General features: G+C 69.3%; 46 protein-coding genes and 2 pseudogenes (1 of these 48 running past the window's edge). 26 read left to right on the top strand and 22 right to left on the bottom strand.

Annotated elements, in window-relative coordinates:
- From ACH4RG_RS35030 to ACH4RG_RS35015, 4 genes are all read left to right on the top strand, one after another.
- A protein-coding gene (locus ACH4RG_RS35030; RefSeq protein ID WP_398540804.1) for a GntR family transcriptional regulator crosses the window boundary here: on the top strand, positions 1 to 716 show its 3' portion. The gene continues 25 nt to the left of window position 1, outside the view; only the last 716 of its 741 coding nucleotides appear in the window; the start codon falls outside the window, past its left edge; its stop codon occupies positions 714 to 716.
- A gap of 269 nt (positions 717 to 985) precedes the next feature.
- Positions 986 to 2,191: an XRE family transcriptional regulator gene (locus ACH4RG_RS35025; RefSeq protein WP_398540803.1), complete on the top strand. Its 1,206-nt coding sequence runs from the start codon at positions 986 to 988 to the stop codon at positions 2,189 to 2,191.
- Between the two features lie 964 nt (positions 2,192 to 3,155).
- Complete coding sequence (locus ACH4RG_RS35020) at positions 3,156 to 5,795, top strand: hypothetical protein (RefSeq protein ID WP_398540802.1); 2,640 nt, start codon at positions 3,156 to 3,158, stop codon at positions 5,793 to 5,795.
- The gene (locus ACH4RG_RS35015; protein ID WP_398540801.1) at positions 5,792 to 6,568 is read left to right on the top strand and encodes a hypothetical protein; all 777 of its coding nucleotides are present in this window, start codon (positions 5,792 to 5,794) and stop codon (positions 6,566 to 6,568) included. The genes ACH4RG_RS35020 and ACH4RG_RS35015 overlap by 4 nt, the downstream gene beginning before the upstream one ends.
- Here ACH4RG_RS35015 and ACH4RG_RS35010 read toward each other — a convergent pair.
- Together ACH4RG_RS35010 and ACH4RG_RS35005 are read right to left on the bottom strand one after the other, a co-directional pair.
- Complete coding sequence (locus tag ACH4RG_RS35010) at positions 6,483 to 8,345, bottom strand: SpoIIE family protein phosphatase (protein ID WP_398540859.1); 1,863 nt, start codon at positions 8,343 to 8,345, stop codon at positions 6,483 to 6,485. The two genes, ACH4RG_RS35015 and ACH4RG_RS35010, sit on opposite strands and share 86 nt — an antisense overlap.
- 1,625 nt (positions 8,346 to 9,970) lie before the next feature.
- Positions 9,971 to 10,166 (bottom strand): annotated as a pseudogene (locus ACH4RG_RS35005) (RHS repeat-associated core domain-containing protein); the annotation flags it as partial.
- 930 nt (positions 10,167 to 11,096) lie between these two features.
- On the opposite strand from ACH4RG_RS35005, the gene ACH4RG_RS35000 reads away from it, so the two are divergent.
- Positions 11,097 to 11,318, top strand: coding sequence for a hypothetical protein (locus ACH4RG_RS35000; RefSeq protein WP_398540800.1), 222 nt, complete (start codon positions 11,097 to 11,099; stop codon positions 11,316 to 11,318).
- Between the two features lie 49 nt (positions 11,319 to 11,367).
- On the opposite strand, the gene ACH4RG_RS34995 is transcribed toward ACH4RG_RS35000, so the two are convergent.
- The 3 genes from ACH4RG_RS34995 to ACH4RG_RS34985 all read right to left on the bottom strand — a co-directional run bounded on the left by ACH4RG_RS34995 (position 11,368) and on the right by ACH4RG_RS34985 (position 13,825).
- Positions 11,368 to 12,213 (bottom strand): HNH endonuclease signature motif containing protein, encoded by an 846-nt coding sequence (locus ACH4RG_RS34995; protein ID WP_398540799.1) that lies wholly within the window; start codon positions 12,211 to 12,213, stop codon positions 11,368 to 11,370.
- 112 nt (positions 12,214 to 12,325) lie between these two features.
- On the bottom strand, positions 12,326 to 13,225 hold the full coding sequence (locus ACH4RG_RS34990) for a DUF4231 domain-containing protein (protein WP_398540798.1): 900 nt from the start codon (positions 13,223 to 13,225) through the stop codon (positions 12,326 to 12,328).
- 27 nt (positions 13,226 to 13,252) lie between these two features.
- Positions 13,253 to 13,825, bottom strand: coding sequence for a hypothetical protein (locus ACH4RG_RS34985; RefSeq protein WP_398540797.1), 573 nt, complete (start codon positions 13,823 to 13,825; stop codon positions 13,253 to 13,255).
- 455 nt (positions 13,826 to 14,280) lie between these two features.
- On the opposite strand from ACH4RG_RS34985, the gene ACH4RG_RS34980 reads away from it, so the two are divergent.
- The 5 genes from ACH4RG_RS34980 to ACH4RG_RS34960 all read left to right on the top strand — a co-directional run bounded on the left by ACH4RG_RS34980 (position 14,281) and on the right by ACH4RG_RS34960 (position 24,544).
- Positions 14,281 to 17,700 (top strand): hypothetical protein, encoded by a 3,420-nt coding sequence (locus tag ACH4RG_RS34980; RefSeq protein WP_398540796.1) that lies wholly within the window; start codon positions 14,281 to 14,283, stop codon positions 17,698 to 17,700.
- A 695-nt stretch (positions 17,701 to 18,395) separates the two neighbouring features.
- Positions 18,396 to 18,773: a hypothetical protein gene (locus ACH4RG_RS34975; RefSeq protein WP_398540795.1), complete on the top strand. Its 378-nt coding sequence runs from the start codon at positions 18,396 to 18,398 to the stop codon at positions 18,771 to 18,773.
- A 352-nt stretch (positions 18,774 to 19,125) separates the two neighbouring features.
- Positions 19,126 to 19,467: a CU044_2847 family protein gene (locus ACH4RG_RS34970; protein WP_398540794.1), complete on the top strand. Its 342-nt coding sequence runs from the start codon at positions 19,126 to 19,128 to the stop codon at positions 19,465 to 19,467.
- Between the two features lie 40 nt (positions 19,468 to 19,507).
- The gene (locus ACH4RG_RS34965) at positions 19,508 to 23,746 is read left to right on the top strand and encodes a trypsin-like peptidase domain-containing protein (RefSeq protein WP_398540793.1); all 4,239 of its coding nucleotides are present in this window, start codon (positions 19,508 to 19,510) and stop codon (positions 23,744 to 23,746) included.
- A gap of 654 nt (positions 23,747 to 24,400) precedes the next feature.
- Positions 24,401 to 24,544 (top strand): hypothetical protein, encoded by a 144-nt coding sequence (locus ACH4RG_RS34960; protein WP_398540792.1) that lies wholly within the window; start codon positions 24,401 to 24,403, stop codon positions 24,542 to 24,544.
- Between the two features lie 110 nt (positions 24,545 to 24,654).
- On the opposite strand, the gene ACH4RG_RS34955 is transcribed toward ACH4RG_RS34960, so the two are convergent.
- Entirely contained in the window at positions 24,655 to 25,413 is a 759-nt protein-coding gene (locus tag ACH4RG_RS34955; protein ID WP_398540791.1) for an Abi family protein, read from the bottom strand.
- Positions 25,414 to 26,130: 717 nt separating this feature from the next.
- On the opposite strand from ACH4RG_RS34955, the gene ACH4RG_RS34950 reads away from it, so the two are divergent.
- From ACH4RG_RS34950 to ACH4RG_RS34935, 4 genes and pseudogenes are all read left to right on the top strand, one after another.
- Positions 26,131 to 26,667, top strand: coding sequence for a hypothetical protein (locus ACH4RG_RS34950; protein WP_398540790.1), 537 nt, complete (start codon positions 26,131 to 26,133; stop codon positions 26,665 to 26,667).
- Positions 26,664 to 27,656 (top strand): hypothetical protein, encoded by a 993-nt coding sequence (locus ACH4RG_RS34945; protein WP_398540789.1) that lies wholly within the window; start codon positions 26,664 to 26,666, stop codon positions 27,654 to 27,656. Before ACH4RG_RS34950 ends, ACH4RG_RS34945 begins: the two co-directional genes overlap by 4 nt.
- Before the next feature lie 367 nt (positions 27,657 to 28,023).
- Positions 28,024 to 28,956: a Ku protein gene (locus ACH4RG_RS34940; RefSeq protein ID WP_398540788.1), complete on the top strand. Its 933-nt coding sequence runs from the start codon at positions 28,024 to 28,026 to the stop codon at positions 28,954 to 28,956.
- A gap of 37 nt (positions 28,957 to 28,993) precedes the next feature.
- A pseudogene (locus tag ACH4RG_RS34935) lies at positions 28,994 to 29,927 on the top strand (ATP-dependent DNA ligase).
- A 75-nt stretch (positions 29,928 to 30,002) separates the two neighbouring features.
- On the opposite strand, the gene ACH4RG_RS34930 reads toward ACH4RG_RS34935, so the two are convergent.
- Positions 30,003 to 30,353, bottom strand: a complete 351-nt coding sequence (locus tag ACH4RG_RS34930) for a hypothetical protein (protein WP_398540787.1) — start codon at positions 30,351 to 30,353, stop codon at positions 30,003 to 30,005.
- Between the two features lie 137 nt (positions 30,354 to 30,490).
- Between ACH4RG_RS34930 and ACH4RG_RS34925 the strand changes: the two genes are divergently transcribed.
- The gene (locus ACH4RG_RS34925; RefSeq protein ID WP_398540786.1) at positions 30,491 to 30,757 is read left to right on the top strand and encodes a DUF6207 family protein; all 267 of its coding nucleotides are present in this window, start codon (positions 30,491 to 30,493) and stop codon (positions 30,755 to 30,757) included.
- A 244-nt stretch (positions 30,758 to 31,001) separates the two neighbouring features.
- Here ACH4RG_RS34925 and ACH4RG_RS34920 read toward each other — a convergent pair whose 3' ends face one another.
- The 4 genes from ACH4RG_RS34920 to ACH4RG_RS34905 form a co-directional block, all read right to left on the bottom strand.
- Positions 31,002 to 31,595, bottom strand: a complete 594-nt coding sequence (locus ACH4RG_RS34920) for an isochorismatase family protein (RefSeq protein ID WP_398540785.1) — start codon at positions 31,593 to 31,595, stop codon at positions 31,002 to 31,004.
- Positions 31,596 to 31,674: 79 nt separating this feature from the next.
- Positions 31,675 to 32,343, bottom strand: coding sequence for an HNH endonuclease family protein (locus tag ACH4RG_RS34915; protein ID WP_398540784.1), 669 nt, complete (start codon positions 32,341 to 32,343; stop codon positions 31,675 to 31,677).
- A gap of 187 nt (positions 32,344 to 32,530) precedes the next feature.
- Positions 32,531 to 33,187, bottom strand: coding sequence for a hypothetical protein (locus ACH4RG_RS34910; protein WP_398540783.1), 657 nt, complete (start codon positions 33,185 to 33,187; stop codon positions 32,531 to 32,533).
- A gap of 602 nt (positions 33,188 to 33,789) precedes the next feature.
- Complete coding sequence (locus ACH4RG_RS34905; RefSeq protein ID WP_398540782.1) at positions 33,790 to 34,455, bottom strand: hypothetical protein; 666 nt, start codon at positions 34,453 to 34,455, stop codon at positions 33,790 to 33,792.
- A 201-nt stretch (positions 34,456 to 34,656) separates the two neighbouring features.
- Between ACH4RG_RS34905 and ACH4RG_RS34900 the strand changes: the two genes are divergently transcribed.
- The 5 genes from ACH4RG_RS34900 (at position 34,657) to ACH4RG_RS34880 (ending at position 41,058) form a co-directional block, all read left to right on the top strand.
- Positions 34,657 to 38,103, top strand: coding sequence for a DNA polymerase III subunit alpha (locus ACH4RG_RS34900; RefSeq protein WP_398540781.1), 3,447 nt, complete (start codon positions 34,657 to 34,659; stop codon positions 38,101 to 38,103).
- Entirely contained in the window at positions 38,100 to 39,110 is a 1,011-nt protein-coding gene (locus ACH4RG_RS34895; RefSeq protein WP_398540780.1) for a DNA polymerase thumb domain-containing protein, read from the top strand. Before ACH4RG_RS34900 ends, ACH4RG_RS34895 begins: the two co-directional genes overlap by 4 nt.
- Positions 39,111 to 39,567: 457 nt before the next feature.
- Positions 39,568 to 40,098, top strand: coding sequence for an RNA polymerase sigma factor (locus ACH4RG_RS34890; RefSeq protein ID WP_392169047.1), 531 nt, complete (start codon positions 39,568 to 39,570; stop codon positions 40,096 to 40,098).
- Complete coding sequence (locus ACH4RG_RS34885; RefSeq protein WP_392169045.1) at positions 40,095 to 40,802, top strand: hypothetical protein; 708 nt, start codon at positions 40,095 to 40,097, stop codon at positions 40,800 to 40,802. The genes ACH4RG_RS34890 and ACH4RG_RS34885 overlap by 4 nt, the downstream gene beginning before the upstream one ends.
- 79 nt (positions 40,803 to 40,881) lie before the next feature.
- Positions 40,882 to 41,058 carry a hypothetical protein gene (locus ACH4RG_RS34880; protein ID WP_398540779.1) on the top strand — a complete coding sequence of 59 codons (177 nt, stop codon included), beginning with the start codon at positions 40,882 to 40,884 and terminating at the stop codon, positions 41,056 to 41,058.
- Positions 41,059 to 41,203: 145 nt separating this feature from the next.
- Here the strand turns inward: ACH4RG_RS34880 and ACH4RG_RS34875 are convergent, their stop codons facing one another.
- Positions 41,204 to 42,172: a hypothetical protein gene (locus ACH4RG_RS34875; protein WP_398540778.1), complete on the bottom strand. Its 969-nt coding sequence runs from the start codon at positions 42,170 to 42,172 to the stop codon at positions 41,204 to 41,206.
- 193 nt (positions 42,173 to 42,365) lie between these two features.
- Between ACH4RG_RS34875 and tap the strand changes: the two genes are divergently transcribed.
- From tap to ACH4RG_RS34860, 3 genes are all read left to right on the top strand, one after another.
- The gene (gene tap, locus ACH4RG_RS34870; RefSeq protein WP_398540777.1) at positions 42,366 to 44,645 is read left to right on the top strand and encodes a telomere-associated protein Tap; all 2,280 of its coding nucleotides are present in this window, start codon (positions 42,366 to 42,368) and stop codon (positions 44,643 to 44,645) included.
- A gap of 12 nt (positions 44,646 to 44,657) precedes the next feature.
- A complete protein-coding gene (tpg, locus tag ACH4RG_RS34865) occupies positions 44,658 to 45,215 on the top strand; it encodes a telomere-protecting terminal protein Tpg (RefSeq protein ID WP_398540776.1) in 558 nt (185 codons plus the stop codon).
- 213 nt (positions 45,216 to 45,428) lie between these two features.
- Positions 45,429 to 45,950 carry a hypothetical protein gene (locus tag ACH4RG_RS34860; protein WP_398540775.1) on the top strand — a complete coding sequence of 174 codons (522 nt, stop codon included), beginning with the start codon at positions 45,429 to 45,431 and terminating at the stop codon, positions 45,948 to 45,950.
- 99 nt (positions 45,951 to 46,049) lie between these two features.
- On the opposite strand, the gene ACH4RG_RS34855 is transcribed toward ACH4RG_RS34860, so the two are convergent.
- The 3 genes from ACH4RG_RS34855 to ACH4RG_RS34845 all read right to left on the bottom strand — a co-directional run bounded on the left by ACH4RG_RS34855 (position 46,050) and on the right by ACH4RG_RS34845 (position 49,123).
- Complete coding sequence (locus ACH4RG_RS34855; protein ID WP_398540774.1) at positions 46,050 to 46,829, bottom strand: PIN domain-containing protein; 780 nt, start codon at positions 46,827 to 46,829, stop codon at positions 46,050 to 46,052.
- Between the two features lie 297 nt (positions 46,830 to 47,126).
- A complete protein-coding gene (locus tag ACH4RG_RS34850) occupies positions 47,127 to 48,746 on the bottom strand; it encodes a hypothetical protein (RefSeq protein ID WP_398540773.1) in 1,620 nt (539 codons plus the stop codon).
- 77 nt (positions 48,747 to 48,823) lie between these two features.
- Complete coding sequence (locus ACH4RG_RS34845) at positions 48,824 to 49,123, bottom strand: DUF6300 family protein (protein WP_398540772.1); 300 nt, start codon at positions 49,121 to 49,123, stop codon at positions 48,824 to 48,826.
- 178 nt (positions 49,124 to 49,301) lie between these two features.
- Between ACH4RG_RS34845 and tpg (ACH4RG_RS34840) the strand changes: the two genes are divergently transcribed.
- Both tpg (ACH4RG_RS34840) and ACH4RG_RS34835 read left to right on the top strand, forming a co-directional pair.
- Positions 49,302 to 49,892 carry a telomere-protecting terminal protein Tpg gene (gene tpg / locus ACH4RG_RS34840; RefSeq protein ID WP_398540771.1) on the top strand — a complete coding sequence of 197 codons (591 nt, stop codon included), beginning with the start codon at positions 49,302 to 49,304 and terminating at the stop codon, positions 49,890 to 49,892.
- 144 nt (positions 49,893 to 50,036) lie between these two features.
- Positions 50,037 to 50,738 (top strand): hypothetical protein, encoded by a 702-nt coding sequence (locus tag ACH4RG_RS34835; protein ID WP_398540770.1) that lies wholly within the window; start codon positions 50,037 to 50,039, stop codon positions 50,736 to 50,738.
- Positions 50,739 to 50,960: 222 nt separating this feature from the next.
- Here ACH4RG_RS34835 and ACH4RG_RS34830 read toward each other — a convergent pair whose 3' ends face one another.
- Together ACH4RG_RS34830 and ACH4RG_RS34825 are read right to left on the bottom strand one after the other, a co-directional pair.
- Positions 50,961 to 51,278 carry a hypothetical protein gene (locus tag ACH4RG_RS34830; protein WP_398540769.1) on the bottom strand — a complete coding sequence of 106 codons (318 nt, stop codon included), beginning with the start codon at positions 51,276 to 51,278 and terminating at the stop codon, positions 50,961 to 50,963.
- A 108-nt stretch (positions 51,279 to 51,386) separates the two neighbouring features.
- Positions 51,387 to 51,893 (bottom strand): hypothetical protein, encoded by a 507-nt coding sequence (locus ACH4RG_RS34825; RefSeq protein ID WP_398540768.1) that lies wholly within the window; start codon positions 51,891 to 51,893, stop codon positions 51,387 to 51,389.
- 88 nt (positions 51,894 to 51,981) lie between these two features.
- Between ACH4RG_RS34825 and ACH4RG_RS34820 the strand changes: the two genes are divergently transcribed.
- Complete coding sequence (locus tag ACH4RG_RS34820) at positions 51,982 to 52,329, top strand: hypothetical protein (RefSeq protein WP_398540767.1); 348 nt, start codon at positions 51,982 to 51,984, stop codon at positions 52,327 to 52,329.
- Between the two features lie 71 nt (positions 52,330 to 52,400).
- Here the strand turns inward: ACH4RG_RS34820 and ACH4RG_RS34815 are convergent, their stop codons facing one another.
- The 5 genes from ACH4RG_RS34815 to ACH4RG_RS34795 form a co-directional block, all read right to left on the bottom strand.
- Entirely contained in the window at positions 52,401 to 53,519 is a 1,119-nt protein-coding gene (locus ACH4RG_RS34815) for a hypothetical protein (protein ID WP_398540766.1), read from the bottom strand.
- A gap of 97 nt (positions 53,520 to 53,616) precedes the next feature.
- Complete coding sequence (locus ACH4RG_RS34810; RefSeq protein WP_398540765.1) at positions 53,617 to 53,835, bottom strand: hypothetical protein; 219 nt, start codon at positions 53,833 to 53,835, stop codon at positions 53,617 to 53,619.
- Between the two features lie 1,011 nt (positions 53,836 to 54,846).
- Positions 54,847 to 55,296: a hypothetical protein gene (locus tag ACH4RG_RS34805; protein WP_398540764.1), complete on the bottom strand. Its 450-nt coding sequence runs from the start codon at positions 55,294 to 55,296 to the stop codon at positions 54,847 to 54,849.
- A 267-nt stretch (positions 55,297 to 55,563) separates the two neighbouring features.
- Entirely contained in the window at positions 55,564 to 56,043 is a 480-nt protein-coding gene (locus ACH4RG_RS34800) for a MarR family transcriptional regulator (protein ID WP_331761972.1), read from the bottom strand.
- Complete coding sequence (locus ACH4RG_RS34795) at positions 56,040 to 56,537, bottom strand: replication/maintenance protein RepL (RefSeq protein WP_233436193.1); 498 nt, start codon at positions 56,535 to 56,537, stop codon at positions 56,040 to 56,042. The genes ACH4RG_RS34800 and ACH4RG_RS34795 overlap by 4 nt, the downstream gene beginning before the upstream one ends.
- Positions 56,538 to 57,671: the final 1,134 nt, after the last annotated feature.

Below are 57,671 nucleotides of genomic sequence, written 5' to 3'. Positions count from 1 at the left end.
AGATCGCCGCGAACTATCGCAAGCAGATCCAGGACGGGGCGCTTGAGCCAGGCGCCACCATGCCGTCGCTGCGGCAGGTCTGTGAGCGCTATGGCGTGGCGCAGACGACCGCGAACAGGGCCTACCGAGTCCTCAAGATGGAAGGCTTGACCATGGCCAAGCCGGGTGTGGGGACGGTGGTGGTCGGGCCGGCCAGCAACAACATCGGCACCCGTGTCCGGCTCTACGAGGAGACGGGAAAGGCCCTGGACGGTGGCGAGAGCTCTCGGGTTTTCGAAGTAGGCACTGTCGGAGCAGATGAATTGGTTGCACCGCGCCTTGACGTCACGCCTGGCACGCCTGTCCATGTCCGTCGTCGTGTGGTCAGCCGCAACGGTGTCCCTGTACACCTGAGTAGCTCCTACTACCCCGCCTTTGTGGTCGCTGCAGCGCCCGAGTTGGCTGAGCCTGTTTCGACCGGGGGCTCTCGTGAGCTGGCGGCGGCACGTCTTGGCGTTGCTCAGGATCGCGTTCTGGAGGAAGTGACGTCGCGTCTTGCCACCAGCTCGGAAAAGGAGCACCTGGGCCTGACGGCTGGGGATGTGGTCGTAAGCCAAATCGTCCGGACGGTAACGCTGGCCGACGATCGTGTTGTTGAAGTAGCGGTCAAGGTCACCGGCGGAGCGACCATCCTCCGATGGAGCACATCCCTGGCAACCAACGCGCTCAAGAAATGACACGGGACCCCCCTCGAGACAAGGTGCTTGGACAGCACACACTGCGTCCGGAAGGCAGCTACCAAAAGTGACGACTGGGGGTGACATATCGAATGTCACCCCCACTTGTCACCTCCGCGCGTTCAAGGGGCCGTGCCAAGCTCGGCCGCAGAAGGGCCAGCCCTCCCGTTCCGCAGGCGTCGAGCCGGTGGGACGGGAGGCTGCGCCGCCGCACCGTACGGGGAAGGGGATCGGCGATGACTGACCAACGGCCTGAGTGGGCTCGCCGCATGGTGGAGGAACGCGCTGCGCGTGACTGGTCGCAGGTCCAGGCGGTGCAGAGGCTGATGGCTCGGCTTCCGGAGGACCAGGTCGTATCTGAGCAGGACTTGGTGCGGCAATGGAAGCGCTGGGAGGCCGGCGACGCGCAGCCCGTGAAGTACAGGTCGGCCATCGCTCAGACCTTCGGCACGACGACCGGTGCCTTTTTCCCCGAGAAGTCTCGTCGGGACGGCCGCACTGAAATCTTGCAGGTCAGCGGCATGGACACCGTGGACATCATCGCCCGGCTGCGCGCGTCCGACGTGGACGTGGCGACTCTGGACGCGCTGCGGATCACGGCGGACCGGCTGTGCTGCGAGTACGCGTACATGCCCGCCGACCAGCTGCTCCTGGAGGGCAAGGCATGGCTGGCCAGGGTCGTCGGTCTCCAGCATCAGCGGGTCAGCCTCGCTCAGCACCGCGAGATCATCGCGCTCGCCGGGAAGCTCAGCCTCCTGGTGGGCTGTGTCGAGTACGACTCGGGCCGGCCTCGCGACGCGGAGGCGACCCGGCAGGCCGCGCTGATGCTCGGCCAGGAGGCCGGGGAGCTGAGCGTGCAGGGCTGGGCGCACGAGATGCGGGCCTGGTTCGCGCTGACGCGGGGCGACTACCGCGGTGTCATCGCGGCTGCGGAGGCCGGCATCGCCGTGGCGCCCACCGAGAGTGTCGCCGCGCAGTTGTACGCGCAGATGGCAAAGGCATGGGCCAGGTTGGGCGACCGGTCGCAGACCGAAGTCGCGCTCGACAAAGGTCGTCAGATCCTCGAACTCCAGCCCTATCCCGAGAGCATCGAAAATCACTTCGTGGTGGACCCCGCGAAATACGACTTCTACCGCATGGACGCGATGCGCCAGCTGAACGGCGATCTCCGGCTCGCCGGTCAGCTGGCCAATGAGGTCATCCGGTCCGGCACGGATTTCGACGGGACGGAGCGGTCGCCCATGCGCATCGCGGAAGCCCGCGTGACGCTCGGCGTGGTCGCCGCTCGCGAAGGCGACCTGGACACGGCGCTCGCGTACGGGGAGCGGGCCCTGGCGGGGGAGCGAAAGTCGCTGCCGTCGCTCGCGATGGTGGCCAGCGACCTGGGCCGCGCTCTGCAGACGCACTACGGATCCTCTCCCGACGCGCAGGAGTTCGTCGCTCATCTTCGCGAGTTGCGAGGTGGTGGCCAGTGAAGTTCCCGTACGGCAGGCAATTCGCGTCGGACTTCCCGTCAGCCGGGAGCGGCATTCGTGGTGCTGAGGAATTTGTGCGAATGCGTCCGGCAGTTCTGTCGGGTAGTGCGGTTAGGCTGTGCGCAGACATGATCCATAACGTCGAGAACCCCAGGGACCGGGGCAGGTCACCTGGGGCTTCTCAAGCGAGGCTGAGCCTCGTTGGGCGACTCACCTGGAAAGGAGGTGATCGCGGGATGAAGAGTACCCGCCCACGCGGAACTACACGCGCAGCAAGGCCGGTTCACTCCGGCGACCACACCTTCGGGTGCGCCGTTTTCGGGCAGGCCGACTCCACCTTCGGTATCGAGGGGGTCGGGATGACCTAGGTCATCGGCCGCGCGCGCCAGTGAGGTGGACTGGAATCCACTTCGGCCTCGCGCGGCCCATCGCGCCGACCAGCAGGTCGGCTGCCTGGTCTCCGGTTCGTACCCGGCTCCAGGCTCCAGCTCACTGAGCTGGGTCTCTCATCACAACACAACAATCCACACTCCCGCCTGGTAAGCGGGGGTTGCTCCACCCCGGTTCCTCCGAGGCCCCTGCAAGGGCCCGAAGGGCTGGTGCCGCTCACGAGGGTCTCCGTGCCGGAGGCCAGTGAGGGGCTGGTGTCTGTTTCACCCCGGGTTCCGGCGGCTTGGTAGGCCGTCGGGCTCGGGGGTCCACGTGATCGTGGCCGGTCCCGCAAGGGGTCTGGTCACGGTCTGAGCTTCCAATATGAAGTTGGTGTCCCCGTCATAGTGCCTGATCTCCCGGTTTATGGAAAGCGGACCCCTGCCCGTTTCGGGCTGGTTTGGCCGTCCGGATCGTCCCGTGTGACGGGATCGCCGGTCAATTCATCCACTTATGCAGCGTATTCGGCATGCCTCGCTCCTCTTGTAGGAACGTACTTGTACGGGTCAGTCACCCGGTATAGCGGTGGTGCCCTGTGAACGCGGGCGCGGCGTCGGCCGCCGTGCTGGACGACCCGCTGCGTGAGGACATCGACAACTCGGTCGACGAGCTGCGGGCAGGACTTCCCGGGCAGCGGACCGTGCTGCGGTCGGTGCCGTCCTCCGGACAGCCGGGCGACGGCGGCCTGGACGACCCGCTGCGCCTCGGTCGCGCGATGCGGCTGCGGCTGCGCGACGCGGTCCAAGCGCTGCTGGCGGACCCGTCGATCGCCGGGCAGTCGGACGTGGCGAGGCTCGCGGCGGTGGTGCTGTACGCGAAGTCGCGGGCGCCGAAGGGAAAGAAGAACGACAACCAGACGTCGATCTGGGTTGCGGAGCTGGGCCGGTGGATGGGCGTGGGCGAGTCCACGGTCAACCGCCGGGTGCTGATGCCACTGCGTGCGTCGGACGGGCTGCACACCAAGGTGAAAAGGAACGCGGAGGGGCACCCGACCGGGCTGGACTGCCTGGTCATGCCGTTGTGGAATGCCCGCAAGGGCGGGGGAGCGGGACACCCGCTGGCGTTGTCGCAGGTGGAGCTGGCGACGCTGCTGCACCTCATCGAGGCGCTGTTCGGGCACGGCTGGACGCCGGAGGGCAAGGAGCCGACGCCGTCGGGGCTGCTGGCGGCCCGCAAGGGTCGCGGGGCTGCGACGGACCGGCTCGGGCTGCTGCTGATGGTGCTGAATACCGGGTCGTCGGGCTGGCTGCAGCTGCGCGGCGGCTCGGTGAAGAAGCGCGAGGGCCGCGGGGCGGCGACGATGGCGCGGCTGCTGGGCTGCTCGCCGGCGGGCGGAAGGAAGGTGCTGGCGCGGCTGACGGAGGCCGGTGTCGCCGCTCGTGGACGGAAGGGGACCGGCACGGGGATGGACGGCCGGGGCCGGGTCATGGTCCTGCCGGTGGCCCGCGCGTACGGCCGGGATCTGGCTGTTGTGGAGGCCGCTCAGAGCTCCGAGGCCGTGTTTTCGGCCCGTCCCGCTGGTGCAGGCGGAGATCTTGCTCCGGCTGTGGAGACCGGGGCTCTTGGGGCGTCTGGGGAGTCGGAGGCTGAGAGGGCCTCCGAGGCGGAGATTCCGGCGCGTTCCGCTGGTGCAGAGCTCCACACAGTCCACGCTTCTGTGGTTACTCCGGTAGTTCCTCCGCAGCTTGATCGTGGTTTTTCCGGCGAAGGCCGTGGGGGTGAAGGCCGTCGGCCGGAGCGCGTGTGCGTGCGCAAGGACCAGGCCGTCGACGGCGAGACCGCCGCTGCCAAGGCCGGGTCGCCGGTGGCCGGGGACGGCCCGCTTCGCGGGGAAAAGCCGAAGGAGTCCCCGGTCGATGAGCGGGTGGAGAAGCGCGCTACCGGGGCTGGGGCAGGTGGCCGTCCGAAGGCTGTGGGTGGTGGAAAGGCGCACCAGCAGCGGAGGGCGGCCCTTCCGGCTGATCTTGGTCTGCGGGTGGCTCTGGGGCCGGTGTCGTGGCTGTGGGAACGACTGTCCGGCTGGCAGCAGGACCAGGTGGCGGCGGCAGCGAAGGCGGAGCTTTCGCAGCTGGCGGGTCTGGGCGTGGCAGCAGAGCGAGCGCCGCGGCTGCTGGCCGACCGGCTCACCGACCGCCTGGAGGAGACCGGCGGCGAGGCCCTGATCAAAAAGCCGTTCGGGTGGCTGATCGGCCGGGGCCTGGTGCGCCGGCCCTCGTGCTCGGACCGGCGCTGCGACGACGGCACCCGCCTGGACACCGGCGGCGAGTGCGGGAACTGCGGCAACGTGATCCACCTCCGGCGCGCCCGCCGTGCTCGGACCGCTGCGGAGATCGACCGGGAGCAGCCCCACCTGGGCGACGACGAGCGCCGCCGCGTCCTCGAGGACCGGCTGCGCGAACACGCTGCTGCCGAGGCGCAGGACCTCGTGTGGCGGCAGGAGCAGGCCCGTGCGGAGAAGGCCCGGCGCTCTGCGGTCCGTGCGGCTGACCAGGAGCGGGCCAAGGACGAGCGTGCGGCTGCCGCTGAGGCGGTCCGTCAGGCGCTGGCGTGCGAGGACTGCGGGCAGCAGCACGCCGGCGGGCTGTGCGAGGCGTGCGGCTACCGGCGCCGGACCGAGGCCCTGACGGTGGAGACCGGGCTGCTCGCCGCGACCTGGGCGGCCGTACTGGACGACCGGGACGACATTGACGCCGTCACCACTAGCGTCCGGACGTCGCTGGAAACCGATATCAAGCACACCCAGCGCGAGTTCCTTGACTCGGTGCAGCCGGGCGAGCTCGACACGGACCCGACCGGTGCGGCAGCGGTGCTGGCCTTCGCCGCGCTCCAGACGGTGGAAGCGGTGCTGTCGGACTACCGCAGCAACGCCCTGGAGCGGCTCGGGCGGACCGAGGAAGCCGAAGCGGAGGCCCGCCGGGCGTTCCTCACCGAGCAGGGGCGGCGCTGGTTCCGGCACAACCCGACCGGTGCGGACGCCATCGCGGCGGCGACGAAGGCCGCCGACACCGCCCGGGAGCGCGCTGCCGAGTACCTGCTCACGACGCGGCTGAAGCAGCTGCGCGAGCAGACCGCCGCCCGGACCGAACAGGCCCCGGCCGTGCCGTGGACGGACCGCCTGCCCGAACTCGCCGCCCGCCCGCTGCACACCGACACGTCCGGGGCGGTGATCGCATGACCACCGAGTCGGAACTGAGCGGCGTCGACCTCGCACGCCAGGCCCTGCTCGCGGCCCGGGAGACAGCGAGGAAGAACGGCGCCACCGCTAAGAAGCCGAAGCGGCGCACCACCACCGCCGTACGCCGTGACGGCCGTGAGCCGCTCGGGCTGGGCCGCGCGATCGGCATGATGATGACCGAGCGCGGCATGGCCGCCCCGGCCGCCGGCGGAAGCGTCCTCGCCGACTTCGACACCTTCCGCACCGCGGTCGTGCCCGAACTCGCCGGGCGGGTCCAGGCCGTGGTCTTCGACGCGGAGACCGGCCGCCTGGACGTCGTCCCCGACGCCCCGGCGGCGCGCACGAAGCTGCGCTGGAGCGCGCCGAAGCTGATCGCGGCGGCCAACGAACGGGTGCAGGGCGCGAACGTCCGCGCCCTGCACGCCCTGGCACCCGCACCCGTGAAGGCCGGCCCCGCCACGGCGGCCGCCGAACCGGCCCCGCCGCCGACCGCACCCGCCGCACCTATACAGCGCGCGGATCCGAAGGATCTGATCGTGTTCCACGCGCCTGTCCCGAGAGGGGGTTCGTGCCCTGCCGCTCACTCACTCGGAACGGCGGCTACGTTGCCGGGTATGTCGAAACATCGTCACTGGAGCGCCAGCGGGCCCACCCGCTCAGCGATTTCTGAGTCGATAGCCAGAAGCGTCATTTTGGTGGCAGAGTCATCTCGAACCAGACCACTTTGCCTGTGGACAGCCGAGTTGCCCCCCACCGCCAGGCAAGCCGGTTGACGAGGAACAGCCCCCAGCCGCCCTCATCGATGTCCCGGTCGCGCCGCTGCCGGGGCAGCTGGGGGGAGTCGTCGCCGACCTCGCAGCGCAGCATGTCTGTACGCAGCAGGCGCAGTGACATCGGACGCGAGGTGAACCGGATGGCGTTGGTCACCACCTCGCTGACCAGCAGTTCCACCTCGTCCGACAGGCCGTCCAGACCCCACCGGCTCAGCGCGTTGCGGACCAGCCTGCGCGCCCGGCCGGGCGCCGCGTCCTCCGGTTCCAGGTACCAGTACGCGACGTCGCTCGGCGCGATCCCGTTGAACCGCGCGGCGAGCAGCGCGATGTCGTCGTCTCGGTCGCCCTGCCCGAGCATGTCCAGTACGTCGTCGCAGAGCGCTTCCAGCGGCGGCGAATGGTCCGGGCCGGACGGCTGCGCGCTCGCGGCGAGGCGCTCCCGGAGGATCTCGATGCCCGTCCAGACGTCCTGCACCCGGGACTCCACCAGGCCGTCCGTGTACAGCAGGAGCGTCGCTCCGGCCGGGGCGTCTAGCTCGACGGCCTCGAAGTCGACCCCGCCGACGCCGATCGGGGCCCCCGGCGGCACCTGCAGCACCTCGGTCCGGCCGCCCAGGTGCAGCAGCACGGGCGGCGGGTGGCCGGCGCTGGCGATAGTGATCCGGTGCGCGACCGGGTCGTACACCGCGTAGAGGCAGGTCGCCATGCGGTCGCTGCCGAGCCGCTGCGCCTGCTCGTCCAGGTGGTGCAGGACCTCCTGCGGCGGCAGGTCGAGCTGGGCGAGGGTCTGCGCGGTGGTACGCAACTGCCCCATGATCGAGGCGGACATCATGGAGCGGCCCATCACGTCACCGACGACTAGGGCGACCCGGCTGCCGGGCAGTGGGATCGCGTCGTACCAGTCCCCGCCGACCCGGGCCGTCTCCGCGGCCGGGAGGTATCGCGAGGCCAGACGTACGCCCGTGGCCTGGGGCAGCGAGTCCGGCAGCATCGTGCGCTGGAGCTCGTCGGCGATGTACGCCTCGCGCCCGTACAGCACGGCCTTGTCGATACCCAGCGCAGTCTGCGTAGCAAGCTGGGCAGCGGCCAACAGGTCATCCGGTTCGAAAGCAGCTCGTCTAGCCCCACGGAGGAAGACGGTGGCACCGATCACCCGGCGGCGGCCGCGCAGCGGAGCCAGGATCGCCCGGTGCCCGCTCAGCACGGTCCAGCCGACCCCTAGCAGCTCGGGCAGGGCGACGCGCGCCGCGGCGGAGTCCCCGAAGACAGGCCGCACCCCGCGCAGCACCTCGGCGAGCGCACTACCGGGACGGATCTCGCTCGAGTTGAGCACATCCCAATCGATAACATTCGGCGCATTCGTGTCGTCTTCGTGCAACTGGTCCAAGCGACGCAACCGCAGCACGAACGGAAGGACTGGCCGTTCGTCACCGACCGGCAGAGGATCACGAAGGTAGACCAATACAGCGTCGGCGAATGTAGGCACGCTGGCCCTGCAGAGTCCCAGCACGATCTCGTCCAAGTCCATGCCGCGGGAGATACGTCGGGTCGCGGCTCCAACGAACCGAATACGATCCGAATCCTTTCGTACGGCGAGCTCGGCTCCCGGCCCATCTCTCCTGCTGGGAGGGTTATCCGTGGTTGTTCCGGACAACCTCCCCTCGCCAACGCCCCAGCCTTCGACTTCGGGCCCGTTCGGGATCAAGGCCTCCCCTACGCCTGGCCGTGGGTCTCCGAGGAGGTCCCGCCACCCCAGTTCGTCAGCAATCTCCTCCACGGTCTCGTGCTCACGGTCGAGTACGAAGCAGGCGGTCTCGATCACCTCGTCGACCCGGTCGAGAGTGCTGTCCTCGTCAGAGGGACCGGTGAGCTGTTGGGGGAGTTGGATGCGTGCATCCGGTTGAGGTAGAAATCCTGGATTGCCCGCGGTCCGCAGATCCTGAATCTCAGCCTCAAGTACAAGAATCCGGCGGGCCGCCATGTCTGCAACAGCCTGCGCCCTTACTCGTTCGGCTTCCGCACGGGCGAGGTGAAGTTCCAGATCACCTCTCTGCACCGTGACGCGCCCCAGGCGGTGACGCAGGGGGGCAGTGTTCGCCACTCCGGGCCCCGGGGCTGAAGTCAGAGCATCCAGACGGTGCGTAAGCCCGGAAATTTGAGCCTGAGCCTGCCCTAGAAGGTTGAAAAGGACCGTGGCAACCTGCAACGCCTGATTGCGCGCTCGCTCACTAGTTTCATAGGCCTGTCGTACTCGGTTGAGCTCCTCCAGGGCGTTCGGAGCTCGCTCCTGGGCCTGGAAGACCTCGCGGACGGACACGGCCGGCTCGCCGTTGGAAGCGATCACAGTGGGGTTCGACTCAGCGGCTTCCCACAAGGACCGAGCCGGGGCTAAACGGCGATCTGTTGCTGGCTGGGGTTCGTGGTGGAAACACGAGTCTGCCACCGCCTCAACCAGGTCCCACGTCAGCCCGTCACCAGCGAGCCTGTCTCGCAGTTTCCTAAGTGGGGGCACTACTCCGTCGTGGAAGTGATCAGAGACAAGCCGGGTATGCAACGCCGGAACGCTCAAGGCGGCCTCGTCCAGCCATGAGCGGACGATGCCCACAAGATCGTTGATCTCAGTGCAGGGCCCCTTCGCCGTCGCCCACGGACGGCCTGGCCGCTTCGCACTAGTCACTCTTGACGCCCCTTCAAGGGTTGTTGCGAACAACCCGGCGTTGTCAGCTGAACAACATCCAACCCGCGCGCGAAGACCCGCCGCAGGTGGATCCTCACATTGCCCAGCGCTCAAACGATTCTCAGTCGGCGACGAGCCTGGCCGGACTGCAAAACAACACCCCCAAGAAGCGGAGTCACCCCGTGCAGAGCAGCCATCGCCCTCCAAGCTCAGCCCCCGCCCGGCGAGGTCGTCGCGCACAGCACTGGCTTCTCCGTCGACGCCATGCCCTGCTCTTCAGCGCGCTCCGCGGCGCCGCCTATGCCACGGGGGCGGGACTGGTTGGCCTCGGCTTCTGGTGGGTCCAGCAACAGCTGTGAGACATCGCTCCTGTCACGGCGGAGGAACTGGCCCGCGAGACCACGACGGCACCCGTTGCCTGTCCGCCTGCGGCGCCACCACCGTCTTGGCTCTCCGTGGACGGTGGGGAGATCCCGCCGATCTGATCTGCCCCTGCGGCCACCAGTAGCCCCTGCCCGGCGGCCGGGCGTACCCGATCGGCGCGATGACGCGCGCCATCACCCTCGCCATCGCCCAGCAAGGACTTCCGCCGGCCGCGCCGACGACCGGTGATGCGCAAGATGCGTAAGCACCTGCCCCCGGCGCCCCCGGGTTGAGCCGTCTCCGGCCAAGGCCGACCACCGGTCGAACGGCGAACAGCGTCGCCGCAGGCGATTTGGCCGCGTTCACTCATTCGTGGCAGGGACGATGGGTGAGTACCAGGCGAGTCCGATGGGGTCGATGCGGTTGACGGGGTCGCCTGCGGCGTAGAGGTAGGGGTTCTGTTCCTGGCCGGAGGGGCCGGGGGGTGGTGAAGCGGCCGATGTTGGGATCGTAGTAGCGGGCGGAAGGGTGGTACAGGCCGGTCGGGTCCTGGTAGCCGGTTACTTCACGTCGACGTAGCCCGCCGGGTGTCGCGGTGCATGACCAGGTCCACGGAGGACCCCGGCCGCCTTCGGCAGTAGGCCTCCGCGGCTGACCCGCAGGTTCTGGCCGACGGCCCAGGGCAGGGCGGCAGCCGGCGGGGCGGTGGTGGTGCTGTTGCCCTGGTAGGCGGCCTCGACTTCTGCTTGAGCACGTCGTCCTGGTCTCCGTGTTTGGGCCCGAGCTGCGATCGGTGCTCGCGTTACTCCATGGTTCCCCCTTGGGAGTCGGTGTCGGATGAGGCGGGCGGTCAGGCCGGTTGCCGGGGGCACGCGTAAGCTCGGTGGGCGGGTAATGAGCGGCGACGAGACGTCCGGCGTCGACCTGGCCCGGTCGGGCTGTGGACCGCGATGGAGGACGCCCGCAAGAACGGCGCCGGCCCGAAGACGAAGAGGGAGCCGCGGGCCGTCACCACGGTGCGGCGCGACGGGCGCGAGCCGATGGGCCTGGGCGCGGCGATCGGCGCGCTGATCACCGAGCGGTCCTGGGAGCTCCCGGCCGCCGGCGCGGAGCTGCGGGAGCCGTGGCGGCCATCGCCCCGAGCTCGCCGGGCACGTTGCCGCCGTGTCGTACGACGCGGACTCCGGCCGGTTCACCGTGTGACCGGAGTCGTCGGCCTGGGCGATGAAGCCCGCCTGGAGCAGAACCGCGTCATCGCGGCCGCCAACCAGGCCGCAGGCCGCGAGGTCGTGCGCGCCCTGCGGATCCTGCCGCCGGCGCCGCGCCTGTGCCCGACCCGCCCGATGCTGTCCCGGCGGACCCGGCCCCGGCCGCGCCGACCGGTCCGGCCCGGACCCGGGAGGCGGCGTGCGAGGGCTACCGCCGCGCGCTCGCCGCGCACCAGGAGGTCGCGCTACCGCGCCAGGTGGACCGGGCATCGCGGCAGCCGTGGAGCGGCAGACCGCCGCGATGCGCGAGCTGTCCCGCCGCGCGTTCCCCGAGATCGACGTTGCGGTGCCGGACGATGCGCCGGCCCCGATCGAGCGGGCCCGCACCGAGCGCCGCCGCCAGGCCGACGCCTCCCACGCCGCCGCCCTGCGCCGGGCCCGTGCCGAGCGTGCCGCCCCCGAGCTGTCACGCGCTCCGCAGGCAGCCGGTGAAGTGGCATGAGCCGACGCCGTGACGATGTAGGTGAGGCTGTGTGATCGGCGTTGGAAGCTCAGTAGCCGTTCCCCATACTTTCCGCAGCTCGTGCAGCTTTGTCTGCAGCTGCTTGCAGGAGTCGAGTGTTGTCGGGGAGAGCCCCAAGGCTGTCCATCAGTCGGTTTGCTGCTCGCTCGGCCTTGGCTGCGGCCTGATGCAACGTCGACGCGTCGTCAGACAGCCCTACGAGGTCACTGGCGGCGTCGGCCAGCGTGCTCGCCGTGTCCTGCAGATGTGCCAGCCTCTGCGACGCATCAACCAGCAGGAAAGCAGTGTCCTGAAGGTGAGCAAGCTGGTCAGAGGAGCGGCTCAGCGAGTTGATCTCGTCTGCGGAGAGCCCGAACCCATGGACGCGAGGGTTGGCGAGCTCTTTGAGGGTGACCTTCAGCAACGCCGCAAGCTCGGGAGCTGTCTTCGCGAATTCGTCCAAGGCCGGCTCGAGGCGGGAGACCAATGCCGTTTGCGCTCCACTGATCATTTCGCCGAGTCGATCTTCAGTCAGGTCGCTCAGCCCCGCCAGAGCGCTGAGTCCATCGGCTTCGCGCTCGTGCTTCCAGCGTTCCAGCAGCTCCACCGTGTACTGATCGCTGTTCGTCCCATCAATCTCGGAGTGATGCGGGTGGCAGAGCAGGATGAGGTTGGCGAAGCTGTTGCGCTCGGCGACTGACCAGTCCGGGTCGGAGCGCTTACCTCCTTCCTCGAACGCCCGAATGTGTGCGATCTCCAGGTTCAGACGAGGTGCACCGTTGATCATTCGGATGGTCGGCACGCCACAGTCGGGCCAGTAGCACCCGCCTCGGGCGAGTGTCATCAGTCCTGCGATCGTTGCGTTGCTGTAGCTGCGCCGCGGTGTGCTGGCCATGAGATCCCCCCAAGTTGGTCACGAGGAGCGACCATCCCATCACTACCCTTCGCGCGCAGGAGAGGTTCCGGCCATCTACCCAGCGACTCTTCCAAGCCGCAGCGGGGCCTTCTCATGCCAGCGGCTGGCTGGAGGGGAGGGCTTGGTCGGCGGGCTGGTCCAGCTGCTGCTGGCGGCGCCGCTGCTCGTTGCGGTGATCTTCGACGCGCTGGGTGAACAGCTTCAGTGCCTGCTGCTCCTGGTCGGCGTCGAAGTCGCTGTACGGACCGACGCCAAGGGTAAAGGCGTTGGCCTCCTCCTCGATGGCGTCGGCGGTCTGGAGCAGGAAGTAGCTGCGCTCGCGGTACTTGTAGTAGCCGGTGAAGGCGGCTGCCAGCGTGACGGTGAAGCCGATGGCGACGATCGTGATGTTCTGCCAGGTGAACTGGTTGCGGGTGTCCAGGGCGGCGACGGTGGTCGTGGACGCAGCCCCGATCATGATGAGGTTCTGCAGCGTGTTGTGGATGAGCCGGTACTTGCGGCTGTCCGCCCGGTGCTGCTCGATCACCCCGGCCACGTCCTCGCGGTAGAGGCTGCGCCGCTCCTTCAGTGTCGGGTGAATGAGCGCGCTGAGGAACCGGAGGGCCTCACGGTTCGTCGCGAGCATGTCCTCCAACTGGGCCAGGCTCAGCTGGCCGCGGGGAGGCGCGGCGACCCAGGCAGCCACGCCCGAGACCAGCGTCAGCGCTGCGCAGGTGATGTCCAGCCGGAGGAACTGAGGCGGTGAGCCCCAGGTCAGCACGGTCCATAGCAAGCCCGTCAGGACCGCACCGCCGGCCACGGTCAGGGCCACGCCCATCGTGCGGACCCTCCTCCTTCGCCGGGCCAGGTCCCGCTCCGTCTGCCTCACGTCGTGCTTCAGCTTGCGCAGCGAGTCGTGTTCGTCGGCTTCGGCCTGCCCTTGTTCGGCACTCAGTTGGGCATCGGCGTCGCTGATTCGGCGGGGCGCATCGTCGTCAAGGCTGCGGGCCACGGCTTCGGTCCTCTCGTCTGCGCAGGCTCAGCGGGCGAACGCTTCGGTCAGGCTGATGCGGTAGCCGTCCTCTTCCATCAGCACGACGGTGACGCCGAACGGGTCGGGGAGGTCCAGCTCGACGGGAGTGAAGGAAAAGTTCACCGCGGCCTGGGTGGGCGGGACCAGCTCGCCGCCGGGCTGCGGCGCGGGGCCGGCCTCCAGTCGGGGGCGGCCGACGCCCAGCCCTCGGGGCTGCGAGACAGGAGCTGCTCGGTGTAGGGGAACTGGTGCAGGACGTGCCCGGCCGGGGTGGCGAGCACCATGGTCAGGCACGGTGCCGGGCCGACGATCGGCAGCTCGCAGGCGGTGGCGACGTCGTGCGTCTCCCAGGCGAGGACGACCTCGTCCGCCCCGGCCGCCGCGGCAAATGTTCGCGAGCTCCGCGATCCCGGCGAGCGCGTCCTGGCCGACCTTGAGCGGGCGGACCCAGATCAGCCCGACCAGCTCGCCGCGCACCAGCGGCATCATCAGCGGGCGCGGCACGACCCCCTCGCCCAGCGAGGCGGTGTACGTCTCCTTCGCGACGCCGACCAAGCCGTTCCACATCCGTGCTTCCACGGGAGCCCCCTGCCGTCTGCTGATCCGATCACCGCACCCTGCCACGGGGGCTGAGGCCGTGTCAGCGAGATGATCAGCCAGCGTGCGTCGGGGGCGAGCCGGATTCAGGCGGTGGCTGGCTGCGGGGCACCGATGGCGCTGCGCTGGTCGTCCCACTCCTAAATCGTCGTGCGCAGCCTGACCGTGGTCTCGCGGGAGATTCCCTTGCCGGTGGCGGCGCTGCGCAAATCCGTCTCGGCTCCCTGGAGCAGCCCTGAGTGCGGGCACGCGAGCACTCGGGGGCCCAGAGGCGATACGTGGCCCCAGGAGTCGATGCAGTCGGGGTCGCTGTAGTGGCGGGGGCCGGGATGTAGCCGTCGACGTACGCCCCGTCGGGGCCGTGCAGCGGACTGTGCTCGGCTTTGGGGCCAGCGCAGAGCAGGGCGCTCGATGTTGACGGTGATGGCCGTCAGGACGTGCTGGATGAGGGCCTTTCCCTCTCCGCGTTCGTCGCCCAGTTTCGTGAGCCCCTGGGCGACTTCCAGGCGGTCACACGCTGGCAGGCCCGGGTCTGCCAAGCCCTCCGGTGTGACCTGGACGCCGCAGCCAATGCTGAGCACCCCGCTTCGCGGCCCTCCGCGTCCTTCGCAACCATACCGACGGGACTACCGGCGCGCGGTAGCGTCGGCCTCGGCCGAGCCTGTACAGATGCGGGAGTGAGGGACATGGTGGCACGCAGACCTCTGGCGTTCGCCGACGCGCTTGTGCTTCTCGGTGCCGAGCCGCCCCGGCTGGCGGCGCTGGATCGGGCGCTTGGTGGGGCGTTGAATCTGGCGACCGCCGGGGTCAGCGGCACAGTTATCGGCATGGCCGACGCCAACGGGCGCCTCCTCGGCCTCGGACGCGACGCGATCCGCGGCGTCGGCGCCCGTCTGGACCGTACCCAGGGGCGTGCGGAGCGGACCGACGTCCTGCGCGCGGCGCACACGGTCATCGTCGTGGTGGCCTTCTTCGAAGCGATGGAAGAGTTGGAGCTTCCGTTCACCCTCTCCGAAGTGCGATTGACCCGGGACGAGCAACTCGGCCTCGCGCGAACCGAATCAGGCTCGACCACGCAGCCATCGGACCTGGTGTCGCTGCTACTCGCCACGGACCTGCCCTGCCCGGCACCGCACATACCGGCTCCGGCGCTCACGGCGATGTTGCTCGCGAGTTACGCGGACTACGCCCGCAGGTTCTGCGACTTTCTGGAAGGCCTTGCTCTTTGGGAGCACATGGACGCGTTGCGGCGCCTTCGGGCTCATACGGCCCTTATGGATGACCTGCCGCACGCGTCCCTTGACCGATACCAGAGTCTGTACGTCGAGCTCGCCAAGGAAGCACCCGAATTCGGCTTCTGGGTCACACACGTGGCGCAGCAAGCTATCCACACAGACATCGGCCGTGCGCTGTCCGGGATCGAGACTCTCCTCACGCACACCACCCAGGCGCTGCGCCCGCCGGTCGACGTGGCCTCCGCGCTGGCGCGCGCTCACCAGGCGGCGTTCGCTCACCCGGTGCTGGACGCCGCGTCGGCGCCGGACGGCATCAGGATCCCCACCCTTCAGGACCTCTACCTCGACCCGGACTTCCGCGTTAGTGCCGCTTCCGGGCAGGCCGCACCGGCCGACCACGAGTGGTGGGATCGACTGCCTCTCCGCCGAGACCTGACCCGCTACCTGGCCGGGGCCCTCACCTCTCCTCAGCTCGCCGAGGCGCCCCTGCTGATCCTGGGCCAGCCCGGTGCCGGCAAATCCGTCCTCACACGGGTGCTCGCCGCACGGCTCCCCTCCGTCGGTTTTCTCCCCGTGCGTGTGCCGCTGCGGGACGTCCGGGTGGAGGACGAACTGCAGGACCAGATCGAGCAGGCGATCCGTGCCTCCACCGGCGAACGGGTCAGCTGGCCGGAACTGGTGCGCGCGGCGGGCGGTAGTACTCCTGTCCTCCTCCTGGACGGCTTCGACGAGTTGCTGCAGACGACCGGCGTCCACCAGACCAACTTCCTGGAGCGCGTGTCCCAATTCCAGCGACGTGAGGCGGATCAGGGGCGGCCCGTGCTGGCGTTGGTAACGAGCCGGACCTCCATGGCCGACCGCGCCCGATACCCCACAGGCATGGTCGTCCTGCGCCTGGAACCCTTCCGCACCGAGCAGATCACGACCTGGCTGTCCGTGTGGAACGAGGCCAACACGGCCGGATTCTCGGCGCGAGGCCGCGGCCCGCTTACCTGGCAGCACCTCGAACCGCACGCGGAGCTCGCTGCACAGCCACTGCTGTTGACGATGCTCGCTTTGTACGACGCCGCCGAGGGTGCTCTGCGGCGCGCCGACGACTTCGACGTCACCGAGTTGTACGAGCAGCTGCTGTCCTCCTTCGCCCGGCGCGAGGTCGGCAAGACGACACTCCATGCCCTCCCCGACGAAGACACGGCCGCCCTCGTCGAGCAGGAACTGCAACGCCTGTCGCTCGTCGCCTTCGCCCAGCTGAACCGGGGCCGCCAGTGGGTATCGGCCGACGAACTCGAGCAAGACCTCACCGCCGTACTGGGCAGGCAGCCAGAGCTACCACCGGGATTCCGCACCCCGCTCACCGCCGCCGAAACGGCGCTCGGCCGCTTCTTCTTCGTCCAGAGAGCCCAGTCAATACGTGATGGCCAGGTACTCGCCACCTACGAATTCCTGCACGCGACCTTCGGCGAGTATCTGGCCGTGCGTCTCACCCTGCACCTGCTCACCGAGCTGCTCGCGCCCCGCCCCGCACTTTCCCTCGGGAACACCCGCATCGACGACGACCTCGCCTACGCATTGCTCTCCTACACATCCCTGGCATCCCGGCAGATGCTGCGCTTCGCGCGGTCGCTGACCGGCAGGCTGTCCGCCGCGGAACGGCGCCGACTGACCCGCACCCTCATCCAGGTCCTGACGCAGCACACGACGCGCACCGGCGACCAGCACCCGGCCTATCGGCCCGCCCTACTGCGCACCACGACACGCCACGGTCTGTACGGCTCCAATCTCGTGCTCCTGACGGTGCTGTTCGCCGAGCGCTGCTCCGCCGCCGAACTGTTCCCGGGCTCCGCGGACCCGCCGGGGGCCTGGCACCGGCACTGCCTCCTGTGGCGCTCGGCAATGAACGAGAGCCAGTGGACGGACTTCGCTCTGTCCGTCGACGTGCATCACACGTGGGACGACGAGGGCCGCGCCTTCGAGATATCTCTCCGCTCCGAGTTAGGCCCCCCACCGCAGCCGCTCGACATGAACTGGCACTTCCGCTATCCACAAGGCAGCGGCGGCCCAGGCTGGTCACGGTCGTACTGGGACGAGCTGTGGCACAAGACGGCCGTGTCCGGCGGAACCAATGACTCTGTAATGCGGCATGCCCTGGACCCGGTGTTCCGGTGGCTCGGCCAGGCCGTAACCGTGTTCAGTCCGGTCGCCGGTGCTCCGGCATCGTCGCTCGCCCACGACCTGCTCGAACTGCTACTGGCCCCTCGCATGACCATGAGCGACGGGGAGCTCGGCGAACTCTACGACCGGGCGCTCCAGGGAACGCGGCTGTTGATGGACATGCGCCACCCCCAACTGGCGTCGGCCGTGCACGCCCTTCTCACAGCCTTCGGCCAGGACAGGGGGAGACTCCCCGGCGACACACACGACGACTTCCTGCTTCTTCTTGCACAGCTCATACAGCTCGTGTTCGGTGACAGCGAGAGCGTACAACCGTTGCCGGTGACCGTCTTCGATGCGCTGTCCCACGCACTGGCGTCCCACCAACCCTTGGTGCACGCCCTCGTATCGGCGGGAGACCGGGCCCTGATCGCGCGCCATCACGATCCGACCACCGGCACGCCGGAGTGAGCGGAGTGGCTGGCGGCTCGGCGCCCCGGTGTCGTCGAGTTGGCGATGAACTGATGGGGTTGGTGAGGCTGAGGTAGGCGCCCCAGGGGGAAGAGCGCGACCGGCACTCCGAAGCCCAGCACCTCGCCACGGTTCCGGATCTTCGCCACGCTCTCCCCCTGCCGTCGACGTCTCAGCCGGCTCCGTACCGGCCGCGCACCACCGGATCTGGCGATCGGCAGGACGGGCCAGGAGGGCGGATCCGGCGGTCCGCTCCCTATGAGCCTCACATGGAGTCCGCAGGTGGAAGGGGTGGGGTGAGTGCCTGTGAGCTGTGAGCCAGGGCCCGCGGGTGCTGCCCCGAAGCCATCAATCAACTCCGGTTTGGGGGAGGGGATTTGCCAGGCACCGAGCAGACAGTAATCTGAAAGCGGCTCATCTCAGGAAGAGGGGGGCGCCCCTGCGCGCAAGGCGCAGGGGCGCACGCCCCGGAGATGAGGTGTGAAGTGACGGAAGCATCGCAACCTTCCCCGCACAAGGGGAAGACCCGCGGGTTTGCGGGCCGACTGGCTGTTGCTCTAGGGGCTCGAGCCCTATGGGCACTGATCGAGAAGCTGTTCGGTCATCACTTCCACGGGTGACGTGTAGTCACCCCCATGGGTCCGAGGTGCTCCCCCCGTCGTCTCGGACCCATCTTCCTCAATCAAGCCTCCTGGTTGCTCATTGCCATAGGCCGACCAGAGGCCTGCCTGCTCGCGTACGTCGTGCGGGGGACCCGGATCCGCGGCGAGGCGGCGCAGGCGTCGGAGTTCGCGCGGATGATTCCAGTGGAGTTCGACGCGGCGCTGGGCGTCCGCACCGTGCAGCGCGACGAGACGGCTCCGGAGTACACGCGGGCGCCGTGTGGGATTGCGGAGGCCGGCCGGGAGCTGATGGCGAAGCTGGCGGCGAAGGCGGCGCGGAGGATCCGCAAGCCGCGCTCGAAGACGTCCGGGAAGCGCTCCCGGAAGGGTGCTCAGCAGGGCGTTGCGACCGGTGTTTCCGCTGTGGCCCGAGCACCACCGAGCGACAACGCACGACCTTTGAGCCACTGAGCCACAGAAGCCGCCTCGCCAGCAGTCCTCACGGAAACAGCCCCGGCGGCCGTGTGGGCTGCCGGGGCCGCTGCGAACCCGGTCGTACTCCATCCCAGGACCAAGCCGGTAAGGCACCAGGCCTGTCCCACACACTCCATGTCGGTGCGGTCTGCGGGCGAGCGTATTCGCCCAGAGGCGGCCGGGGTGTCGCTGGGCGGACGGCGGGCTTTCTGACCCGCGAGCCGGGCCATGGAATCGCCTGATCCGTATGTGGCGGTCTTTGAGGAAACAGTGAGACCAGCGGCCGAAGGGAGACGTTTCCCGGTTAGATGGGCAGGATCTGTTGTGAAGGTCCCGAGGAGGTAGGACAGTGCCCGCTCTTGTGCGGATGCCGCTGGAAGGCGGCGGGGCGATTCTGCTGGAAGAGGTGGAAGGCGCACCGGAGTTCGACGGGCCGGTCAAAGCGGGGCGGGTCGGCGACGCGGTGCGCGAACTGCCCCGAACCCTGCACGAGTCTCTGGTTCCCGTAGGCGCGACGGCACGGGCGGTGCTGGACCAGCTGAGGCAGGCGGGGCCCCGGGAGGTGGAGGTGGAGTTCGGGGTGAACCTGTCGGCGAAGGCTGGTGCGGTCATCACCGCCGGGGAGGCGGCCCTCCACCTCAAGGTCCGCATGGTGTGGGAGCGCGGTGACTCCGGGCAGGACGCACCGTGAATAGGCGAGGGACGTGTCGGCACCAGGCCGAAGCGGCCTGATGACCTCCTCGGGGGAGGTCAACAGCCTTGCTCGCTCAGGTGCACTAGCCGCCCACAGTGGCGTCTTCCAGGTTCTCGCGCCAGACGGCGGCATCGCCGGGGCGGGCTTCCTGACCGAGGGCGGGACTGGCTTCACCTGTGCACATGTCGTCGATGCCGCGGGGCAGCATCCCGGAGGGCAGGTGGAGGTGCTCTTTCCCTGCCTGCCGGACGCACCGCGGGTCATGGCGGCGGTGGTCGCCGAGCAATGGCGGGCTCCGGAGGCGGAGGACGTCGCCGTCCTCCGCCTCCAGGTAGTGCCGTCCGGAGCCCGGGGCATGCCCGTGGGCGCGAGCGCGGGCTCCCGCGGACACCAGGTCTACTCGTACGGATTTCCCTCCCAGGCACCGCCGGGCGGCCGCTTCGGATACGGAGAGGCCGGCGACTGGCTGCCCGGGGGCGGTGCCACGGGACGGCTGCTCCAGTTAACGAAGGCCAACGACCTCACCACCGGATTCAGCGGCGGGCCGGTCGTGGACGAGTTGACCGGGCTGACGATCGGCATGGTCACCTCCATCGCCTCCCCTGACCGCTATCTGAAAGGGCTCGGCACAGCCTTCGCTACCCCGGCCGAGGTACTGCGGTACGTCCGGCCCGAGTTGGCCGAGGACGAGGCATGTCCGTACCTGGGACTGGAGCCGTTCACCGACAAGCAGGCCGACTGGTTCCACGGCCGTGAGGACGCAGTGGAACGCGTACTTGCGACAATGAGGGGAAACCGGCGGCTCCTGATGCTGCTCGGCCCCTCAGGGGCGGGAAAGTCCTCACTGGTCAACGCGGGCGTGCTGCCTGCCCTGGCAAGGGGAATCATTCCAGGCAGTGACCGATGGCTGACCGTGCGCGCCCGCCCTGGCCAGGATCTTCTCACCGAGCTGGAGGCCTCCGGACTGCCCGGCACAGTGGCCGAAGGCCTGACAAGCGCGGCGCAGGCCCGCCTCGACGGCGAGCCGGGCCACGACCATCTGCTCCTGGTCATCGACCAATTCGAGGAACTCCTCACCCAGTCGGCCGAGCCGTCGCAGACACACTCCGAGGACCAACGTCTGCGCGCCATCGACCAGCTCATGAAGCTGAGCAGGTCCCACACTGCCGTGACCGTGCTCCTGGTCATGCGCAATGACTTCTACGCGCCCCTCAGCACTCTCGCCCCCGGTTTGATGGACGTCGCCCTGCCCGGACTGTGCAACGTCCCCGAGACGCTGAGCCGCGGCGACCTGCAAGAGATCATCACGCGGCCTGCCGTCGCCGTCGGCCTGCCTCTCGCGACCGGCCTCGCGGACCGGATCGTGGACGACATTCTGGAGATCGACCCGGTGGCACGGCAGGTACCGGTCACGCTGCTCCCGCCCCTGCAGCTGGCACTGCGCCAGCTGTGGTTGCGCCGTGACTACGACGGCAGCCTCACGCACGAGGCATACGAGCGGATAGGCAGGGTCACGGGCAGCCTTTCAGACTTGTGCAACGACGCCTTCGGCGAACTGCCCGCGGACCGGCAGCCCACCGCCCGCCGGATCCTCACCGCACTGGTGCGGCCTGCCGACGAAGTCGACGGTATCCCTGCCACCCGCCAGCGAGTCCCCCTCACACGCTTGCGCGCCTTGGCCGCCGACCCGAGAGGCCCCGGCTCCGACACCGACGGTGCCTTCGACAACGCCATCGCGGCGCTCACCCGCTACCGCATCATCACTACCGATGGCGCCACCACGCCCGTCGGTGAGCCCCCTGGGGAGCCAGCGGCGGAACTTATCCACGACACGCTGATCCGCGGCTGGGCCGATCTGCGTGACTGGGTCACCGAGGACCGGCACTTCCAGGTCTGGCTGAAGCGCGCCACCGAACAGCAGGTCAGCCACGCGAAGAGCGGGCTTCCCGGAGACCTGCTGAATGGCTCCCTGCTCACAGACGGAGAGGACTGGGCGGATCAGCGCCCGCTCCCGGAAGAAATCACCGTGCTGCTGAAAACTAGCCGACAGCATCAGCGCTCACAGTTGAGCCGCACCAAACGCATCAACGTCTTCCTCGCCACGGCACTGGCCCTTGCCCTTATCGCCGCTGGCGTCGCCTTCCAACAGCGACAGACCGTCGTCGGTCAGCGCGACCGTGCGGCCTCCGCTCAGGTGGCCGGCACCGCTGAGTCGCTCCGCCGCACCGCCCCGCAGCTCGCCCGCCGACTGGCAGTGGCCTCCGCCCGCCTCGGCGATACCCCCGAGTCGCGGTCCGCGCTGTTCACCCTGAACAATCAGCAGGAAGACGAGGTCCTCAGGCTTCCCGGCTATGTCGTGTCGACCTCTGCCCTTGACGAGACCGGGCACACCCTGATCGCAGCTGGCGGCACCCGCGTCGGCATCTGGAACGTCGACACCCGCCGACAAACCGGCCACTACAACGCCCGGTCCAAGGTTCGCTACGTCACGCTGTCCGCTGACGGCAGGACGGCCGCCGTGAGCACCGAGGACGGCAAGACCCGTCTGCTCGATGCCACCAACGCGCGCCCTCTCGGCACGCACACCTACCCCAGCGGCAGAGACGTGTACCAGCCGAGAGTGGCGCTCAGCCCTCACGGCACCTATTTGCGGGCCGAGGGAATCGACGCCGACCTGAAGCCCACCATGGCGATCTGGGACACCCGCACGGCCGAGAAGATCATCACCACGACCGGAGGCAGCTTTCCCGTCTGGAACACCTCGTTCTCACCGGACGAACGCATACTCTCTCTCCCTTACGCCAACAGCAAGGGCCAGCCGTTCACTTGGTACGACACTCGGACGAGGAAGAAGATCCCCGTTCCCGACCTCAAGCTGAGCACCGAGGAATTTCCCGGCCCAGTCGTCTTCAGCCCGGACGGCAAACTCGCCGCCCTGAGCATGAATGGCGGGAAGGTCCGTGTGTACGACCGCGCAGAGAACTACTTGAGCACAGAGCTCACCGGGGGTGGCGACTCTGCGCTGTATCCCCTCCGTTTCAGTCAGGACAGCCGGTACCTCGCCCAAGGCGGTGCCATCTGGGAAACAGCCTTCGTGGGTGGCCAGGCGACGCCTCTCATGCACTACTCGACCACCGACAGCGAGTGCTTCAGCGACAACGGCCTGCTCTTCACAGCCGACAACTCAGGACTGCGATGTGTCGGCATTGACGGCGCCGTCCGTTCGCTCGATATCAGCTCAGTCACCAAAGCACCCAAGGGCACAGGCGAGCTCTACTCGGAGAGCGCGATCAGCGCGGACCGGCGCACCCTCGCGCTCCTCAACAGCAGCAGCATCGAGATCTGGTCCCTGCTGACACACACCAAACGGACCACCATCCCCAGCCCGGGCGCCTTGGCAGACAACCCCACCCTCAGTCCCGACGGACGCCTCCTCGCTGTTCAGAGCAGTCTCACCAAGATTGACCTCTGGGACCTGGCCGAGAAAAACAAACTCGGCACCTTCCCCACTCCCCTCGACTGGAAACAGCGCAGCGGGGCGCTGCAGGAATTCGCCTTCTCACCCGACAACCGTTCGTTCGCAGCCCAGGTGGTAATGCCCGACGGAACCAACGCGCTCAGGTTCTGGGACCTGACCACCATGCACCGGATCCGGGACGTACGTGCGAAGCTCGGTTACGACGGCAACGGCTCAGCTGTCCTCTTCGACCCCAGCGGCACGTCCGTGATCGCCGCGCCCAACTTCGGGCGGGTCGCGTTCCCGTCCGGCCGCATCATCACCAAGAGCGCCGGGAACCTGCAGATGAACGCCATCAGCAACGACGGCTCGACGGTCTACTCCTATCCGCAGGAATTCCAGCCATATCTCAGAATTCTGGATGCCCGTACCCTGCTGCCCGCAGGGGAAGACCTGCGCACCGGGGCGGTGTCCACCGAGTCCGGCGACACCGTCGCAGTCTCGCCCGACGGCCGCCTGTTCGCTACGGTGCACCGAGAACCGGACGAGCAGGCGCAGATCACGGTGTGGGACAGCCGCACCCGCAGTCAGCTCGGCCCTCCGTTTACGGGCACCCTGGATCCCTTGGGTTCGGTCGTAGCGCTCGCCTTCGCACCCGACGGTTCGGTGCTGGCCAGCGTGGACAAGGACGGCAGATTCCTCACACACCCCGTAACGCCTGCGAAGTTGATCCGGGAACTTTGCACCAAGAGCGGCTACCTCACCAAGCAAGAATGGGAAGCCCACATCCCCGACGTCCCCTACCGCAGGACCTGCTGACCTGCTCCCCCGAATCCCCGACCCAGCTCCGCTGATCAGCGCTCGCATCATCACCGGGCCAACGACACCACCAGCACCGTGAGCACCGTCCGTGTCCTGCCCGCCGGAACCGGGCCCTCGGACCAAACTTCCCGGCCCGTGTCGCCCGTCCCCGCCGCAGCCGCGCCGGAGACACCGGTGAAGACCCGGGAGACGGCTGCCGACGGCTACCACCAGGCCCTCACCGCCCACCGCGCCACCTGGAACACCACTCAGCAGCACACCAACCCCAAGATCCAGTCGGCCGTCGAACGGCAGCGCCTGCACCATCACCAGTGCCGCACCGACCAGCAGCACAGGCACTGTCCGGGAGCAACGTTCCCCGTCAGCCTGGACCGGAAGACCGTCTGCTGGACTGGGGATCGAGTAGTCACTGGTCATCCGAAGCCAGGCCGTGCCGCTACTGCGCTCGTGCGACGAACCTGTTGGACGAAGGCGGCGTCCCTGCCCACAAGACATGCGCGGAGACACAGCGCCCTGCTCGGCCGAAATCCTAGGGCGCGGCGAGTTCCATCGAGCGGAACAGGACCACCCCGGCCGCCGTCGCGGCCGCTATCGGATGCAGCCCCAGCCAGGCCACGGACCGGCTGCACTCCTACCGCTGACCGAGTCAGCGTGACCTGGACCGCCGACTCCAGCGCGGGACTGTTCCCCTGTGCCGGCCGGGCGTACGCTCCGGCCATGACCACCACGCTGAACCCGCACACCGCCCGACAGGACCAGGACCAGGACCCCGGATGGGGCGTCACCGCCTCCTGAACGACCGCCGCCGCGCCCCGGAGAAGAGATCCAGGGCGCGGCGGCATGTATGGGTCTGCCGGGCGGGGCGATGACGATGGCAGTGGTGCGGCACCTGCGTTGCCGGCTGGTCAGGGCCGGACGCGTAGGAGTTCGGGAACGCGGCTGGTCTGCCCGAGCCAGGTGGCGACGTCCTTGTCGATGTACTCCACCAGGCGCAGGACGTCGGTGTGCGCTTCGGGAAGGGTGAGCCGACGGGTGCGGCCCCGGCCGTCGGCCTGGCCAGGCAGAGGCACGCCGCCGATCAGCGGTTCGTGGTGGGCGGTGCGGTTGCGCAGAGAACGGACGTGGCTGACGGTGGTGAACACCGTGGTCCTTTTGCCGCCACTGTTCGGGAACGCCTTGTGGAGGGCCTTGCGCCACAGGGTGGAGTCGTAGTCGACGTTCTTCCGATAGGGGCCATCCCCGCGGGTGCCGCCCTTGTCGAGCAGGTTCACCCAGCAGCCGAAGGTGGACTCCGCCACGATCTTCCCGGCCGGGACAGCCTGGAGGGTCTTCTGCACCGTTTTCCTGGTCGCCGGGTCGGTGGGCAGGGTGATGTTGCGCCACGTGGTCTTGAAGCCGTTCATGGTCCGGTCGTCGAACAGCTCGGCACGCGCGTACCAGGTCGGCCCGTAGGCGGCGGCGAGCTGCTCGGCCATGGCGTTGCGCAGGATGACCTCGGCAAGGGCGATCACCTCACCGAAGGCAGCGGACAGGCGCACGTTCCACAGGTACAGCTCCATCGCAGCCGCCGGCGTGGCCGCAGCCGACAGGAACGGAGCCAGGCGGGGCCGGGAGATCAGCGGCTCCAGGAGCCTCGACTGCGCCGCAGTCGGTTGTATCTGCATCCCCCTGATGTATCATGTGTACAGATTCCCCGGTTCAGCCTCTGGCTTATGTCATGCGACCGGGGTCAGACTTTCGAAGGGCCACCAAGCACAGCTGGTGGCCCTTCGGCCGTTCCACGCGGCCCTTCCGCGTGTGCCTGCGGGGCGGGAATCAGGGTCGGCTGCGCTCTGCACAGGAACAGCCCCGGCGGCCGCGTGGGCTGCCGGGGCCGCTGCGCACCCGGTCGTACTCCATCCCAGGACCAAGCCTGTAAGGCACCGGGCCTGTCCCACACGCTCCATGTCGGTGCGGTCTGCGGGCGAGCCTATTTCACCGGTCGTCTCTGGTGGGCCTTGTTGACGTGGCTTCCGAGGAAGAGGGCCGTGTACTCGATCTCCTGCTCGGTGGTGGCCGGTGCGGTGGCCGGGCTCCCGGTACAGGCAGCGGGCCAGGCCCCGACACACGAGATGACGGCGCCGGTTAGGTCCCGCCGATCGGCGGGAAGTCATCACTGCACGTCACTTCGGTGACGTGCGCCGGGCCCGGTGACGCCGGGCGGCGGCCGGGCCTCGAGAACGCCGATGCGTTCAACGAGCCGGGGCGTACCGCGGACCGTGGTCGAGTTCAGGTGCGTTCGAGCCATCCTTCGTCAAGATCCAGCGGGCCCGTCTGGCTGTCGCGATACTCGTTCCGCCCGCTCCGAAAGCCGGGGGAGGGGTCGGACGAAGGGGGGCCCGGTGGGCGAAACGCAGACAGGACACGAGGTGCATCAGCAGCACGAGAAGCTGGTCCGTGCTCTGGCCGATGAGCACGCTCTCACCGTCGCTCAGGACCATGACGAGGGTGTTCCGGACGAGGCGTTCGACGTCCTGATGGAACGTGCGCAGATGCTGATGGCGTACGAGACGCAGATGCCGGCCCTCCTGGCCGAACCGGAGCGGGCGCGCAGCGAGAAGATCATCTTCTGGTCCTGGCGGGCCCAGAGCGCGGTGGCGGTCGCCCTGATCCTCGCCTTCCGTCTGCTGGGGTACTCGAACGGCTGGTACGCCCTGGTGGTGCCTCACCTGGTGGGCACCTTCTTCGGCTGGCCGCTCAAGGCGACCGTGAAGAACCACCTCGCCCGCCGCACCGCGTCCGTCGCCCTGCACGCGGTGGGGGTGCTGCTCGTCCTGATCGTCCTGGGCGTCCTGTCGCCCTGGTTCATCATCGCCCTGCTGATCGGCTGGGCCTTTGTGGGAACGGCTGCCGCGGACGGACAGGAGACGGGGAAGTGAGCGACGCTCTGAACTCCCAGTTCCGGGACACCGACCGGCGGGTCCGCGATACCGACCGGCGAGTAGACGATCTCGACAGCCGTCTGGACGATCTGGAGGGCGAGCACGAGCGGTTGAAGTCCCGGTTCGGCTACACCGAGGACCTGGACCACGAGCTGCGTTCCCTTCGCGACGGCGTCTCCGGCCTGGAGAGCACGACTGAGGAAGTCGACGGCCGGGTCGACGAGCTTGACGACCGCGCCGACACCGCGGAGCGGACGGTGAAACGGCTCACCCAGCACGTACGGCTGCTGGAAGGCCAGATCATGGCCGTCGGGAACATCCCTCCGGCGGACCTGGACACCTTCACCAAGGACCAGCACGCCCTGGCCGCCACGACGGAGTCCGGCTGGGACGCCGCCGACGCCCTCCTCACCAGCACCCTCCGCGCCCACCACCAGCATCGGATCCAGCGCTTCCGTAACGCGCAGGCCCAGCACCGGGCCACCCGGGAGGAAGCCGTCGCCCTGGTCGGCACCCTGCTCTCCACCCGTTACAGCACCCAGCCCCACGCCAAGGCCGCCACCAAACTGCGCTCCGTCATCGCGCGCGAGACGACCGAGCGCCAGGGCCTCGCCCGGCAGGCCGCTGAGGCCCGCACGTCCACCGCAGCCCTCGCCGCGGACCGGTCGGCCACCGCCGACAAACAGCCGGCCATCGCCGCCGGCCAGCGTGCGGAACAACGCCTCACCCTGGCGCTGCGCAGCAAACTGGCCGATGCCGTCAGCGACCGCCTGCTCCTGCCCGCGTGGTTCGCCACCGTCCTCGGCCCGGCACCACCAGCACGAGAAACCGAACGCTGGCTCGAATGCGCGACCCGCGTCCTGCTCTACCGCCTCACCTACCGCGTCGACGACCAGGTCCTCGCCCTCGGCCCCAGCCCCGACCCCGAAGACGAACACCGCCACGAGTGGTGGGAGGAACTGACCACCGAACTCCGCCTTTGGTAACCCGCACTTCCAGCAGACGCCCACGCCGGGTGCCGTCGCCGGCTCCCCAGTGCTCCGTTGATGATGCTGTCGTTCTGGGTGGTCACCTGGCCGGGGCTTCTCCGCCGCCGGGGAGCGAATACCCGTACTGGTGAACAACCGTCGGCGGGGCTGGCCCGCCTACCCCGTGACGAAGTACGACGGGGCCGGACCCGGTGCCCGGGCAGAGGTACGCGGTGGAGATGCGGGCGGCCCCGCCCAGCGTGAGGATCGAAGGTGCGGGCAGCAGCCCGGGGGCGCACCTCACCCCGACGGGTGGCCTCCCCTTCCGGTGCTACCGGTCCGCTTCCCGCTCCGACACCGCCGTGGGGGCCTGGAGGTAGAAGAGATGCCGCGACCGTTGTGGGCCGGGGCCATCAGTTTCGGGCTGGTCACGATCCCGGTGAAGGTCGTGTCCGCGACCGAGGACCACGACGTGCACTTTCACCGGGTGCACCTGGTGGACATGGGCCGGGTGCGGACCCGGAAGGTCTGTGAGCTCGACGACCAGGTCGTCTCCCAGGACGAGATCGGCAAGGGCTACGAGATCGCGAAGGACCAGACGGTCCCGGTGACGGACGAGGAACTGGAGCAGATGCCGTTGCCGACGGCGAAGGCGATCGAGATCGCCGCGTTCACCGACGCCGACAGCATCGATCCGGTGCGGATCAGCGACTCCTACTACCTGGCCGCCGACGGGCAGGTCGCCGCGAAGCCGTACGTCCTGCTGCGCAAGGCGCTGGAGCGGTCCTCGAAGGTCGCGGTGGCGAAGTTCGCGTGGCACGGGCGTGAGCGCCTGGGCCTGCTGCGGGTCCGGGAAGGGGCGATCGTGCTGCACTCGATGAAGTGGCCCGACGAGGTCCGCAGCCCCGAGTCGCTGGCCCCCCGGGAGGTCGAGGTCGGCGAGGACGAGATCGCGCAGGCCCTCCAGCTGGCCGACCGGATGACGATCGAGGACCTGTCCGGGTTCCGCGACGAGTACCGGCAGGCGCTGGAAGGCATCATCGCGGCGAAGGCCGAAGGCAAGCCCCTCCCGGCCCCGGCCGAGGACGGGAAGGAGGAGAAGGGCGAGGTCGTGGACCTGATGGCCGCCCTGAACGCCTCCGTCGCGGCGGCGAAGGAATCGCGCGGCGAACACGGTGAGGACGCCACCGTGCACGAGATGCGCCCGTCGAAGAAGACCGCCCGCAAGGCCCCCGCGAAGAAGACGGCCTCCTCGAAGTCCACAGCCGCGAAGAAGACCACGAAGAAGACGGCGGCGAAGAAGCGCAGTGCCTCCTGACCCTCCAGCAGATCGGGCGCTGCCGAGGATCGAGCCGATGCTCGCGACGCCCGGGACCCTGCCGTCGCCGGCGGTCGAGGACCGGTGGGCGTTCGAGGTGAAGCAGGACGGCCAGCGGGCCATGATCTACCTGCCGGGCGACGGCACGGTCCTCGTGCGCGCCCGTTCGGGGACGGACATCACCGCCGCCTACCCGGAGCTCCTTCTCTTCGCTGGCACCCTCGGCCGGCACGCCGCCGTGCTGGACGGAGAGATCGTCGCGCTCGACGACCAGGGACGGAGCGACTTCGAGCGGCTCCAGCAGCGCATGGGGCTCGCCGGTGCCCCCGCCCGGGCCGCGCGCATGGCCGCGCGGGTGCCCGCGCACCTGATGCTCTTCGACGTCGTGCACCTCGGCGACCACCCCGTGACCGGCCTGCCGTACGCGGAGCGGCGCGGACTCCTGGAGGGCCTCGGACTGGCCGGGCCGGCCTGGTCGACGCCTGCGGCGATCGTCGGGCACGGGGCCCAGGCCTGGGAAATGGTCCGGAACGCCGGGCTGGAAGGGCTGCTCGCGAAGCGGCTCACGTCCCGGTACGAACCGGGAGCGCGGTCGGAGTCATGGATCAAGATCCGTTTCGTGCGTACCGCCGACGTCGTGGTCGGTGGGTGGGTGCCCGGGCGCGGCCGGCTGACCGGACTGCCCGGTGCCGTCCTGGTCGGTGAGCAGCTCGGCGGGCAACTGCACTATGCGGGCAGCGTCGGTACCGGCTGGAGCCGGGCCGAACGCACCTGCCTCGCCGGCCTTCTCCACGCCGCGACCATCGACACCTGCCCGTTCGCCGAGATCCCCCCCGGTGGCCGGGGCCCGGTGGGTGGTCCCCCATCTGGTCGGTGAGGTCGGCTACGCGACCCGCACCCGCGCCGGACGTCTACGCCACCCCTCCTGGCACCGGCTGCGCCCCGACCTCGCCCCCGAAGACCTCACCTGACCCCGCCGGCGGTCCCCCGCACGGGCCGGAAGCCCGGCCCGTCCAGGCCGGATGCGTCGCGCCCGGCGGGCGCTACTACGCCGCCTCGCCCACGGGCTGGTCATCCACGTGCTTCAGCTGCATCCGGCCGGAGACGACGTTGCCGGGGTCCAGCGTCTTCCAGAAAGGATGAGTGCTCACCTGGGCGCTGAGCTCCAGCAGGAGCTTCCGGTAGGCGGCGACCTGCTGGTGCTGTTCCTCGGTGTACCCGGGGCTGTCCGGCTTGGCCGGCCGGTAGTCGGAATGGAGCTGCTTGTCCGCCTGCCAGCCGGACATCGGCTCGGCCGACCAGGGCAGCGTCCGTACGTACTGGTCGTACTCGGACTGGGCCTGGTGCAGAGCGATCTGGGCGTCGCGCAGATCCTGGGGGAAGTCGTACCTCGTCACACCAGAATGCTACGCATGTTCGAATACCGGAAGCGAGCGGCACACGGCAGGACAACCTCACATCTCCCGCTCATTCATCCGGGTGGCGCACACCCCGGCCGCGAACCGGAACCGGCGGCCGCGGCGTCGCACCGGGCATGGATTCCGTCATCGACGCCCGCCACATCAGCGAGCCCGGGCTCGTCGTACTCGACATCACCGCCGCCGACGAGGAGACCGCCCTCGCCCTGATGGACGAGCTGCAACAGCTCTGGGCCACCTCCGGCATCACCACGATCCGGCGCGACCCCGCCCAGCCCGGCGTCCACGCCCGGGTGCACGCGGACACCCGGCGCACCAACCCCGGCAACGAAGCCGGCCTCCCCCAGGCCGGGAAGGGACAGATCGCGACGGCCGACCAGTGACCGGGTGAAAGAGCTCTTCCCGAAGGACGTCCGGCATGCCGCCACCCGCCAGGCGGCCCGGACGGCGCAGCGTGGATACGAAGCCCGTCCGGGAGCCTTTCGCGCGTCGCCCGGGCGAGCTAACCGCGCCTGCCGGTCCGCGTCATCGCGCCGGGCTAGCTGACGCGGGCCCGCAGCACGGACCGTGCGCCGGACCGTATCGCCCCGCCATCCCGTCGGGTGCCGACGGGACGCGGGCCTTCTCCTACTGCGGTACGGGTGTCGCGCCGGAGACGGCGACTCCTGCCCGGCGGAAGTCCTCCAGGGTCGACGCCGTCGTCTCAGGGGCTACACCGACTGAGTAGTCCAGCAGGACACGGGCGCGGAATCCGGCCTTGACCGCGTCCAGCGCGGTCGCCCGCACGCAGTGGTCGGTGGCGATGCCGACCACATCGACGTCCTCCACCCCGCGGGCACGCAGCCAGTCCGCCAGGGGCGTGCCCTGGTCGTCGGCGCCTTCGAAGCCGCTCTTGGAAGCGCTGTGGGCTCCCTTGAAGAAGACGGCATCGACCTTGCCGCCGGCGGCCGTGGGGGCGAAGTGGGGGTGGAACTCGCCTCCTTCGCCTCCCGCCACGCAGTGGACCGGGAAGCTGTCCTTGTAGTCGGGGTTCTCCGAGAAGTGACTTCCTGGATCGATGTGGTGGTCCCGGGTCGCGACGACGTACCTGTAGTCGGTGCCCGCGGTCTGCTCCACCAGCCCTGCGACCCGGGTGGCGATCCGTGCGCCGCCCGCGACGGGGACGCTGCCTCCCTCGCAGAAGTCGTTCTGCACGTCCACGACGATCAATCCTCGGCTCATCACACATACCCTTCAGCACGACGGATCAGAACGGGAAAATCCGGTCCCGGGGCAGGCGCCCCGGGGCCGGGTGAGCCAGCTACGGGGCGGGGGTGTAGCGGACGATGGTGTCCTCGCACGGGCCCTCCGCGTAGACCTTCAGCGCTTCGAGCTCGCGGTCGTCCGCGGTGAGCTGCCAGCGGAGCTTGGTTGACACCCACTCTGAGATGTACCGGCACTGGGCGTCCGGGGAAGGCGGCATCCAGTCGGCCGGATCCTGGTCGGACTTCTGCCGGTTGCTGCGGGCCGTCACCGCGACGAGCGAGACGTGCGCCCCCTGGTCGTTCGCGTAGGCCTCCCGCCGCGCCGCGGTCCAGGCGGAGGCACCTGAATCCCAGCTTTCGGCGAGCGGCACCATGTGGTCGATGTCCAGGGCCCCGGCGCTGGTGACCTCCTGGCCGTCGTAATAGCTGATCCAGGTCCCCCCGGTCAGCTTGCAGCCGGCCTCCACCGTCGGCGCGACGACCGCCTCGGCAAGGAGGATTTCGTTGCGGGTGTTGCACCCGTCGGACTTGTCGGCGCCGGAGTTCCAGTGCTTGAACTTGCTGCGGGTGTAGCCGGTGCGGTCCTCTTCGGTGACCTGCACCAGGCCGACCGCGTCGGCCAAGGTCGTCACCTCAGCCGCCGGAGCGGCCTGCGCGACGGGAGCGGAGAAAAGGGACACAAGGGCGAGGGAAAGTGCGCTGAAACGTACGAAGTTCTTGATCACCAACGTGTTCTACCGGGCCACCCTGCCCTCCGCGAAGCCCGGGATCCCGGCTGTCACCCGCGCGGGGGAGTAGGTTCACCGCAGGAACGCTTCCTCTGCCCTGGCGCCCGTGCCCGCAGCCAGTCCGGTCCGCCCGCTGAAGCCCGGTCAGGCCGATGCGGGTCTGCGGCGTACCGCAACGAGGTGCTCAGGTGCTCTCGGCTTTGGTGACGTTCTTGATCAGGGTGGCGGTGACCGTTTCCTCGGGTCCCGGTGCCGGTTTGAAGGTGGCGAGCTTCTCTGGCGTCATGGGCCCGGTGGGCACCATGACCTGCATGGTCGCGATGACACCTCCGACGCGTACAACGGTCACCAGGGTCCAGGCGAAGCCACTGCTGCCCAGCCGGGACAGGGTCCGGTACCGCGGCGCGTCGTCCCCGAGGTCCGGGACCTTGACCACCTCGCTCGTGACGGACGACTTTCCAAACTTGTTGCTGAACCTGAACCGGCCGCATGCCCCGACGGCCTCGCGCAGGTGTGTCATGCGGGCCCGTGCGGCCTCTTCCGGATAGCTCATCAGGCTGGTGCTCCGGGGAGAGATGGACGTCCCGGCCGGGTACATGATCGACGAGGCGGCGGCAGCCTCCTCGCCGTCACCCGAGATGGCCTCCTTCACATGCCGGCAGACCTCCGGGGAGACGGTCTTCTCGGCGTCGAAGGAGGATTCCGGTGCAGCACCGTCCCGCGAACGGCCATCCGTGATCTCGAAACCGACAGCCTGCTCCGAGGTGAGCAGCGCGGCCTTCAGCTCGACAGCGGTCAGGGGTCCGGAGCGCTCCGACTTACCGGCCGCCGTGCTCGCCACGGCACCAGGCCCGCCGGCGTCGGCACGCGCGGGGCTCTCCCCGCACGCTGCGGTCAGTCCGATCGCCAACAGCAACGCCGCCGTCGACACCAGTCTTCGTCCACCCCTGCGCACCATCAGGTCCCCACCCTCGAATTCACACTGATCATCCGCGTACAGGCGAACCGTATTGCGCCCGGACCATCCCGTCCTCCGTGCGGCGCACCTGGCCCAGTAGCGGCTGGTAGACCTGTAGTTGGTCCGCCTGGCCAGGTAGTCGGACAACACGTCAGTGGAACCAGGCGACAAGGCGCACGTTCTCCGCCCCGTGGACTTCGCTGAGGGTGCGCATGACGCTCCAGACCCGGCCCCAGTCGGTGTCGGCCCCCGCAGCCGAGGCGCGGGTTCGTGTGCCTGAGATGTTGGTCTCCTGCCAGTCCGTGGCATTCAGCTCCGCCCAGGTCAGCCAGGTGGTTCCGTGGCACCTGCACGAGTTGGTCGGCCGACCTGGCACCGGCGTTGAGCTGTTCCTCCGGCAGGCACCTTGCTCAGCTCGACGCGATCGAGCGCGACGGTGCGGGCCGCCGGGCCGAGTAGGTGCCGGGATTGGGTCGTGTCGGCGATCAGCCGCCGTGGAGCCCCCACTCGTCGAGGCCGCCGTACACGTGGGCTTCCAGGCATTGTGGAGCGTTCATGCCGAGGGCCTCGCCTCGGTAGAGGGCGATGAGCGAGTCCTTGCCGCGCCACCACGTGTCCGTCACGCCCTGTACTTCAGGCACCGGCTCGAAGCCGGCGAGATCCAATGACTCGACGGCCTTCCCCTTGATCCTTGTCACGGTCTTGGCCCGGCGACCGGCATGGGCGGCGAGCGCCAGGGACTCCACCCATCCCTCCGTGTTGGCATGCAGCGGTGTCCAGCGGTAGGCGTCGATCCCGAATGAGCCGTCGGGACCGATCATGAATCCGTAGGCCATGGACACCCGGCAGTCCCCCGCCGGAAACGACCAGCCCTCAGCGGCCGAGCCTTCGGGACAGTCGGCGTCCAGAATGCGCGGACCGCCCTCGTAGAACGGGGCGGGCGGCAGCGCGAGACCGCCCCAGCGGTCCTGGAAGGCCTCGGCCCGGTCGATCTCCACAGCCGGGATTCCGTACTCGATCCACCACTCCCGGTGCTGCCCGAGGCCCTGCCGGGGAACACGAACGCCGTCCACCTCGATGAAACTTCTGGCCCGATCGGTCAGGCCCGAAGGCGCGACCGGGATGGGCGATATAGGAGTGGCGGCCGTCATGATGCCGGAGTCTAACGACAGGGTGAGGTCGCGCTGCGGGGGTCAGACGTTGCGACCAAGTGCCATCTATCGCAACGAACCACAGAGCGAATGGCTGAAACCATGACGCCCCAAACTCGCGCGTTCGAATTAATGTTCGATACAGTCGAGGTGTAGGTGGTCAATTGGTACTACTTTGGGGGTGTCTGGGCGGAGGGTGTCATGCGAGGAAGCGTCCCTCATCTGCACGTCAGTAGTGGGTTTTCGGCCCGCTACGGTGCCTCGCATCCGCATGCGCTCATCGCCCGGGCCGCCGAGCGCGGGATCGGGACGGTGGCGCTGACCGACCGCGACATGGTCACCGGCACCGTGCGCTTCGCGAAGGCCGCCGCGGCGGCCGGGGTGAGGCCGGTGTTCGGCGTCGATCTGGGCGTCGCCCCCCTCGTGCCGCCCGCCGACGTGCGCCGCCGGACCCCGGTGCGTGGCGGTGCGCACGTGGCGGAGGCGGCGTTCCGGGCGACGTTCCTGGCCCGGGACGCGGACGGCTGGGCGCGGTTGTGCCGGATGGTGTCCGCCGCGCACGCCGAAGCCTTCCCTGCGGGCGCGCCGCCGGCGGCGTCGTGGGAGATGCTCGCCCAGTACGCCGACGAAGGCCTGATGGTGCTGCTCGGCCCGGCGTCGGAGCCTCTGCGGGCTCTCGCTGCCGGCCGTGCGGACATCGCCGAGCGGCTTCTTGCCCCGTGGCAGCGGGTCGTCGGTGGCGGGCTGCGGCTGGAGGTCGTGTGCTGGGGCCTGTCCGGCACCGGCCCGGGGTCGGCCCGTCTCGCCGCGCACACCATGGCGCTCGCCGACCGTCTCGGTATTCCGGCGGTGCTGACGAACGCTGTTCGGTACGCGGATGCGGTCCAGCACCGGGTCGCGGACGTGCTGGACGCGGCCCGGCTGCTGCGGCCCGTCGACCGGCGCCGGCTGGACTGCGGGGAGCGCTGGCTCAAGGACGGGCCCGCGATGACCGACATCGCCGGACGGGTGGCGGCCGCCGCCGGGGCCGACCCCTCCCGTGCCGCGCAGCTGATCGCCGACACCATCGCGGTCGCGGACGCGTGCGAGGTCGACCCGGTGCGGGACCTCGGTCTCGGGGTACCGCATTTCCCCGAGCCGTCCGTGGTCGGCGCCGAGCCGGGGCCGGAGGGGGCGATGCGGCTGCTGCGGCAGCGGTGCGAGAGCGGCATGGCCGCCCGCGGTCTCGACCGGGACCGGAGGGCGATGGATCAGCTCGACTACGAGCTCGGGACCATCGGACGGTTGCGCTACGAGCCGTACTTCCTCGCCGTGGCCCAGGTCGTCGCCGATGTGCGGGACATGGGCATCCGGGTCGCCGCCCGCGGCTCCGGAGCCGGCTCCATGGTCAACCACAGCCTCTTCGTCGCCACCGCGAACCCGCTGGAGCACAACTTGCTCTTCGAACGGTTCCTGTCCGAGCGGCGCTCCTCGCTGCCGGACATCGACATCGACGTCGAGTCCGCACGACGTCTGGAGGTCTACGACCGGATCATCACCCGTTTCGGGCGGGAGCGGGTCGCGGTCACCGGCATGCCCGAGACCTACCGGGCCCGGCACGCCCTGCGGGACACCGGCCTCGCGCTCGGGATCGCGCCGGCCACCGTGGACCGGATCGCGAAGTCGTTCCCGCACATCCGGGCCTGCGATATCCGCTCCGCCCTCTCCGAGCTACCGGAGCTGCGGGAGTTGGCGGCCGAGGCCGGGCGGTTCGGGCCGCTGTGGGAGCTCGCCGAAGGGCTGGACGCGCTGCCGCGCGGGATCGCGATGCATCCGTGCGGAGTGATCCTCTCCAACACGAGCCTCCTGGACCGGCTGCCGGTCCAGCCGACCCCCGGGGGCGAGTACCCGATGGTCCAGGCCGACAAGGAGGACGTCGAGGACCTGGGCCTCCTCAAGCTGGACGTGCTCGGGGTGCGGATGCAGTCCGCGATGGCGCACGCGGTCACTGAGATCCGCCGTACGACCGGGCGGGCGATCGACCTCGACAACCCCGACCACGTCCCGCTGGACGACCGGTTCGCCTTCGCGCTCATCCAGAACTCCGACACGGTCGGCATGTTCCAGCTGGAGTCGCCGGGCCAGCAGGACCTGGTCGGCCGGCTCCAGCCCCGCGACCCGCAGGACGTCATCGCCGACATCAGCCTGTTCCGCCCGGGCCCGGTGCAGGGCGGGATGCCCGCCCTCTACATCGCCGCCCGGCACGGCGCCGCACCCACCTACCCGCACCCCGACCTTGAACCCGTGCTGCGCGACACGTACGGGGTGACGATCTGGCACGAGCAGATCATCGACATCCTCGCGGTCATGACCGGCTGCGACCGCGCCCTGGCCGAAGTCGCCCGCCGCGCCCTCAGCGACGAACAGCGGCTGCCGAAGATCGAGGCGTGGTTCCGGCAGCAGGCCGGGGCCCGCGGATACAGCCCGAAGGTGCTGGACGACGTCTGGGACATCGTCGCCTCGTTCGGCGCGTACGGGTTCTGCCGGGCGCACGCGGTGGCGTTCGCCGTGCCCGCGCTCCAGTCCGCCTGGCTCAAGGCCCACCACCCCGCCGCTCTCTACGCCGGGCTGCTGGAGCACGATCCGGGGATGTGGCCGGCCCGGGTCATCGTCGCCGACGCCCGCCGCCACGACGTCCCCGTCCTGCCCGTCGACATCAACACCTCCAAGGCGCACTACGTCGTCGAGGAGACCGGCTCCGGGTGGGGCGTGCGGATCTCCCTGTCCACGGTTCACGGCATCTCCGACGACGAGGTCACCCGGATCACACAGGGCCAGCCCTACACCTCCCTGCAGGATCTCTACGCCCGCGCCCACCCCAAGCTCCCGACCGTCGAACGCCTCATCAGCATCGGCGCCCTCGACCAGCTCAAGGGGGAGGCGACGCGGCGGGACCTGCTGCTGCAGGCGACCGAGCTCCACCGCCAGGCCCGCACCCGCCCCGGGCCCGGCCAGATCCCGCTCGCCGCCAATCTCCACGCCGCCGGGCCGTCCGGGCTGCGGGAGATGACCGCCCGCGAACGGCTCGACGCCGAGCTCGGCGTCCTCAAGATCGACGTCTCCCGGCACCTGATGGAGGACCACCACCGGCTGCTGCGCGAGATCGGCGCCACCGACGCCCAGCACCTGCGCGCGATGCACCCCGGACAGCCTGTCCTCGTCGCAGGCGTCCGCGCCTCCACCCAGACCCCGCCCATCGCCTCGGGGAAAAGGATCATCTTCGTCACCCTCGAAGACGGCTCCGGACTCGTCGACCTCGCCTTCTTCGAGGACTCCCACGAACGGTGCGCCCACACCGTCTTCCACCACGGCCTGCTCCTCGTCCGCGGCACCGTCGAAGCCCGCGGACCCCGGCGCACCGTGGTCGGCGAGATGGCCTGGGACCTCGACCACCTCGCCACCGCCCGCGCCACCCACGGACCCCAGGCCGTCCTCGACCTCCTCGGCCAGGCCCCCGCGCCCACACCCGCCCAGCCCGCACCCGGGCGGTCGATCCCCGACGGCACTGCAGGCGCCCGCCTGCACCCCTGGAGCGACCTCCAGCCCGCCGGGACCCGGTCGGCCGACCTCACCCGCTTCGGGCACAAGAGCCAAGGGAGCGCCGGATGACCGCCTCCCCGCGACGGACCCGCGCGATCCTGCGGATCCACTTCCATCCCGCCGAGCGGAGCGAAGAGCTGTACGGACAGCTGCTCACCGTCCTCGACGGCATCAGCTCCCGCGTCGAACCCCTGCCCGCCGACTGGTCCGCCTACGTCGACCTCACCGGCGCCCTCACCTACTGGGGCCGCGACGTCGAGGGCCTCGTCGCCGTGCTCCGCCTCCGCCTGCTCGCGCTCCACGGCGTCCAAAGCTCAGCCGGTGCCGGCCCCACGCGCTCAATCGCGGCCATGGCCGCGGACGTCACCCCGCCCGGCTGTGCCACGGTAGTCCGCGACGACCCGTACGAGATCGCCGCGTTCCTCCGCACCAAGCCGACCGCCGCCCTCCCCGGCATCGGCCCCAAGACCGCCCGGACCCTCGCCCGCTACGGCATCACCACCGTCGGCGACATCGCCGACACCCAGCTCCCCACCCTCCAGCGCATCCTCGGCACCGGGCCCGCACGCCAGGCCCACGACCTCGCGCACGGCATCGACGAGCGCCCCGTCGTCCCGAGCGCCGCCCCCAAGACCATGAGCGCCGGCCACCGCTTCGACCGCGACGCACTCGACCCCGACCAGCACCACCGAACCGTCCTCCGCCTCGTCCAGGGGCTCGGCGCCCGGCTGCGCACCAGCGACGAGATCACCCAGGCGCTCACGCTCACCGTCACCTACGCCGACCGCACCCAGACCACCCGCAGCCGCACCCTCACCGAACCCACCGCCCACACCCCCGCCCTGGCCACCACCGCCAGCGAACTCCTCACCAGCCTCGGCCTCCAGCGCGCCCGCGTCCGCACAATCGCCCTGCGAGCAGAACGTCTGCGGCCCGCCGAGGACTCAGTCCACCAGCTCACCTTCGACCACCGTGACGAGAAGCTCCGCCGCCTTGAAGCTGCGCTCGACAGGGCCGCAGCCCGCTACGGCTCCGGCATCACGGGGGCCGCTTCGACCTTCCCGCAGGCCGGGTGAGGAACTGCACCGTGGCGGCTCCGGCTTTCCGACGCATCTACTGGTCCTGGCCGCCTTCTCCCACAAGCGAGTGGTGCCTGGGTATGGGCTGGCAGGCGCCGGTCGAACCGGCGTGGGGCACTGCGGGTGCCCGGACTGCCCGTCAGCTGGGTTACGCCGCAACCGGGTTGGCCGTTTTCACTCGTTCGTGACGGCAGGCCGTCCAGCGGGCGGCGAAGGAAACGTGAGGATCATCACGCCCCACGAATCGTCCTGTCGACGACATGTCACGCGAAGGACACTGTTACCCCAGGTCAGAACCCGTGCACCACGCGTCACATCGCTACGCTCCGGGGTTAGTTGATCTCCGAACGTAATATTCGTGCGGGTGCGCATGCGCGTTCGGCGGATTCGGCCGGTTGAGTGATCCGTGACGGCACTCGAAGCCGGAACCATCCAGCCTCAACGAAGAGGATCCATGACCGACGACGTACGCGAGGAGGACGGCCGCATCCCGGTGGCCGAAGTCCCGCCCCCGCTCCCGCTTCCGCTGGAGCTCGAGGCCTACTACCTCACCACCCAGGAGGCGTTCCACGAGTTCGCCCTGGCCATCCTCGGCACGAACGACCTCGCGGAGGAGACCGTGCACCGGGCCTTCGTCGAGATCAAGCGGCAGTGGGACACCCTGCTCACCGAGCCCGACCTGCCCGAGCAGGCCTGGAACATCATGCGCCGCACCGTCATCGACGAGCTGCTGGGGACGTTCCGCGAGAGCCTGCCGTTCATGGACAGCGGCATCGGCCTATACCCGGCACTCTGCAAACTGTCCCCGCGCCAGTTCGACGTGATCGTGCTCAAGGCCATCGGCACGTACGACACCAAGCACATCGCCTGGTACATGGGCCTCACCCCCAGCACGGTCACCCACCACCTGCGCAAGGCCCAGGAGCGCCTGGCTCCCATCCACCGTCGCGCCACACGTCCGATCAAGCGGAGGGACACCACATGAACAACCCCTGGGAGCAACTCTTCACGGACGCCGACGCCCGCGCCCGCGAGCCCCGGCGGCCCTTTGACGTCGGTGCCGGACTCCGCCGCCTCGCCCACGACACCGGCAACGCCCCGGCCGCCCCGCCGTCGTCCACGAGCCCGAACGCCCGCCGCCGCCTGAGCGCCATGGCCCGCTGCGCCGTCACCCAGGCCGGGGCGGCCGCCCACGTGAAAACTCTGACCGCGCTCCTGGGCCCCGACGAGAACGAGGACAGCGTCACCGAGTTCGACGGCTGGACCAACGGCGTCGACATCGACGGCGTGCAGGTCTTCGCGTGCACCCTCTACCTCGCCCACCACCCCGAGAGCGCCAGGTTCTGGTGGAGGTTCGCCGCCGGCGCCGGGCACAACGGCGCCGCGTACTGCCTCTACCTGGACCACCTCAGCCTCGGCGAAGAGCGCGAAGCCCGGTTCTGGAAGAAGCAGGTCACCACGACGCTGTTCTCCTCCGGCCCGAGCCGAACCCCCGACCCGGAGGAGTTCCTCAAGGCCCTGGACTCCCTGACCGGCTACTTCGTCCGCAACCCCACCTGCCGGGCCGTCACCACCGGGCACCTGGAGGCCGACGTCGAGCGCGTGGTCGACCGCTACACCGACGGCCTCGTCTGCCGCCCCGACGCCCGCATCGCCGACCACATCCACACTCTCGTCGGCCGTCCCTGACCAGAGCCGGCGGGGCCGAAGGTTCCTAGCCGCCCAGCCCCGCCGAACTCCGTAAGCACCCGAAGAACGGAGCACCACCATGCACACTAACCGCCGAACCGAACCTGCGGACGAGCCCCCGCAGAAACAGCCCGTACAGACCTGGCTCGCCCGCCGCCGCCACGCCCTGCTCTCCAGCGCCCTGCGCGGCGCCGCCTACGCCACCGGAGCAGGCCTCGTCGGACTGGGCTTCTGGCTGATCCAGCAGAACCTGTAACCCCTCCCGACACCGGGACCCGGCAGACCCGCCGGGCCCCGGCACCCTGACCCGTCGACCAGCGCATCGACCGACGCCCGAGGTGAGGGCCTCCGGCTGCGCCACGGCGGGTTGATGGGGCGGCCGGCTGCGGTGCGCGCTGGTGTCAGTCGCCGGTCTCGTGGGGGAGCCCGTCGTCCAGGACGATGCGGATCGTCTGGCCCTCGCCGTCGACGCCGGTGAGTTCGGCGGCGATCCGGTTGTAGGCGGTGGTAGCCAGCGCCCAGTCCGCTTCCAGCGGGGTGGTGGTGTGGCGGGTGTCCCACAGCTTGATGAGCAGGCCGATGAGGGAGCGGCCGGACAGGACGGTCTGGATGCGGCCTTCCTTGACGTCCTCGACCGAGGGCGGGGTGCGGAAGTGGGGGTGGTCGACGGCCAGGGCGGTGAGCCATTCCCAGGTGTCGCGGTGCGCGATCAGGTCAGCGGAGGCCACTCCGGCGGCCTTGAGGAGCAGGACACCGTGGGTGACCCGAGGGTCCTGCCCCTGGCCGGTGGCCAGCGGGGCGGCAACGGAAGAGGGCGCGGTGGGAGTGGCGTTGCCCTGGTAGGCGGCCTCGATCGCCTTCCTGAGGGCGTCGTCCTGGCCCTCGTGCTCGGGCTGCGCCTGGCGGCCGCTGTCCTCCATGGTTCCCCCCTGGGAGTCGGTGTCGGTTGAGGTGGGCGGTTGTGCCGCTGCGGAGACTGCGGGGCCGGTGCCGGGATCGGCTTCGAATGCCGGAGAGGCTGACCCGGCATGCGGGTGGGTGCCGTCGCCGGGTTCGTCGGCCGGCCTCCGGAGCTCGGCGAGAGGGCGGAGGATGTCGGCGAGGTCCAGCAGCTGCCGGAGCTCGCTCCGGGTGTCGTTGAGGTCGCTGATCATCCGGTCCTGGCGGCGGCGTACCTCGCGGTTCTCCTCACGCAGTCCGGTGACTCCTCCCTGCACGACTTCCAGGATCTTCAGGCGGGTCTGGGTGAGCTCGCCGTGCAGGGCGGTCAGCCCGACCGTGGGGTCATCGAGACGGGCGACCGGTGCCAGCAGGGCCCGTATCGCCTTCAGTTCCTCCATCGCGCTGCCGAACGCGTCTTTCCACTTCACGTAACCCCCTGGTCACTCAGAGCTGCAACCGGCCGTATCTCCCCATAAGCACTCCATGTGACGCGCCGATTTCCAGCCCTTCCCGTGGCCTGGACCGTCCCACCCCTCCAAACAAGCGTCGTACGGGATACGTACGCCAAACGTACGCGCAACGTGCGCTTCATGGGGTAGGGTGTGGGTCAGGAGGTGTTCCATGTCCGAGTTGTTCGACGCGGTCGACGCCCTGCTCGCGTCCCGCGCCACCCTGCCGCCCCCGGCGGAACGCAAACGCCTGCGCGCCGCGCACGGCCTGACGATCGACGAGGTCGCCGGCGCGCTGAAGGTGCGCCGGGCCACGGTGTCCGGGTGGGAGTCCGGCAAGACCGAGCCCCGCCCCCCAGAGCGTGATGCCTACGCCCGGCTGCTGGACAAGCTCGCAGAGCTCTACCCCGCCGCCGCCCCGGTCCCGGCCCCGGCCGCTGAGACCGCGCCCGCGCCGGACGCCCCGGTGCCCGCCACGTTCACCGGCGCCCCCGAACCGGCCGAAGCCCGACCGCTATCCACAGGCCCGGCGTCCGAGGCTGCGGACATGACCGAAACCGAGAACACCCAGACCCCTGCCCCTGCGCCCGTCGCTGCTGCTGCTGCTGCTGCGGCCGTGCCGAGTCCGGCCCGCACCACCAGGCCGACGTCGACGTCGCGCCGCCCCGGCGCGCGGAAGGCGGCCCCGGCCAGCACTCCGGCGGGCGGTACCGATCCGCGGTTCGAGAACGGGCCGCTGGCGGTCGTCGACGTCGAGGACGGGAAGGTGCTGGCGTACTGCATCGGCGGCCTGGTCCTGGACGTGCCCGCCAAGTCCCTGCCCTCCCTGGTGGACTGGACGCTCAAGGAGGCCAAGCTCGGGCAGCCGAAGCTGTCCGGCCCGGGAAGGCCGGCCGACCCGCTGCTCGTCCTCACCGAAGCCGCCCTGGAACGCTACGGCCTCCCCACCGCGCTCACGGCGGAGGAGAGGGACGCCGGGCGGATCCCGGAGGGCCACAAGGTCATCAAGCAGCTGACCCGCGCCGACTGGAAGCTCACGAAGAGGGGCTTCGGCCCGTGGGCGAGGATCTACCGCCCGGCCAAGGGCTCGGACCGTCAGTGCGTCCAGCTGTGCATCCCCTCCTGGAACGCGCTGGACGCCCGGTTCTGGGGCCACGCGGCGCAGCTGCCGCCGGCGGAGCTCGCCCGCGTCCTGGGCACCTACGCGATGCGGGTGATGACGCCGCGCGGGTCGACCGCCGTCACCGGCCTGGAGCTGATGACCGCGCTGCACCCGCCGACCCACGCCGTGCGGGACGAGGAGACCGGCGCCCTGCGACAGGCCGAGACCAAGACGCCCGGCTCGCTGGGCACGGACCCGGTGGACTGCGCCCCGTGCGAGGCTCCCGACGGGCACCCGGTGCTCACCGCGCTGGAACTGCCGCGCTTCCACGTGCGCGGCCCGTCCGAGAAGCTGTTCGAGGAGGCGTACGACTGGGCGCGGCCGATGACCGACGAGGAGTGCACTCTGCGCTACCTGGTGGGTCTGGACGTGAATATGGCCTTCGCCGCCGGTGCGAACGGGCTGAACGTCGGCCTCGGTGAGGCGACGCACGTCAAGAACCCGGTGTTCGATCCGAAGCTGCCCGGCTCGTGGCTGGTCGATCTCTCCCACGTCGACCTGTCGAAGGTGAAGGCCGGCAAGGAGTGGGTGGAGTTGAACGGCGGCCTGCTGCCCTCCCCGTTCACGCCGAAGGGCGACCGCCCGACGGGCCCGGCCTGGTACGCGACACCGACCGTGGCGTACGCCCAGGAGCTCGGCTACGACGTGACGCCGACCGAGGCGTGGGTGCGGTACGACAACGGCCGCTACCTGGACGGCTGGTACCAGCGGCTGCGCGACGCCTACCTCGCCACGATGGCCGACCTCGGCGTCGACGCCGACCTGTCGCCGCAGGACTTCCTGACGGCGATGGACGGCTACAAGGACCACGATCCGGAGCTGGGCATCGTCATCACGGCGATCAAGGCGACGGTCAAGGGCGGCCTGGGCAAGCTCCGCGAGCGCCCCCGCGGGGAGGGCTGGCGGCCCGGCGAGCGGTGGCGCGCCCTGGAGCGCCCGACCTGGCGGCCCGACATCCGCGCGGCGGTCATCTCCCGCACCCGCATCAACCTCCACCGCAAGATCGTCAAGCACGCGGCGTTCACCGGCCAGTACCCGATCGCGGTCCTCTCCGACTGCGTCGTCTACGCCGCCGACGGACCCTCACCGCTGGACATCCTGCCCTACCGGGACGGCAAGCCTCTCCCCGGAGGGTTCAAGCTCGGCATCAACCCCGGCCTGGTCAAGCACGAAGGCACCCAGACCGTGCTGTGGGGCGAAGGAGTGCGCGAGCAGTTCGACGCCCCGCAGCTGAACTTCGCCCGGTTCATCAAGGACGGCACCGTCACCGATGCCGACAACGGAGAGTAGGAGAAAACCGGCATGAGCCTGATCGGGGACGGCCTGAACAAGGCGGTGCAGAAGGCGTTCACCCGCCCGGCGCCGAAGAGCGCGGGTGCGCAGATGCGGTACCTGGTGAAGCAGCTCGGCGGCACCAAGGCGGTCGCGCAGATGCTGCGGGTCTCCCAGCGCACCGTCGAGCGGTACGTGAAGGACCAGATCAAAAAGCCCCGCCCCGACCTCGCCGGACGCCTGGACCGCGAGGTGAAGGCCCGGTGGCAGCCGCAGATCCGGGCCAAGGCCAAGGCGAAGGCGGCGTCCACGGGCGGCATCATCATCGACACCCGCGCCCGCCTCGGCTACACCGCCCCGATCGGCTCCACCGACCAGGACCGCATCCGCCACCTCACCCTCGCCCTCCCGCCGGTCCACGCAGCCCGGCTCTTCGAGGCCCAGGAGCAGGGCGCGTCCGACGCCCGGCTCCAGGAGATCGCTGCCGAAGCCCTCAAGGAGGTCTACTTCCAAGACGGCGGCCGCCGCGCCGGCTCCCTGGACGAAGTCCGCTTCACCGACATCGAACACCTCGAGTTCGACCTGTAGGGCTGTCCCAGGCAGCCAGCAAACAGCAGCATTTGTGACTGAGCGCTTCACCTGGCGAATGCGTGCTTCAGTTGGCGGAGCTGTGCGTCAGAGTTGGATGCAGCGGTTGCCTTCAGTTCGCGCCCGCCGGTCGTACGTGTAGTTCTCGCGGGTGAGAAGGGATGGAACCGCAGGCTGATGTGAGTAACCGCCCCGTCGACGAGCCTGGCTCACATGCCGAAAGTGAATGTATTGCCCAATGTGCCGCGCTGGGCCCGGCTCGCTGCGCTGGGCGCCGCATTGACCAACGTGCCCTCGGCGCTTTGGCGGGTGGCCATTGCCGTCGGCGTCCCCGTTGGGCTGGCGCAATCCGAATACGATCAGATGGGGGCTCCTGGCCTGGGGTCGTTGGTCCTCGTCGGCCTCAGTCTGATCTCCGAGGCCTTCGCGTTCCTCACCCTTGGGCTGGTGCAGAGCTGGGGTGAGGCATGGCCGCGTTGGATCCCGTATCTCCGCGGGCGCCGCGTCCCAGTCATGCTGGGGACCGCCGTGGCGGGGCTTGGCGCGCTGGCCACGACTGTCTTCGGAGCACTGTTCGTCCACACGTCGCTCAACGCAGACATGGAAGCCACCACCTGGGGCATCTGGCTACTCAACATCGTCTACGCTCCGTTGCTCTTCTGGGGTCCGCTGCTGGGCGCGGTCACAGTGCACTACTACCGGCGCCGGATGGCTGCCTATCCCGCGCCGGTATGAAGGCCCGGAAGCTGTTGAGCGCTTCATCTGGCCTCAATCGCCAGATGAAGCGCTCAGTCACACCGGACCAATTGGTCCGGGCCCGCTCGGCATCATCGGTCAGCTGGAGGTGAGCGCAGGCTGTTGCTCTTCCGGGGCCGTGATGGACTGCAGGTACTCAGCCTTGTCGCGGGCACTGACCTGTTCGATCCGGTACTTGGCCGGCAGCTTGTCGGCGTTCAGACCCCACGCGATCGCCCGTGCCCGCATGCCGTTGTCTCCGGTCAGTACCGTGACCTGAACCGGGCCAACGGCCTGCTGGAGTTCGCAGGCACGGGCCACGATCTCGTCGTCGTTGTTCGGCAGCCTCACGTGCTGGGGCTCATCGAGAAGCACCTCGACTCGCACGCCCCCAGCCATCGCGTGGCCGTCACGCTGCTCGGTTAGGGTCTGCTCCAGCAGCCCGAAAACTCCTCGGGCGCGCTTACGGATGCTGTCGCTGGTCGCGTAGGACTTCTTGTCGATCTCGTCCACGACAACATGGGGAATCACCACGACCGTGTTCTTCCCGTACACGGCCGCCCAGGGGATCTTGTCGTACCGGGAGTAGTGCAGCAGGTCATTGGTGTCCAGGACCAGGGTCCGGCCACCCTGGTAATGGGCGTACCTCTCCTTCAGCCGGTACAACTCGTTACCCAGCTCCATGAAGTACGTCCGCAGCTCGTTGAGCTCCAGATTCAACAGCTGAGAGAGGCGGTCGGCCGTGTGGTCGCCGAACGCGATGCTGGAGTAGCGCTCGCCACGCATCCGAGCCGGGATGGACCGGTCGGCGAACACCTCCAAAAGCTTCTTGGTCGCCGCCAGCGTCCACTGGTCGTACGGATTCACAGCAGCATGCATCGCCTTGACCTGCGCCGTGCGGTACAGGGCATCTCCATCCCCTCCTGGCCGTAGATGCGGGAGGGAGTTCTGTACGTCGTTCAGCCCTTGATCCGTCACGTTCTTCAGAAGTTCGAGCGCCTCATCACACGTCTTGCCAGGCCTCAACAGCATTCGTCCCCCTGCCTTCATGGAGCTGCCAGCGAGTCACCAGCGAGATCCGTCCGCACTGTCTCAGATATGACTCTTATCGGTAGTCACGGCCCGCAGAGGTCACCATCAGAAAGGTGGTGGCCTCTTCTGCGCACCCGGGGGCGCCTACCGGTGGATCCGGTGCAGCTCGGCACGTTGGGCCGTCAGCTGCGCGATGAGCTCGCGATCGTTCTCGGGAACATTCCTGCTGAGCTGCGCTGCGACGGCGCGGTGCATGGCGAGCGCGTCCTGGTTCCCGTGTGCGATGAGCAGCACGGACCACAGTGGCTCGTCGGCCGGTGTCCTCTGCCCGACCATCACCAGAAGGGCGACCCGGTCCTCGTACGAGAGGGCTTTGAGTCCGCGGGCCCCTGTCTTGTGCTGCAGCTCCTGCCAGGTGCGCATCTCTCCAGTCGCGGCTGCCCTTTTCAGGCCGCCCCGCACCGGGAGGACCAGCGCCTTGATCCGCGTCTCCTGATCCTGCCGAGCTGTTTCCTGATCGAAGGCGCGCCGTCGCTCTTTCGCCACGCGTTGCATCGCTTCTCGCACGGCCTGGTCCGCCTCGGCCGCGGCTTGGTCGACCTTGGCTTTCTGCCGGGCTTCGGCCTCGCGCCGCTCGTCCACCAACTGCTGCATCTGGTGTTGGATCGCGCGAACCTTGGCCCTGTCCTCGTCCGTCGCGTCCTCGTCGCCGACGAGATCCCGCGCCTGCCGGGCCAGCCCTTCGGGGTCCTTTCGGGCATCGACCCGCTCCTGGAGCTGTGCGATTACAGTCTTCCGCAGCCGCTCCCGCTTCTCCAGCCACCGCTGCCCGCGGCCATGCGCTGCCCTCAGCACCGCCAGCTCGTCGTCTCCAAGGTCATCGTTGGCGATGGCGTACTCCACGCTGAGCAGGGCGGACTTGACGCGCGCCGACGACTCCTCGTAGATCGCGTTGTCGAGTCGGCGCGCGGCCAAGGGCCGAAGCTCACGAGACCTAGGCACCTCGGCGCTGGACGGCATCAGCGCAACGATCGACCCCTGGTCCGAGGGGGACTGCTCAGCACCCACTGCGGACACCTGCGAAGGCTGGAGAGGGCCCGCCTCGTCAACCGTGTCGATGCCGTCAGCCGTCACCCTGAGGTTGGTCAGATCGAACCACCGGGTATGCGCCCCCGCCCGCTCGATGCCGGCGACGACGAAACGGCGCCCGCGGCCAGACCTTCCATCCATTCGGATCCGGAACACTTGGCCGCGCTGGATGAGTGCGTCTCGGCTGATCCGGCAGCCCGGTCCCAGGAGGTACTCACACACCTTCTCGTCGTCCCATGCGGGCGGACGTTCGGTGTCGAGATGCACGATCAGCAGCCGTCCGTCGGCGAGACGCACCGTGACGGCGGAACCGAGCGGCTCGGGCAGGGCCAGGTCGGCTTCGATGTTCTGCTGCCGCAGCCACCGCGCGATGTCCGCCTTGATGAAGAGGTGGTCGGCGTCTTCCTTGCCACGCAACCTTCGGTTGCAGGGCAGCCGGGAGTCGGAATGACCGTGCGGGTCCGGCACGTGAGCGAAATGGCAGATCTTGTCGGTGCAGAGCCTGGTGGTGAGCCGTCGGCCACATCCCCCCGGCAGATTGATGCCGCACCACCAGGTCTTTCCTGCATGTTCCAGACGGAAGACCTCAAGCTCTTCCGGGTCCTCCGGACAGATCACCGGTTCGTCGGACTCCGGATCTCCGAGGACAGCGGTCTGGATAAGGCGTGTGTCCATCCTGCTCCCGTTGTGATCCATTCGGGTGTACCGCCCCATTGTGCGCCTGGGCACTGACAACGCCCGTTGCATGCAGGTCAGCCGGGGTGGGGCGGCTTCTGCTCCCAGAGCCAGCCGTGGGCGGCCATGTCCTCCTTCGTCCACTCCATCACCAGTAGGGCGCCTTCCTTGGCCCGGGTGGCGTCGCGGCCGTACCCGGCCGCGAAGAAGCGGATCAAGGCCCCGGCGGCCGGCCGGTCCGCGTCGCACGCCGCGCACAGCTCCAGGTGGATCGGACGTCCGTGCTTATCGTTCTGCGGCATCACGATCCTGGTGAGCAGGTCGCCGCGACACCGCGAGCACTGCGGCAGACGGTCAGAGGTCACAACTCGGGTCATAGGGTGCTCCCTTGCTCATACCGTGACCCCCTACCCAAGACCCGGTCACCTGCCGCGTCAACCCCCGCGACCAGGGTTGATGTGAGGCTCCCACCGTCGCTACCGGCTGCTCACGGCAGCAGCCGCCGACGCGGACGGCTTCCTCTGTCCACAGGTGATCCGTGGCGTCCTGGAACGTATGAGCGATCACGAGCAGCAGCAGTCGGCCCCGGGCCGCGGCAAGGTCCTGGAAGCCCTCGTCCGGGCAGAGCGGAAGGTCTTCACCCGCCCCGCGCCGAAATCCGCGAAAGCCCAGGTGAAATTCCTCCTCACGCGGGCGAAGGGGTCCACGAAGGCCCTGGCGGAGCGGCTGGGCATCTCGCGCCGCACGGTGGAGCGCTACCGCGCCGGGAAGCTGACGACCCCGCAGAAGCGCCTCCAGGCGGCCTTGGTGGAGGAGACCGAATCCGAGTGGCAACCGCAGGTCAGAGCACAAGCAAGGGAGCAGGCGTCCACCTCCGGCGGGATGATGGTGCACGTCGTCGCGTACTTCGGGTTCACCGCCTCCGGGTCCTCCGACGACGGCCGCATACGGCACATCACCACCGCGATCTCGCCCACCTACGCGCAGCAGATCCTCCAGCTCCAGGCATCCGGTGCGACGGAGGAGGAGCTGCATCCGATCGTCGCCCAGGCCGTCACCGAGTCCTATTTCACGGAATGGGGCACCCGGGCCCAGGGGCTGCGCGCGGATTTCACCCACGTCCAGTCGATAGATTTCGAGTTCTGACACCACACAATTCCAGGGCTGCTATAACCATTTCCAGCGGGCCGCCGTACAGCGCTCTGACGGCGGCCCGCCCTCATTGCTCACCACGAATGCGAGGCCGACGATGACCACACCCCTGCCGTCCTGGCCGCCCCGTACGTCACGGTGCCGCGCGAGCCGCTCGATCCGGCCCGTATGGGCCGCCGCTGGGTACGGCGCCGCGCCAGGGGCATGACCGTCGGCGCCGCCGCGGCCGCCCTGGACGTCGCCCGGTTCGACGCCCGGCAGAACTCGAGGCACGAGGACCTGGCCGGTGACGAGCGCGGCCCGGCCGAGCTCGGCGAGTGGGAGCGGATCGCCCGGCTGCTCGCCGACGCGCCCCCGGGCACCGTCTACGACCCGGACGCCGACGACGTGGTCCAGGCCGAGCTCGCCGCCGACGCCGCCCGCGAGGCCGAGCTGCGCGAAGCGATGCGGATCGCGGCCCGCGCCGACGAGCTCCAGGCGCTGCGCGAGCTCGGCACCCTGGACCAGACCGAGCCCCGTACCGGTGACGAAGCCGTACGCGACGAGCTCACCCGCCGCGCCGGTGGCTTCATCCAGGACGACATCGACGCGTGGCTCGCCCGCGCACTGGCCACCCACCTCGGGCACTACCGCGACCCCGCCGCCTGCGAGGAAGCTGTGGCCAGCCTTCTCACGCCGCCGGTCCTCGCGCACGCCGCACTGCTCGCCGAACTCCTCCGCCTGGTCCCCGGAGCCGACGTCCACCAGCTGGCGTTCGCCGCCCGGCTCGCCACCACCGAACCGGAAGCCGCCGGGGACCTCGCCGCGTTCCTCACCCGCGCCCGCACCGAGGCGCACTGACCTCACCGTCAGCAATCCCCCAGACCCCCAGCCCCCTGCGGAGACAGCTGGTGAGCCCGGGGGATTGGGTGCCAGAAATGCCCGCACTGTCAGGGATGTCTGGGGGATGGAAAGTAGTTTTCCCAGGCAGGCGCGTTCCTGCGGGTGGGCTGGGGGTCTGGGGGGTCTGGGAAGCGCGCGCCGTGGACCGGCTGGTGCGGCGCCAGGGGTGCCGGGCGACGGTTAAGCCCGGCGGGCGTTCTTGGCGTGGCTCAGCTGCGACGCCTCGATGCGGGGGGCGGACGCGTACCAGCAGAACGGGCGGATCGTCTGGGACGCCGCGAACGCCCGGGTCGCCGCGCCCACGACACTGCCGGGCTCGATGCGGGCCCCGTCGATGGAGGCGAGCATCCGCGCCCCGTGGTGCTCACACCCGGCAGCGGCGTTCCCGGTGCCGTCGAGAATCGTGACGGCGTCACGCGGGCCGCGGCAGGGGGTGGGGTCCTCGATGTGCACGGCGGTACAGCGTCCGGCCGGCTGCGGGTCACGGTCCTGGTCCACGGCGTGCTCCTCGGTGCGGGATGTACGTCCACTGTGGCATCGGGGAATGACAGGCCGGGCGGAAACACGCCCCCCCCACCCGAACCGGGCAGGGGGCGGCGCGTGACGCTACGGCTCCGGGTGCACCTCGGGCGGTTCACCGCAGGTGGCGCAGACGTCGGGGTACATGAGCGTGTCCCAGAACTTGTGCGCGAAGGTGCCGGGGCCGGCGTAGTCGCGTTGCGCTTCCTTGAGGCAGTTCCGGCCGGGGGTGCACCGTCCGCAGCAGTCGTGGCCCGGGATGGTCCAGTTGACCTTCTTGGAGCATGCGTGGTGGCGGCACATGTAGTAGAGGCCGTGGTGGTTCCACTGGACGTGGCGGCCGAGGTGGTCGTAGCGGCCGCGCCCGGTATCGACCGCAGGTTCAGCTGGGAGTGGTACCACAGCGGTGGTCTCGGACGTGCGGCTGCCAGCGAGAGCACGAAGGGCCCCGCCAGCCACGACGGTGAGGCCGGCGACCGCGACGGCCTTCGTGGTGGGGTTGAGGTTGTCCCAACGGGTCGCGATGCGCTGGCGCAGGGGCGGCTTGGCGGGCTCGCAGGGTGCAGCGTGAGCTGTGGTGGTGATGTCGGTCATGGGTCCCCCTGGGCGTGCGGTGGTGCGAGAACGGTAGCGGCCTGGAAGAGGTCAACGGAGTGTCAGAGCGGCAACGTACAGTGCGGCGATGTTCATACTCTCCATCGCGCTGACCATGATCGGCGCCGTGCTGTCCGTCCTCGGGGTCTACTGGGGTGCGGTGAAGACCGTCCGCGAGTACCGGGGGCTGAAAGCTGACCTGGCGAAGCTGGAGGCCATCGGCAGCGACACCTCGTTGGCCGGGGCCGAGCAGGTTCGTCAACGCCACGCTCTGCGGCACCCAACAGGGTCCATGGGGAGCCTGGAGTACTTCGAGGAGAACGCCCAGTTGGCGGCGCTCGAACTGGTGGTGCACTCGTTGAAGTGGCCGGCACTGCTCACTGTGGCGGGGGTGCTGGTGGGTTCGGTCGCGAACGTCGTATCCCTCTGGGCCTAGAGCAGCCCCCAGTCGGCAGCCCGTGCGGAAGAAGTTCTACGGGAGCCCCATAGGCGAGGGCTGCCAGGTGGTCATGGCAGTTGGTGTTCCTCGTGGCAGAGCTTGCAAGAGGGGTCCAGCCGCAGGTCGCGGAGGTTGGTGAAGAGGCCGCAGTACCGGCAGGCGCGCATTTCTGTAGCCCAGTGCTTCGGGTCGCTCCAGTCCACGGTTCGTTGCGGCGGTACAAGACTGACCTGGGGGCGGCACGTCGGGGCGTTGCCGCTCGCGTGCGCCGAGGGCTTCTCCTCCATGCCCACGGTCTGCGGGGCGCCGCCGAGGATGTCGTAGTACCGCTCCCGGTCGGTGCCCGTGACCCAGAACCGGTGGACGGTGCGACCGGCCTTGTGCTCGACGGGGACGATGAGACCGGAGGCTGTCTTGCGGACGAGGTCGTCGAAGAGGATGCCCAACGGCCGCGGGGTGGTGTGGTGCTTCCAGCAGCGTCCCCAACCGCCGTTCGCGCAGGGGTGCACGGCCCGGGAGTCGCATCTCCAGGTGTCCAGGGCCCGGTAGCCGGAGACGACGCGCAGGTCGCCGGTCTTCTCGATGACGTAGGCGGGGAGGTTGTCGGAGCGGGTCCACTGGGTGTCGTTGCGGTTGGCGTAGGAGGAGCGGTCGGTGTGCCAGGCGGGGGTGATGCCGTGCGCGGCTGCTTTCTGCGCGCGGCTCCGGACGCTGCGGGGTCCGTCGTGGCCCGCGGCCGAGAGCTGGATCTCCCAGCCGATACGGAGGCCGCCGGCCCCCTGGACGAGGGCGTCGGTCTTGATCCAGGTCCGTCCAGCCGGAGTGCGGACCTCGGTGTCGGCCGAGTGTCCCTCGGCGGTGGCGACCCGTACGACGCGGGCCTGGTACGCCTTGTGCTCGTCGCTCATGGGGGCGGTATGCCGCTGCTCGTCCTCACGGTGTTCGTGGACGGCCTCGCGGCCGCCGTTGGGCTTCTTCCGCAGGTACATCCACGCGACGACGTTGTTCTCCTTGCAGACTCCGTCGCACAGGAGGCCGCGGTCGGCTACGCGCACTCCGTTCGCGGCGTCCTGCTGGCCGATCGCGTAGAGGATGTCGAACTTCACGGCCTCCCCGGCGTCACCCCTGGCCAGCGCATTGAGGTCGACACGGGTGTTCGTCGTGAGGTGATGAACCTTGTTCGCCACTTGGGTGCTCCCCGCAGCCGCCACGAGTAGGACTTGCAACGGTACGGGGAGGCACTGACAGTGCTGAGGGGTTTTAACGGGTTTCGGTCACCCGCAGTCATGCCCGCCGACTGAGCGCGGCCGCCATGGGCCAGAGGGTGCCGGGGATGGCGACCGCGGTACCGAGGTGCTGGAGTTGCTCGCCGGTGAGGGTGAGCAAGGCGCAGACGGCGATGGCCAGCCCGGCGAGCGCGATCGGGGCGGGGGTCGGGTTCTGGCCGAAGGTGAGCCACTCGCTGCCGGACAGCACTGTGATGACGAAGCGTGAGCGTGACACCCGGCTGTCACGCTCACGCGAAGAGGTGTCACGCTGCCTCGAATACGCCCCTGTATGTCCGTTTCTCGGAGTCGGTAGGGCCCTCCGGGAAGGATCCGGGTGGAGCGTGACACCTATGAGGTGACCTCCCGCGCGCATGTGAGGCAGTACGGAACGTAGCTGTCCGCAGACCCTCGCTCTCCGGCACCGTGCGCCTGGTGCCGGAGAGCGATGGCATTGGAAGGCCGGCCCGGCGCGGCGTGCGGGCGCTGCTCGTGAAGCAGCGCCCGGAGCGTCGGTTCAGCCGACGGTCTGCCCGCCTCCGGGGCCGCCGGGTTCGGGGCTCTGGCGTTGCATGTTGTCTCTTCCAGGAGTCCGCTGCCGGGCAGCGTGTCCGCCGGTTGGTGAGGGATCGGGCCCGTCGGCGGACCGGCGCTTCTGATGCGGAGTAATCGCACGGCCGGGCACAGCTGGCCACCGCACCCATCAGTCCGGGCGCACATGATCCTTCCCGGCGCTGTACGACCTCCTGCGGCGTTCTGAGCGCCTCTCGGCTCCCGAGCGACGATCACAGGCCTCTCGTGCCTTCACAGCGGCGTACAGCGCTTCGTCCGGCCCGGGATGTCTCTGGAGCCACCGGCCGCCTTGTCGCAGCTCGTCCTGGGCGCCGGTGGTCTCGATCTCCCGGCCGCGAGCTCCGCTCTCAGGGGGGAGAATTCAACCCGCGCATAGGCACTACAACTACTTACCTCTAATGGGGTGCAAGACGCTGCCCGGTCGCAGCCCCGCTGGGACGGCTTCCAGCGGCCCCCGGCGGGAGCCCCGGCGGCGATCTCCAGCAGCTCCGACACCTTGCAGCCTTCCGCTTGCAGCCCGTCCTGCTGCACGGGCTGCTGCTCCTGGTGGTGAAGGGTGCAAGGGCAGCAGAAGCGTGCAAGACCGGGTGCTGCACAGGTCCGCCTCGCCCGCGATGCAGCATTCGCCCGATCCAGGCGGCACACGGGTGCTGCTCGTGCAGTAAGGCCGGCCTTACTATGCAGCGACTCGCCTCTCCCGACCCTGCTCCAGCTGCTCCCGCCGGTCGCGGCGTGCTTGGCCCAGACGTGAGCACGCCTGCGCCGCGCACTCGAAGTACATGTCGACGTCCACGCTGCGCTCGCGGCGGGCGACCTCGTACGCGCCCTTCAGCGCCTCGAAGGCGGCCACCACGGGCAGGGGGATGTCCTCGTGCGCCCCGGTCGCCATGTCGAGGTAGTGGGCGAAGCCGAAGCTGTAGCTGTCGTCGCGCTCGTCCTCGAGGACCCGCTGGCGGGCCTGGCGGGCCGCCTCGAACCATCGCAGGCCGTCGTCCACGCCCAGGGCGTCCATGACGATCGCGAGGAACGGGGTCACCCGCTCCGCGGTCGCGGGCCAGCTGTCGGTGGCCGGGCCGAAGCGTTTGCCCAGCTCCTGGGTGAAGTGGAGGCCGAAGTCGTACGTCACCCTCCACTCCTACCGCGAGGGCCGGCCCTCGGTCGGGCGGCACGCGTAGCTCCACTGCGGGAACGCCCGTACGCACCGTGCCATCTGCGACTGTCCCCCTGGAGGGACACAGCTCCTGTGCCGTGTCGCGCAGGGGCGACACGGGTGTCAAGCAGAGGTGACACGGCAGGTGCTGGCGAGCATGAAGAAGGCGCCGTACCCGTCGGGTACGGCGCCTGGGGAGATGTATGCAGCCTGGGCGCATACATCTCCGGCGAGCTCGGGAAGTCAGCCGGCGAGCCGGAGGGCTGGCCGGGCCTCGGGGGCTGGGGCGTCCTCGCCGCCGTCGGGGTCAGGGTTGGGGTCGAAGCTGGTGTCGGTGCGCGCGTCGCTGGTCCGCGGGGGGCGGATGTCGCCGGTGGGGAAGTTGAGCGGCCACACGAAGGTCTCGGGGTCGCTGAGGTGGTTCAGCATGTGGGGGAGCGACTCGTACGCGGCGAAGAGCGGGTGGATGAGCACGCTGCCCTGGCGGTGCCGGCCATCGAGGAGGCCCTTGTCTTTGAGCTGGCCGATCGCGCGGGAAACCGCGGCCTGGCTGATGTCGAGGCGCTTGGCGACGTCGGTCTGCCGGATCCTGACGACGCCGCTGGCATCCTGCCGGGCCTGGAGGACGTCGAAGACGTCGCGCGCTGTGGGGCTCAGCCGGGCGTTCGGCAGGACCTCGAAGGCGTCCGGGTTCCGGAAGCCGGGTACGGGGTTGTCGCTCATCGCTCTGCCTTCCTCACGTTCGGGATGACAATCTCGCGCGCCGTCAGGACCTTCGGACCCAGCTTGTTGACCAAGGCCCGCTGCCTGTCGCTCCCCCAACGGTAGGCGTAGAGGGGATGCAGCCGGTACATGCCCCTGCTCTCCTTCCAGGCAAAGTTCTGCCGGGAGAGCTCGCCGATGGAGCGGGAGACCTTCGACTGCGAGCAGCCGAACTTCTCGGCCAGGCCGCGCTGGGTCATCTTCACCAGGGCCTCATCGTCGTGGTGGACCGTCATGTGGTCCAACACGTTCCTCGCCATGGAGGAGAAGTTGAACTTCCACATCTCGTCCTGAAGCCGCTGGGACGCGCTGAGGTGGATCCGGCCGTAGAAGGCGTAGGGCTTCGAGTCGCCCTTCGTCGAGAAGGTGCCGCCCTTGCGCCCCAGCTCCTCCAGCCTCTTCAGCAGGGCCCGCGCGGACTCCAGACCGTAGGAGTCGTCGGGCTTCTGAGGCACCGGCGCCGGGCGTACGGCCCTGGCGACGGCTGGCGCGCTACGCCTCTGGGACTGGGCCACTGGCCCCTCCTTACGAAGATCATCGAGGCGCATAACATACCAGCAGTGACATGTTATTCGCGGAACCATGCACCCGGCGGCGTGTCCCTTGCTTTCGACCCTTGATGCAGCTACGTGCATACAACTCCGGCTCCAGCGGCACGTTGTATGCAGCCAGGATGCATACAACTTCCGCGTTTCCGCAGGTCACAGCGCTGCGCCTTCTGTAATCTTTAAGAGCGGCCCGGATTCCACCGCAACCAGCCTCCGCCGGTGACGCCCACCGGCACCTCGCTCGCAGCCACGGCAGCAACGAGTCGACAACCACCAGATGGCGGGACGCTGGCCGCCGTGGCTGCGCTCGCTTCGCGTGCGGCACCGCGCCCTCGCGCGGACCGGTGGACAGCGTCAACGGCTCTGAGTCTCGGGTGGTGCCAGCCGTGACGCTCTCACTCAAGCCAGGAAGCGTGGCTGGCACCGGTGGGTGGTTCCGCCGCCCGGCCCTTGGGGCCATTCGGCTCCGGTACCTCCGCACGCCGGAATTCCGACTTTCCGATATCTGAGGTCCCGTTCTGTGGCTCAGGCCCGCAGCTTCCCAGTGTGGAATTCCTCGAGTAAGTTGGTGGACCGAAATTCTGATGCGGACCGTTCATCGAAACCATTCACCTTGACCGCCCGGTTGAGGGGTGCCCCTAACTTCCGCCAACGCTACATGTGCATCTCTCGGATGCACCCGCTACACTGAAACCCGACACGAACGAGCGACCCTCACCCTCGTAGCCAGCCTGGCCCGTATCGCGTGCCCTCAAGGTTCTGGAGGCGCAGTCGGAAGGACCGTCAGGCGGGGGAGCGCAGCGGACCCGCCAGGAGTGCCCCGCGCTCCTCCCAACTCCCTTACTGAAGACCCTGCTAGCCGCATCACCACACACCGCAGCGAGGGCCGCGCACCGCGCGGACCAGCCGGGCGCGCAGCGGCCGGCCCCACCGGTCCCAGGAGCGCAGCGGAGGGGACCGCCCACGCATCGCGTGGGCGAAGGGAGCGCAGCGACCGCCCCGCTTGCACATCGCGCAGCGATGTGGTACCCGCTCCGCGGG

Source organism: Streptomyces sp. NPDC021019, from assembly GCF_044333295.1.
GTDB lineage: Bacteria > Actinomycetota > Actinomycetes > Streptomycetales > Streptomycetaceae > Streptomyces.
The sequence above is the reverse complement of the archived record's forward strand: the minus strand, read 5'-3'. Positions and strand labels throughout refer to the sequence as shown.

What these genes read in the sequence shown, in the direction of transcription:
- ACH4RG_RS35025 (WP_398540803.1), top strand. Translation starts at nt 986, where the DNA reads ATGGTGGAGGAACGCGCTGCGCGTGACTGGTCGCAGGTCCAGGCGGTG.
- ACH4RG_RS35015 (WP_398540801.1), top strand. Translation starts at nt 5,792, where the DNA reads ATGACCACCGAGTCGGAACTGAGCGGCGTCGACCTCGCACGCCAGGCC.
- ACH4RG_RS34995 (WP_398540799.1), bottom strand. Translation starts at nt 12,213, where the DNA reads ATGGCCAGCACACCGCGGCGCAGCTACAGCAACGCAACGATCGCAGGA.
- ACH4RG_RS34965 (WP_398540793.1), top strand. Translation starts at nt 19,508, where the DNA reads ATGACCTCCTCGGGGGAGGTCAACAGCCTTGCTCGCTCAGGTGCACTA.
- ACH4RG_RS34955 (WP_398540791.1), bottom strand. Translation starts at nt 25,413, where the DNA reads ATGCAGATACAACCGACTGCGGCGCAGTCGAGGCTCCTGGAGCCGCTG.
- ACH4RG_RS34940 (WP_398540788.1), top strand. Translation starts at nt 28,024, where the DNA reads ATGCCGCGACCGTTGTGGGCCGGGGCCATCAGTTTCGGGCTGGTCACG.
- ACH4RG_RS34925 (WP_398540786.1), top strand. Translation starts at nt 30,491, where the DNA reads ATGGATTCCGTCATCGACGCCCGCCACATCAGCGAGCCCGGGCTCGTC.
- ACH4RG_RS34920 (WP_398540785.1), bottom strand. Translation starts at nt 31,595, where the DNA reads ATGAGCCGAGGATTGATCGTCGTGGACGTGCAGAACGACTTCTGCGAG.
- ACH4RG_RS34905 (WP_398540782.1), bottom strand. Translation starts at nt 34,455, where the DNA reads ATGACGGCCGCCACTCCTATATCGCCCATCCCGGTCGCGCCTTCGGGC.
- ACH4RG_RS34900 (WP_398540781.1), top strand. Translation starts at nt 34,657, where the DNA reads ATGCGAGGAAGCGTCCCTCATCTGCACGTCAGTAGTGGGTTTTCGGCC.
- ACH4RG_RS34895 (WP_398540780.1), top strand. Translation starts at nt 38,100, where the DNA reads ATGACCGCCTCCCCGCGACGGACCCGCGCGATCCTGCGGATCCACTTC.
- ACH4RG_RS34890 (WP_392169047.1), top strand. Translation starts at nt 39,568, where the DNA reads ATGACCGACGACGTACGCGAGGAGGACGGCCGCATCCCGGTGGCCGAA.
- ACH4RG_RS34885 (WP_392169045.1), top strand. Translation starts at nt 40,095, where the DNA reads ATGAACAACCCCTGGGAGCAACTCTTCACGGACGCCGACGCCCGCGCC.
- ACH4RG_RS34880 (WP_398540779.1), top strand. Translation starts at nt 40,882, where the DNA reads ATGCACACTAACCGCCGAACCGAACCTGCGGACGAGCCCCCGCAGAAA.
- tap (WP_398540777.1), top strand. Translation starts at nt 42,366, where the DNA reads ATGTCCGAGTTGTTCGACGCGGTCGACGCCCTGCTCGCGTCCCGCGCC.
- tpg (WP_398540776.1), top strand. Translation starts at nt 44,658, where the DNA reads ATGAGCCTGATCGGGGACGGCCTGAACAAGGCGGTGCAGAAGGCGTTC.
- ACH4RG_RS34860 (WP_398540775.1), top strand. Translation starts at nt 45,429, where the DNA reads ATGCCGAAAGTGAATGTATTGCCCAATGTGCCGCGCTGGGCCCGGCTC.
- ACH4RG_RS34855 (WP_398540774.1), bottom strand. Translation starts at nt 46,829, where the DNA reads ATGCATGCTGCTGTGAATCCGTACGACCAGTGGACGCTGGCGGCGACC.
- ACH4RG_RS34850 (WP_398540773.1), bottom strand. Translation starts at nt 48,746, where the DNA reads ATGGACACACGCCTTATCCAGACCGCTGTCCTCGGAGATCCGGAGTCC.
- ACH4RG_RS34845 (WP_398540772.1), bottom strand. Translation starts at nt 49,123, where the DNA reads ATGACCCGAGTTGTGACCTCTGACCGTCTGCCGCAGTGCTCGCGGTGT.
- tpg (WP_398540771.1), top strand. Translation starts at nt 49,302, where the DNA reads ATGAGCGATCACGAGCAGCAGCAGTCGGCCCCGGGCCGCGGCAAGGTC.
- ACH4RG_RS34825 (WP_398540768.1), bottom strand. Translation starts at nt 51,893, where the DNA reads ATGACCGACATCACCACCACAGCTCACGCTGCACCCTGCGAGCCCGCC.
- ACH4RG_RS34820 (WP_398540767.1), top strand. Translation starts at nt 51,982, where the DNA reads ATGTTCATACTCTCCATCGCGCTGACCATGATCGGCGCCGTGCTGTCC.
- ACH4RG_RS34800 (WP_331761972.1), bottom strand. Translation starts at nt 56,043, where the DNA reads ATGAGCGACAACCCCGTACCCGGCTTCCGGAACCCGGACGCCTTCGAG.